The following is a 57671-nucleotide window of genomic DNA, read 5'->3' as shown; positions in this document are numbered from 1 at the left end:
CCAGCACCGGCAATATCCCGATCGACGATAAAACCGATACCCCTGTGGCTAGCGGCGAGGATGTCGTGTGGTTGGCGCAAAGTGCCGACGAAGGTGAACACAAGTTTTATCGTATTCGTGCGGGCGCCGACCTGACCGTGGTGGAAGTCTCGTTGGAGAATGTCACCGGCAATACGGAAATTTGCGTTATCCCGGTGGTCGAGGGTGAAATTCATATACCTTATTTCGGCTATGGGGAAGGCGGTTACAGCAGCAGATCCTGTGGTTCTGATTTGGTGAACCTTACTGCACCCAGTGACGACTACATTATTGCTGTTCGCTCCACCGATGCTTCAGCGGTTTCTTATGATCTGGTAGCGGCTGGTCGCGAGGAAGTTCTGGTCGAATTCAATGGCGGCAGTGCCGAGACCCTGGAGCAAGCACCAGGTACTTGGCAGCACCACCGCATCGAAGTGCCGGCCGGTGCCCTGGGTTGGGATCTGCGCTTGAGTAACGTTGAAGCGGAATCGCCCCCGAAACTGGTGGTAAGGCGTGACCTGTTGCCGGAAAACCATGGTTCCTCCAGTAACATGAGCCGCCTGGGATACTGGACTTCAGGCAACCAGTGGGCCGCGCCTGTCTCCGACTGGACGGGAATGCCCTACGAGGATGATTACTCTAGTGCTGCACCCAGGATGACCATGGGCATGGGCTCTCCCCTGGAGCCCGGTATTTACTACGTCAGTATCTATAACAATTCCACCACCACTAACACCAGCTATACCCTGGAAAGTCGCGGCATTGGTATCGGCAACGACACCGCGGGTAACCCCTGGTCTATGCAGGTGCAGGATCTGGACTACGACGGCACCGCTAGCGGCACTGCGCTGGCGCCGCGGGACCTGGCGTTCTATCGGGTGCAGGTGCCTCCTTCACAAATTGGCTGGTCACTGAATCTGAAACCCACCACGGGTCACGACGCCAGACTTTCCGTTAGATTGGGTGCTTTGGGTAATACCGGCGGTACTACCTCGAACTCCACAGATTGGTACACCAACGGGCCCAATATGGGTGGGCGAATCTGGGACACTCCCGGACAAGAATTCTCTTATAAGCATCATGAAAGCTATGAGTCGGACGACGACTATCTGTTTATCCAGGCGGGCACTTATTACGTCACAGTGATAAGCCAGGGACAAAACCCGGTAACAGGAAGCAAAATCGGTGTTGGTGCGATTGATTACCAGCTCACCAGCGGACCGGTGATGATTAATGATCAGTCGGGTACTCCGATCACCGCCGAAACACAAGTGAGCTGGGATGGCGAAACCCTGGCGCAGGGCGAGCACAAGCTGTACAAATTCTCCGTTGCGGAAGGGTTGGACAGTCTGGAACTTTCTCTGGAAAACACCGTAGGTGTTCCGAGAATGTGCGTGATACGGGCAGAAAATGGCATGTTACGCCTGCCCGCAGAGGCGTCTGGCAACAGCGTGTATAAGGTTGAGGGTGGATATTACCCCGAAAGCGGGAATCACTGCGGTAGTGGCGTGGTTACCATGCTGCAGCCTGCAGCGGGTGAATACGTTGTACAGGTCGCCGACGGTTACGATCCGGATGAACTGGATATGACCTACGATCTGGTTGCGAAGCCGCTGGCACATACACCGCTTGCCTTTGACGGCGGCACCGACAGTGCCGGCCTGATTGATCAGCAGTACGCGATCTATACCGTTGAAGTGCCGGAGTTACACGATGGTGAAGAAGTCACTGCCTGGCAGCTGGATACCCCCATTAGTCACGGTGGCATCAAACTCTGGGCGAGCCAGGATCTGGCGAATTTAAATACCTTTGTCAGCACCAAAACCCAGGCCGTGCTGACGGCTCCCTATCTGACACCGGGCAAGTGGTATGTTCTGGTACAGGGCCAGGGCGCCACCGATTTTTCCATTACCAGTCGCGCGATTCCGGTGCGTCGCACCTGGACGGCGCCCGCGCACGGGGAAGTCTTTGCGCAGGCCGGTTTGGACGCACCCTATATTGGGGACAGCGGTATTGACGATGCGGGCAATCCAATCATCAACCCGGTCTCCAGTGATCAGGGTACGGATCTGGCGGAAGGGAATTTCCATTTCTACCGTATCCACGTACCGGAAAATAATGGCGGGGTGATTCGCACCAAGCTGGAAGCATTAAATGGCGACCCGGATCTGTATATCCGCCGCGATACAGTGCCGACGCTGACACACCGCTACGGCTCGGAAAATCTTTACGATCGCTACGACGTCACTTCAGGCACCCAGTATGGCAACTGGGTATCGATGGCCGCTTACTATCACCGCGATTACCTGCTCAACGGTCTGCCCGCGGGTGACTGGTGGATCGGTGTCTATGGCAAATCTTCCAATGTGCGTTACCGGCTTACGGTTTCTGCCGGTGGCGTTGTCGATGCGGCTGGGGAACTGCAGGACAACGCGAACTATGTGCAGGACCTGCAACTGGATGGTGGCAGTGTTTCCGGGCAGACCCTGGCTGCGGGTGATATGCGCTATTACCGTGTGCAGATGCCGCAGTCGTCCGTCAATGCGGGTGAAGGTATGCCCAGTGAGTGGACGCTGAATCTCAGCGAAGATCTCGGCGATGTCGTGGTGATGCTGCGGGATACGATTCCACCGGGTAACACTCAGTATGCGACCAGCTCGTACTCTCCGAACTACGGCACGCAGTTTTACGATTGGAGTGAGGATCACAACCAGACCACTGCTCTGTACCCGGAAATTGATGAGGCTGGCGCTCACACCTTTAGCGTCCCACCACTGGAGCCCAATAGCACTTACTATATAGGGGTATACGCAAAGTCCGACGCAACGTTCGGAATCAGTTCTGCGGTAAGTAGCGAGACGCTGCATATTGACGGAGTGCTGGAGTTTGCCAGCAGCGGTATCGATATTTCCCTGCCTGCGGGTGAGGAGCGTTTGTACCGGATTGATGTTCCCGAAAATGCCGGCAGCCTCGCGCTGGCGGGCACCTACGCGTCCACGGTGAAGCTGTACCTGAATCGCGACACGGTGCCGACTGCAGACAGTTATGCCCACTGGTACAGCTACAGCGCTGATCTGGCCTGGGATACCTCTTTCTATGCAGACTCGACGACTACCGCGGATCACTGGATTGCGGGCCACAGCTATTACCTGCGCGTGATCAATACGGATGTAGATGCGCAAACCGTGCAACTGCAATTTACCGGTGAACTGCTCGCAGGCTCGGATCACGATAACGACGGTATCGATGACAGCTGGGAGGTTGAGCACTTCGGAACGATTTCTGTCACCTGGGATATGGATGGCGACGGCCTCAGCAACCAACTGGAATTCGAATACGGCACGGATCCGAATAACCCGGATAGCGATGGCGATGGTCTGGCCGATGGATGGGAAGTGAATCAGGGACTGGACCCGATGGCTGCGAACACCGAGGGTGACCTCGATGAGGACGGCCTCTCGGATCTGGATGAATTTGCCCTCGGCACCGATCCACAAAACAGTGATAGCGACGCAGATGGTTTGAGCGATGGTGAAGAGGTTTATACCCATCAAACCAACCCGCGCAGTGAAGACACCGATGCGGACATGATGGATGACGCCTGGGAAGTGGCCCACGGCTTCGATCCGCTCAACAGCGACGACGCCTACGAGGATGCGGACGCGGATGGCTTTGCCAATTACGAGGAATATCGTGCGGCCACCGACCCTGTCGACAGCGGCTCTGTCGTTGCCGCCGGTAGCGTGCTGTGGAGCGCCAACCTGGGTCTGCCTCTCTACGGCCTGGCGCTCGACAACAGCGGCAACCTGATGACCGGTGACCTTTATCACCTGGATCGTTTCGGCAAACCGTTCTGGTACGACGATGTTCCCGGCATGGTTTACAACTCCGCTACGGTGGACGCGGACGGCAACTACTTTGTCGCCAACGGCGCGCGCATTGCCAAGTACACCGCCAGCGGCGATATCGCCTGGTTGTTTAATACCGAGGGATCGGTGTACCGCACCGGTATTGCCCTGGGCGAAGCTGGCACCCTCTACGTCGCCGACGAGCTGGGCAATTTCTACGCGGTCAATGCCGATGGCAGCGAGAAATGGCGTCTCGTAATCGACCGTCCTGAATTGCTGGCCCCGTCGATTGCGCTGGACGGCACTCTCTACATTGCCACCCAGGTAGGCGATGGCAGCAACTACAACCTGGTCTCTATTACCGATAACGGCAGCTACGGTTCCGTGAACTGGAACTTCCCGGCGACCGGATCTTTCTCTGCTGTAGCCATCGCCCAGGACGGCACCGTCTACGTGGCGTCTGACGATCAGCACTTGTATGCACTGAATCCCGATGGCACTCAGAAATGGGCGCAGGATCTGGGTTATCGCATTGACGCGTCGCCGGTGATTGGTCGCGGCGGTGCGGTGTATATCGGTGCCGCCAGCAGCAACCGCTTTATGGCGTTCAATCCGGATGGTTCCGTCAAGTGGGAGTACGTCAGCAACAGCAGTCGAGGCTGGCACACGGCGGTGGCGGGCAACCGCGGGCAGGTATTTATAGCGAATACGTCCGGTGAGGTGATCGCGCTGGACGATACCAGTGGCGTTGCCGAGTGGATGGTCAATGTCGGTGGTGTTACCGAAGCGCCGCTGCTTGATGCCTACGGGCGTCTGTATGTGGTTCAAAGCCGTCTGCTGAGTGCCATTCAGACCAGCGCAACGGGCCTAGATTACTCGGACTGGCCGGCAGAATACTTCGACAGCCAGAACACGGCACGAAGCACTTTGCTCGACCAGGATGGCGACGGCCTCGCGGATCGCTGGGAGCTGGAGCAGGGCCTCGACCCCGCCGATGCGACCGATGCCGAAATCGATGCCGACGGTGATGGCCTGACCGCCGCGCAGGAGTTTGCCCAGCGCACCAGCGATCTCAGCGTCGACAGCGACGGTGACGGCGTCAACGACGACCTGGATCCGTTCCCCTCCAACGGCAATGAGTCGGTGGATACCGATGGCGACCTGATCGGCAACAATGCGGATGAGGACGACGATGGCGATGGCGTTGGCGATAACAGCGACGTATTCCCGCTGGATCCGACGGAAACCGCCGATAGCGACGGCGACGGCGTTGGTGATAACGGCGATGCGTTTCCTCAGGATTCCACGGAAACCGTAGATAGCGACGACGACGGCGTTGGTGATAACAGCGACGTGTTCCCGCAGGATCCGACGGAATCCATAGATAGCGATGGTGACGGCATTGGCGATAACAGCGACCCGCTGCCGAACGGAGACGACGCCGATAGCGATAGTGACGGTATGCCGGATGGTTACGAGCACGAGCATGGGCTGGATATCAATGATTCCAGCGATGCCGATGCCGACCTGGATGGCGACGGCCGCACAAACCTCGAGGAGTACACCGGAGGCTTTGATATCGCGGTGGACGATGTTGACCCGGAACTGACTATACCGGCGGATATCGTGGTGGCCTCTACTGGTCCTGAAACCCCGGTGGATCTCGGCGTTGCTACAGCGACCGATATCCTGGATGGCAATCTGGTGCCGACCGCGGATAACACCGGTCCGTTTGTCCCCGGTCAGCACGAGGTGACCTGGACGGTGGCGGATGCCGCCGGCAACACCGCGTCCGGCACGCAGCTGGTCGATGTGATCCCGCTGGCCAGTATCGCCGTGGCGCAAACGGTGCAGGAAGGGCAGGCCGGATCCATCGAAGTCAGCCTGAACGGTAGCCCGGTCAGCTATCCGGTTACGGTTTCCTATACCGTAAGCGGCTCTGCAGGTATGTATGAGGACCACGACCTGACTGACGGCAGTGTGGTGATCGAATCCGGTCTGACCGCAAGTATCGACTTTGCCACCCTGCCGGATGAGGTATTCGAAGGCAGCGAAACCCTGGTGGTGACACTGACAGGTGCGGTGAATGCCGTTGTCGGCGCAAGTGCCCAGCACGTTGTCAGCATCACCGAAGAAAATGTGGCGCCCACTGTGGCGATTGCACTTTCCCAGGATACCTTGCCGGTGGCGGTTGCCTATGCGGATGCAGGCGAGGTGACTCTCACGGCTTCCGTGGAAGACGTGAATCCCGATGATACGCACCTGTTCCAGTGGAATATCGTGGATACCCAGCTGGTACCGACTAACGCTACCGATGAGCAGGTATTGCGTTTTGATCCCGCCGGTCTGTCCGGCAGTGTTGAAGTGGGCGTTACCGTTACCGACAGCGCGGGTGCAACCAGCTCGGCACAGGTACTGATTCGTATCGACAGCAGCCTACCGGTATTGCTCGCTGAGACCGACAGCGATGGCGATGGGGTGAGTGATCTGGACGAAGGTGTTGCCGACTCGGACGGCGACCGGATTCCCGATTACCTGGATCCACAGGATACCGACAATATGTTGCCGGCCAGTGATGTGGATAACTATCTGCAGAGTGCGGCAGGCAGCAAGCTGGTGCTCGGCGATGCCACTTACACCTCTGGCAACAGTGTCAGTGCCATGAGTGTGGAAGAGATGGAAGCGTATTTTGATGCGTCGCTCGTCCACGCTGCGGGATATCTGCTGCTGAACGGTATCTTCGACTTCGAGGTGCGCGGTATTGGTGTGGGTGAATCGACGCAAGTGGTACTGCCGCTGACCTCCGCCATTCTCCCGACCGCACGCTACGTCAAGTACCAGCCGAATGTTGGCTGGGTGGACTTTGTCGAAGATGGAGCCAATGCCGTGGCGACCGCACCGGGTATGCAGGGTGTGTGTCCGGCACCGGGGGATGGCAGCTATCAGGCTGGTTTGAATGAGGGGGACTTCTGTGTGCAGCTCACCATCCAGGATGGCGGCCCCAACGATGCCGACGGTGTGGCCAATGGTGTTGTGGTGGATCCGAGCGCGGTAGCCACCATGGAGTTGCCGGCGCCGGTGGTCACGGCAAGCAACAATACTCTGGAAAAAACCGCGTTCCAGAGCGGTGACGGTGAGCAAACCGTGCTGGATTTTGCATTGCAAAGTGACTCAACGGATGCCGAACTGGTCGCGTTCACGTTTGATGCCGCGGGTGACGTCGACGACGCACAACAAGTTGGCGAGGTGAAGCTTTACCTGGATGCGAACACCAACGGTGTGGCCGAAGCTTCCGAGCTGATTGGTACTGGCAACTTTGCGGAGGACGATGGGGAACTGACGATCACCCTGGACGCACCGTATCAGCTGCCTGTGGGAGAAAGCCGATTCCTGGTTACCTATCAGCTATAAATTATTAAAGGTCATAGCAATGAAAAGTATTACCGCGATAAAAAGTATCCTGCTTGCTATCACTCTGGCTGCCCTCACCGCATGCGGTGGGGGAGGCGGCGGTGGCGGTGACGGTGGCAGCTCGTCCGGTGGCAGTTCGTCCAGTAGCAGTTCATCCAGTAGCAGCAGTTCCAGTAGCTCGTCCAGTAGTAGCTCTTCCGGAAGCAGTTCATCCAGTGGCAGTGGTAGCAGCAGCTCCAGCAGCTCGTCCAGCAGTTCTTCCGGTAGCGGGAGCTCCTCCAGTGGCAGCAGCTCTTCCTCTGGAGGCCCACTGGCTTTCAGTGTGCGCTTGTCCAGCGCAAATGTGGTGCGGGTCAGTAATGACGAGGCGGTAGATGTCGACACTTCCGCGGTAGAAAGCGGGGAATTGCAGCTGGAACCTTGAGGGTTTTGCCTGCGATTTCCTTTTATCGCTACTCCCGCTTACCGTTCCTCAGTTACCGCTTCTTTTCAGTTACCGCTTCTCTATAGGTTGTGTTGCGTATAGAGAAGCGGGACCTTCACACTTCACTTTCGTGTTTCAGCTGCACCTGCCAGTCCCCTTCCATATCCACACTGACCAGCACCTGTATTGGACGGCAGCACACGGCGCAATCCTCAAAATAGTGCTGGCTGCCGGCGGAGGTGTCGATGAGCAGCAGAATGGTTTCCCCGCAGTAGGGGCAGCGATCACTGAATTCCTCGATTTTGTCCATAGCGTTGTTCCGTCTATTCAGGTTGAACCTATGTTTGCGACCGCCACTGGAAGTCGTGGGGCAGTCATGGGACTGCCGTGGGGGCGCGGGCACAGGGCGGTTATGCTGCAATCTTAGAAGCTATCGGCGGTAACGGCAGGGGGCGAAAAGGCGCGTGTACCGGGATAAATGGCTTTTTTTTGCGTTCTTGTAAAAATGACAGCGCTATCAGTGCGTTATCGATAGTGTGCGGTAATTCATTTACAAAATGGATTGATATACTCGCGGCCTGACCAGTTTGTCTGCAGTCTTCGCCTGCGAGCCATAACCGTCACGGCAATCGGGTTTAGTGTTAGCCGCCCTTGGGGCTTATAATCCGCGCCCGCTTTCCCGGGGCCTGCGCCCGGGTTAGTTAGTATTCAGCAACCAGCAAAAGAGGATTGGCTATGGCGGTTAAATTGATGAAGGACCAGGATCTGGCGGGCAAACGCGTTCTGATCCGCGAAGACCTGAATGTGCCGGTGAAAGACGGAGCTGTCACTTCCGACGCCCGTATTCGCGCGGCGCTTCCCACCATCCAGGCTGCCGTCGATGCCGGGGCCAAAGTCCTGCTGATGTCCCACCTGGGCCGCCCCACCGAGGGTGAGTACGCTGAAGAATTTTCCCTGGCGCCGGTCACCGCCCACCTGGGCAAACTGCTGGGCAAAGAGGTGCCGCTGATCAAAGACTGGCAGGGCGGTGTGGATCTTGCAGATGGTGAAGTGGCGCTGCTGGAAAACGTGCGCTTCAACAAGGGCGAGAAGAAAGACGACGAGGCTCTGGCCAGGCAGTACGCGGCGCTGTGCGACATCTTCGTGATGGATGCCTTCGGCACCGCCCACCGCGCCCAGGCCTCCACCCATGGTGTGGCCAAGTTTGCCGCCGTCGCCTGTGCCGGCCCGCTGCTGGCCGCGGAACTGGATGCGTTGGAACAGGCCCTCGCCAATCCGGCGCGCCCGATGGTGGCGATTGTTGGCGGCTCCAAGGTTTCCACCAAACTTACAGTGCTGGAGAGCCTGTCCGACAAGGTGGACCAGCTGATCGTCGGTGGCGGCATTGCCAATACCTTCCTCGCCGCCAGCGGCAAGCCGGTGGGCAAGTCCCTGTGTGAACACGACCTGGTCGACACCGCCAAGGCCCTGATGCAGAAGTGCGATATCCCGCTGCCCAGCGATGTAGTGACCGGCAAGGAATTCAGCGAAACCGCCGCAGCAGAAACCAAGTCGGCGGACGCGGTGAGCGAAGACGACATGATTTTCGATATCGGCCCGGATTCCTCTGCGGTGCTGGCGGATATTCTCAAGGACGCCAAGACCATCATCTGGAATGGCCCGGTGGGCGTGTTTGAATTCGACCAGTTTGGCGGTGGTACCGAGCGCCTGTCTAAGGCCATTGCCAACAGCGACGCCTTCTCCATTGCTGGCGGCGGTGACACCCTGGCAGCGGTCGACAAATACGGTATTGCCGAGCAGGTTTCCTATATTTCCACTGGGGGTGGTGCTTTCCTCGAATACGTGGAAGGCAAGGTGCTGCCGGCAGTGGCCATGCTGGAAACCCGCGCGGCGGAATAGACGCGAACAGATAGAGTTTTGCAGTACCCGGGGCGCGCAAGCGTCCCGCTTGAGATGTACGAAGTACCTGTTGTCAGCAGTAGCGATCAATAAAAAGAGATGCGACCGACATGCAATGTCAGGAATCGCACATAAGTTGTACCCAATACCAGACAAATTTCGACGAGAAAGGGTTTATTCATGGCTTTAATCAGCTTGCGTCAAATGTTGGACCACGCTGCCGAGTTCGGCTACGGCATTCCTGCGTTCAACGTCAACAACCTGGAGCAAATGCGCGCGATCATGGAGGCGGCCGACCAGACCGACTCTCCGGTGATCGTGCAGGCTTCCGCCGGCGCGCGTAAATACGCCGGTGCTCCCTTCCTGCGCCACCTGATCCTGGCGGCGGTGGAAGAGTTTCCGCATATCCCGGTAGTAATGCACCAGGACCACGGCACCAGCCCGGCAGTGTGTCAGCGTTCCATCCAGCTGGGCTTCAGCTCGGTAATGATGGACGGCTCGCTGATGGACGACGGCAAGACTCCGGCCTCCTACGAGTACAACGTGGACGTGACCAGACGTGCGGTGGAAATGGCCCACGCTTGTGGCGTGTCCGTGGAAGGTGAACTGGGTTGCCTGGGTTCCCTGGAAACCGGCATGGCCGGTGAGGAAGATGGTGTAGGCGCGGAAGGCGTACTGTCCCACGACCAGCTGCTGACCGACCCGGAAGAAGCGGCGGATTTCGTCAAGAAAACCCAGGTAGATGCACTCGCGATCGCCTGTGGCACCAGCCACGGTGCCTACAAGTTTACCCGTCCGCCCACGGGTGACATTCTCGCGATCGACCGTATCAAGGAAATCCACGCGCGTATCCCGGATACCCACCTGGTAATGCACGGATCTTCCTCTGTACCCCAGGAGTGGCTGAAGGTCATCAATGAGTTTGGTGGTGAGATTCCAGAAACCTACGGTGTTCCGGTTGAGCAGATCTGCGAAGGCATCAAGTACGGCGTGCGCAAGGTGAACATCGACACCGACCTGCGCCTGGCCTCCACCGGTGCGGTGCGTCGCTTCCTGGCCGAAAACCCGTCTGAGTTCGACCCGCGCAAATTCCTCAAGGTGACCACCACCGCGATGAAGGAAATCTGTGTGGCCCGCTACGAGGCCTTCGGCGCTGCCGGCCAGGGCAGCAAGATCAAGCCCATCAGCCTGGAGAGCATGTTCCTGCGCTACGAAAAAGGCGAACTGGTACCGAAGATCAATTGATTGTTACGGTAATTGTTGCGGTAATTTGAAAAAGGCGAACCTCTGGTTCGCCTTTTTTGTATCCACCGGGGCGGGAAAAAATACAGTACCATTGAGTCATGGATCTGCTGAAAGACTTCAACGCCGTCGACCCCAGTCCGGTGATCCGTCGCCCGGATTACTCCGCGCTGCGCAAGCAGCTGCCGGCACTGGATTTCGCCTGCGATCAGCCCCTTCCCGAGTCGGTGATCGCCTACCGCAATTTCTATCGCCTGAATTTTGCCGAGGCTGTGGGTACCGGTATCGGTACCTTCAGGGCGGCGGGATTCGAACTGGTGGCCCAGTACTGGCTGCGGGAAAATCCGAAGGGTACCCTGGTGATCTGCCACGGCTATTTCGACCACACCGGCATTTACGGTGCAGCCGTACGCTATGGGCTCGAGCGCGGATACAATGTGGTGATTTTCGATTTCCCCGGGCACGGCCTTTCCAGCGGTGAGCCAGTGGCAATTGATACTTTCCTGCAGTATCGGGAAACCCTGGAAGCGCTGTTGCGCAAGGCGCGCGGGAAAATGCCGGAGCCCTGGCACGGTATGGGGCAGAGCACCGGCGGTGCAGCCCTGCTGAGCTACCTGCAGTTCAGCGATTGGCAGCCTTTTGACAAGGTGATGCTGCTCGCGCCGCTGGTACGCCCGGCGCGCTGGCATCTGCGCAAGTGGATGTTTTACCTGGGGCGCTACCTGATGCCCCACCCCAACCGCGGTTTCAACATTAATACCCACGATGCCGAGTTCGCCCGTCGCCAGGCCCTGCGCGATCCGCTGCAATCACCGGTGATGTCCATTCGCTGGCTCGCGGCCATGGTGGACTGGCTCAAGGTTTTTCCGAAAACCGCGCGCAACCGGAAAAAAATTCTGGTGGTGCAGGGTACCGATGATGGCACCGTGGACTGGCGTTACAACATGCGTGTTATCCGCGACCGCTTCCCCAACAGCAAGCGCGTGATAGTGCGGGGCGCGCGCCACCAGATGATCAACGAGACCCAACCCTACCGGCAGCAGATTATTGCTGCACTGGATAACTGGCTCGCCCAGTAACGGTTTTCCCTTTTTGCCGGTTGCCAGAGGCTATTTCCAGTGCCTGTTTCTAGAGTGCCGCCTCGCGCAACTGCCGGCGCTTGCGCCGCTGCACCAGCGCGTCTGTGGAATACAGCAGCAGTGCAAACCAGACGATGGCAAAGGTGATGAGTTTGCTCTCCCCCAGTGGCTCGCCATAGTAGAAGGTGGCCAGCAACAGCATCAGCGTCGGGCCGAGATATTGCAGGAAGCCCACGGTGGAAAGGTTCAGTCGGCGCGCGGCGATAGTGAACAGCAGTAGCGGTGTCAGGGTAATGGGTCCGGCCAGCAGCAACAGGCCGTTCAGTTCCCAGCTGTTATGGAGCAGGTTACTGCTGGGGCTGTCGCTCCACAGCAGAAAGCCGATGGCCAGTGGCAGCATATACAGAGTTTCCACCGCGAGGCCGGTGAGACTGTCCACCGGTGCGCGTTTGCGCACCAGGCCGTAAAAACCGAAGCTGAACGCCAGGTACAGGGCCACCAGTGGCACCCGCCCGAATTGCCAGAGTTCATGGCCAATCCCCGCCGCCGCCAGCGCCACCGCCAGCCATTGCAGCGGGCGTAATTTCTCTCCCAGAAACACTACGCCCAGCAGTACGCTGATCAGTGGGTTGATGTAATAGCCGAGGCTGGCATCGAGTATGTGCTGATTGGTGATGGCCCAGATAAATACCAGCCAGTTGCTGCCGATCAGCAAGGTAGACAGCAGCAGCGTGGCCATTTTTTTGCCGGAACCGAGGGTGTTGCGAAATTCCACCAGTTTGCCCAGGGCAGCCAGCATCAGGATCGCGAGCAGGAAAGACCAGATACTGCGGTGACTCAGGATCTCCGGTGCGGAAATGCCGTCCAGCAGATTGAAATACAGCGGCGCCAGTCCCCAGATAAGGAAGGCACCAATACCCGCCAGCAGACCTGCGGCAGGGGATTCGGAATTGCGGTTTTGCACGAGGAAGCAGCCTTGGACACACCGGGGAATTACGGGTGCGCCTTTGGTTAGGAAAGACGGAGAAAAAGAAACCCGGACCGCGCAGAGAGTGCGCCTGGTCCGGGTTCCGGGAAGTTTAACAGACCGGTATAGGGTCTGTCAGAAGTGATCTGAAAAGTGGCTCGGGCTGAAAATCAGAACAGCACACGGCAGCGCAGGGTGCCGGGGATGTTCTTCAGTTTTTCCAGTGCCAGGTCCGAGTATTCCGCATCCACGTCAATCACTACATAGCCCACGGTCTCGTTGGTCTGCAGGTACTGGGCGGAAATGTTGATACCGTTTTCGGAGAACACCTGGTTAATCGCACCGAGTACGCCGGGCACATTCTTATGGATGTGCAGCAGGCGGTGGGCACCGGCGTGGCCTGGCAGCGCCACTTCCGGGATATTCACCGAGCTGGTGGTGGTGCCGTTGTCGGAGTAGAGCGCCAGCTTGTCCGACACTTCCACACCGATATTTTCCTGGGCTTCGACGGTAGAGCCGCCCACGTGGGGGGTGAGCAGGGCGTTGTCGAGCCCGCGCAGGGGCGACAGGAATTCGTCGTCGTTGCCGCGGGGCTCCACCGGGAATACGTCGATGGCGGTGCCCGCCAGGTGGCCACTCTTGAGCGCTTCTGCGAGCGGCTCGATTTCCACTACGGTACCGCGGGAAGCGTTGATCAGGATCGCGCCCTTCTTCATTTTCGCGATCTGATCGGCGCCGATCATCCACTTGGTGGAGGCCAGTTCCGGCACGTGCAGGGAGATCACGTCAGATTGCGCCAGCAGTTCATCCAGGCTATGTATCTGGGACGCGTTACCCAGGGGCAGCTTGGTGACCACGTCAAAGAAGACCACGCGCATGCCGATACCTTCTGCCAGTACCGAGGTCTGGGAACCGATGGCACCGTAGCCGATGATGCCGAGGGTCTTGCCGCGGGCTTCATAGGAACCCACGGCGGATTTCTGCCAGCCACCGCGGTGGCAGACCATATTTTTCTCGGGAATACCGCGCAGCAGCATGATGGCTTCGGCGATCACCAGCTCGGCTACGCTGCGGGTGTTGGAGTAGGGCGCATTGAACACTGCAATCCCCAGCTCGGTGGCCGCTTCCAGATCTACCTGATTGGTGCCGATGCAGAAACAGCCCGCGGCGATCAGCTTGGGGGCGTTTTCCAGAACCTTGCGGGTCAGTTGGGTGCGCGAGCGAATCCCGATAAAGTGGGCGTCGGCTATCTTCTCGATCAGCTGGTCTTCGGGCAGAGCGGTTTTGATGTACTCGACATTGGTGTAACCGCGGGAAGACAGCAGATCCACGGCGGACTGGTGAACACCTTCCAGCAGCAGAATACGGATTTTGTCTTTCTGAAGAGAAGTCTGTGGAGCCATAACGGGTCTCTTGGCCGTGCGCGATAATGCAATCATCGCAGCTGATTAGCTAAAAAGGGCGAAATGTCAGTTGGGCCCGCCGGGGACCCGGCGAGGGCGGCATCATAACACAAGGGCTTTATAAAGCTTTATACGCAATGTCTATCCTAGGTATCCAATCTGGTTATGTATAAGCATCAATACACCTGCAACTCCCCTGTGAACCTGCCCCTGGGCAAGATTGTGTGCGTGGGGCGCAACTACGCCGAGCACGCGGCGGAACTCAATAACCCGGTACCGGACGAGCCGCTACTGTTTATCAAGCCGGCTACCTCGGCGGTGCCCATGGCCGAGCCTGTCCACCTGCCGCGGGGGCGCGGCAGCTGCCATTTCGAGGGGGAGCTGGCGCTGTTGATCGGCCGTCCACTGAGCGGTGCCAATCCAGCGGAGGTGCCCGCTGCCATTGCCGGGTTGGGACTGGCGCTGGATCTGACCCTGCGCGACCTGCAATCGAACCTGAAAAAACAGGGGCAGCCGTGGGAAAAAGCCAAGGGCTTCGACGGCGCCTGCCCGCTGTCGCCGTTTGTGAAGCTGGACTGGCTGCCGGACTGGGACAACCTGAGCTACACCCTGTGGCTGAATGATGCGATCCGCCAGCGGGGAAAATCCAACCATATGCTGACACCGATCCTGGATCTGGTGGCCTATATCAGTGAGTATTTCACCTTGCTTCCGGGAGATGTGGTGCTGACCGGCACACCTGCGGGGGTAGGGGAATTGCGACCGGGCGACCAGCTGGCGATGGCGCTGGAGGAAGATTGGTTGCGCTGCGAAACCCGTATCGAGTGAGGAATGGGGGCTGGATGGGACTGGATAGAGGCTGGGGGGAATCCCCCAGCCCGGATCAAGGAGGGTGAACTTTTTTACTGGCGGCGGAAGCTCGCGATCTGAAATCGACGCGCGAACCCGAGTTGTTGGTACAACCCTTCCCCCATCTGCGAAGCCTGCAGGGTTACATAATGCGCGCCGGCTATTTGGCACTGTTCTAACAGCGATTGCATCAGCGCGCGGGCGATGCCGCGACCGCGGAAATCCGGCGGTACGCCAACCTGGTGAATGCCCACGATCTCACCGGCTTGAAACAGCAGCGCGGTGCCCGCCACAAACGATTTGGCCAGCCGTTACACACATAAAATTCGGGATATTCTGCCAGCGGCTCTGCGCCCATGGCGCGCCACAGCGAAGTCAGGTTGTGGATATTGCGCTGATCCAGTTCCTCACTGCTGAGTGAGGGGATGGCGCCCTGAGTCAAAATATTCAGCATGTGCTAGTCCCAGTTAATCAAGATGATTCCCGCCACCAGTGCGAGAACGCCCAGTCCGCGGGATTGGGTGATCGCGCGGGCGGGGAGGTCGAACCAGCCGAAATGACTGCAGAGCATGGCCACCAGAATTTGCCCGGTGAGGGCAAACGACATCATCTGCCCGACGCCCATTCGCGGGATCAGAAAGTAGAACATCCCCACACCGAACGCACTGAGGAATCCGCCGAACCACAGGTGAATGGGGACACCCTGAAACGCGGCCAGTGACAGCCCCTGCCGCGAGGTGGCAAATGTCGCAGCCAGTGCCACCAGGCCGCTGATGGCGAAGACGATGGCGGTGGCGAGCCATCCCATGTCACACCACCTGTAAAAAATCGCGTACAGGAATACGCACTTTGGGGAGACCGGCCTGGTCGTCTTCCGGGTGGCGGTAGCCCAGCGCACAAAGCGCGGTTGCGGTAAGTCCCCGTTCTGTTAATCCCAGCACCCGATCGAAACCCTCAGCTGCAAACCCGGTCATCGGGCAACTGTCAATTTGCAGGACGGCGGCGGCGGTGAGCGTGGTGCCCAGTGCAAGGAACACCTGTTCCCGGGCCCAGATGTGGCGCTCGTACGGTGTCATTTTCGCCAATACCGACTTCATATGCTTGGCGATACCCATCTGTGCTTTCAGTGAGAGATCACACGCTTCAGTGCGCTGGGAAATATAGCGATTGACCGTAGTTTCATCGCTGTTGGTTTCCGCAGCGAACACCAGCAGGTGTGAGCAATCCAATACTTTGTATTGCCCCATCGCGTGGGGCAGTAATTGTTCGCGCACTTTTCGCGAGTCGACCTGAATAATCCGGAATGGCTGTAAGCCGTAGGATGAGGCGCTCAAACGTGTGGCTTCAATCAGCTTCTCAACCACCTGCGATGGCAGTTGCTGTTCAGTAAACCGGCGTACCGCATAACGCCACTGTAGCGCGGATAAAAGTTGCATTGTTTTTCCCTGCACTTGCTCTGGAGGTGAGCCAACTCCCACTGAGTAAAGGCTCTTTGGAATGGCGGAGAGTTTAGGGTTCCCACAGGGCCAAAGCATTTACATAGGTTGATGTATCAGTGCTTCTTTCTTATCCGGCTGAGCTGTGTGGGCGTGATCCCCAGATGAGAGGCGATATGGTATTGCGGCAGGCGGGCTGCCAGCTTGGGGAAATCTCGTAAAAATTGCTGATAGCGGGCGCCGGCGTCTTCCTGCACCAGTGCCACTTCGCGGGCGTCTTTGTTTAGCCGCCAGTGTTTTTCGAGCTACTGGATGTGATACCGCTTGAGGTCGTCAAACGTATTGAGTAGTTGACGGTACCCCTGATGATCAATTTCGATGATGATGGAATCTTCCAGTGCGTCGATCGTGAACCTCGATGGCTCGCCCTTGAGTAGCGCGGCCATGGCGCCGGGAAAGCGGCCTTCGGGGAAAAAATTTTTGTTGTACTCATTGCCTCTTTCGTCCATCACGTAGATCCGGAACAGTCCGCGATAGACATAGGAAAATGTCGTTGGCACTTCGCCCGCGGAATACAGCGGAACACCTTTTTCGATCTCGCGGCAGCGGCAAATACTGCGGAAGGCTTCCCAGGTACAGTTGCTCAATGGGTAATAGGAATTCAGTGTTTTGCGCAGTGACGCAAAGGCGGTATTTATCAGCTGGGGTGGCAAACCGGGCATACGGAGTTTTTCAGCTTGTGCGGACAAGGGGGGCAATCAGAAGAATGAAAAAATCGGGAATGGGTAGCGAGGCTATAACGAAAGGAATCCAGGGAAGCTCGGTCTCAGTGCAGTAACACTGAGACCGGTCTCCGAATTCGACACACCGATGGGCCAAGCGGTGCGCTGCGTTTTCTCCAGAATAATATGAATTACCGGTTAAATCCGATAGCTCACCGAGGTCATTGCCTTGGACACCAGGGTCATCAGCCCTTTCACCGGCCCGGGGAAACGCGCTCCGCCGGCATCCAGTGCTGCGTGCTGGTGTTTGGCTTCGTCGACCAGCATCTGCTCCACCACCGCGCGGCTTTTTTCATCCTGAGCGGGCAGTTTCTGCAAATGGCTCTGCAGATGTTTGCACACCTGTTCCTCGGTGGCGGCAACAAAGCCGAGGCTGACTTTGTCACTGATCTTGCCGGCGGCAGCGCCGATACCGAAGGAGAGGCCATACCACAGGGGGTTGAGCAGGCTGGGGCGGCTGTCCAGTTCCTGCAGGCGCTGTTCGCACCAGGCCAGGTGGTCGATCTCTTCGTCCGCGGCGTGCTCCATCTCTGCACGTACCTGGGGCAATTTCGCGGTCAGCGCCTGCCCCTGGTACAGCGCCTGGGCGCACACTTCGCCGCTGTGATTTACCCGCATCAGGCCGGCGGCGTGCCGGCGCTCGCTGTCGGACAGCTCCGCGGCGTCCACCGCTTTCGCAGGGGAGGGGCGCTCGTGGCAGGGCGAGCCGGGGCTCAGGGTGCGCAGGGCGCGATCCGCCTGCAATAGCAGGCGGTCGAGTCCGGTGAGTTGGCGTTGGCTGCTCATCTGGGAATTCCTCAAAAGCCGACTATTTGAAGGTAATCAGGCCTCAGCGGACTGCTCCCGCTCTACCGCTCGGTAGCCGATGTCCTTGCGGTGGAAAGTACCTTCCCAGTAGATCTTGCTGGCGCATTCATAGGCATTCTGCTGGGCTTCGGCCACGGTGTCACCGAGCGCGGTGGCGCAGAGCACGCGGCCGCCGCTGGTCACAACGCGCTCGCCATCCAGGGCGGTGCCGGCATGGAAGATTTTCGCGTTTTCACTATCCGCCTTGTCGAGGCCGGAGATGGCGTCGCCCTTGCGGTAGCTGCCGGGGTAACCGTGGGCGGCCAGAACTACGCCCAGTGCCGGGCGGGAGTCCCATTCCGCGGTCACCTGGTCCAGGCGCTTCTCGACCGCGGCCATGCACAGTTCCACCAGATCGGATTTGAGGCGCATCATGATCGGCTGGGTTTCCGGGTCACCGAAGCGGCAGTTGTACTCGATGACCTTGGGCGCACCCTCTTCGTTGATCATGAGGCCGGCATACAGGAATCCGGTGTAGGGCATGCCCTCGGAGGCCAAGCCTTGGACGGTGGGCTCGATGACTTCCTTCATGGCGCGCTCGTACACATCCGGGGTGACTACCGGTGCCGGGGAGTAGGCGCCCATGCCGCCGGTGTTGGGGCCGGTGTCGCCGTCGCCAACGCGTTTGTGGTCCTGGCTGGTGGCCATCGGCAGGATGTGTTCGCCGTCCACCATGACGATGAAGCTGGCTTCCTCGCCGGTCAGGAACTCTTCGATGACCACACGGCAGCCGGCGTCGCCGAAGGCGTTGCCGCTGAGCATGTCGCGCACGGCGAGTTCAGCCTGCTCTACGGTTTCGGCGACGATGACGCCTTTACCAGCGGCGAGGCCGTCGGCCTTGACCACGATCGGGGCGCCCTGGGCGCGGATGTATTCGATCGCCGGTTCGATTTCCGTGAAGTTCTGGTAGGCGGCGGTGGGGATGGCGTGGCGCTCGAGGAATTCTTTGGTGAAGGCTTTGGAGCCTTCGAGCTGGGCGGCGGCTTTTTCCGGGCCGAAGATGTTGTGGCCGCGGGCGTTGAAGAAGTCGACGATGCCGTCCACCAGCGGGGCTTCGGGGCCGACAATGGTGAGGGTGATGTCTTTTTCTTCGACCAGGTCGGACAGCGCGGAGAAGTTGTCGGTGCCGATGTTGACGTTCTGGAGTTTGGGTTCGCGGGCGGTGCCGGCGTTGCCCGGTGCGACGAAGACGGTGTCTACGGCGGGGTTTTGTGCGACCTTCCAGGCCAGTGCGTGTTCGCGGCCACCAGAGCCGATTACCAGGATATTCATTCTTGAGTTTCCCCGTGCCTGTTATTTAGGTGGGCTAGTTTAGCATTCTTAATCTGTCGGGCAGGTGACGGAGTGATGGCAGGGTGTTGCTTTGCCAGCTCCGTGGCGGGCCAGGTACCGGAACCCATTCGCGAGACACGCCGTCAACCCATCCCTGGGGGCTTGTCGAAAAGGTCCCTCTTTTCGACAGTCTCGCGAATGGGTTCCGGTACCAGACCCTTCGCATCCGGGCTTAGTCGTGCCCGGAAAGCTTCGCAAAAGATCAGTGACGGAAGTGACGCATACCGGTAAACACCATCGCCATACCGTGCTCGTCGGCCGCGGCGATGACTTCGTCGTCGCGCATGGAGCCACCGGGCTGGATGACGGCGCTGATGCCCACTTTGGCGGCGTTGTCGATGCCGTCGCGGAAGGGGAAGAAGGCGTCAGAGGCCATGACCGCGCCTTTCACTTCGAGGCCTGCGTGTTCGGCCTTGATGGCGGCGATGCGCGCGGAGTTGACGCGGCTCATCTGGCCGGCGCCAACACCGATGGTGCGACCGTCTTTGGCGTAGATGATGGCGTTGGATTTAACCATCTTGGCAACTTTCCAGGCGAACAGCAGTTCGTCCAGTTGCTCGTCGGACGGCTGTACCTTGGTGACCACTTTCAGGTCTTCCTTGGCAACCATGCCGTTGTCTTTTTCCTGGATCAGCAGGCCGCCGGTTACGCGCTTGTAGTCAAATGCGGCAGGGCGTTCGCTGCCCCATTCGCCGCACTCCAGCAGGCGCACGTTCTGCTTGGCGGAAACCGCTTTCGCTGCACCTTCGGAAACCTTGGGTGCGATGATCACTTCGGAGAACTGCTTGTCGACGATCAGCTGGGCGGTTTCGGCATCCAGCTCGCGGTTGAAGGCGATGATGCCGCCGAACGCGGATTCCGGGTCGGTGGCGAAGGCCAGTTCGTAGGCGGTCTTGATGTCCGCGGCTACGGCTACACCACAGGGGTTGGCGTGTTTGACGATGACGCAGGCGGGCTCGTCAAACAGTTTTACGGTTTCCAGGGCGGCGTCGGTGTCGGCGACGTTGTTGAAGGAGAGTTCCTTGCCCTGCAGCTGGGTGGCGGTGGACACGGAGGCTTCCTCGGCGTCGGCTTCCACGTAAAAGGCTGCTTTCTGGTGCGGGTTCTCGCCGTAGCGCATGTCCTGGGCTTTTTCGAACTGTACGTTAAAGGTGTTGGGGAATTCGCGAGCAACGTTTTCGGTGTTACGGGCGCCGAAGTGGTTGGCGATCATGCCGTCGTACTGGGCGGTGTGCTCGAAGGCCTGCACCATCAGGTCGTAGCGGGTTGCGTAGCCCAGCTGACCGTCGTTGGCTTTCATTTCTTCAATCACGGTGTCGTAGCTGTGGGCGTTGACCACGATGGCGACGTCTTTGTGGTTCTTGGCGGCGGAGCGGACCATCGTGGGGCCGCCGATGTCGATGTTCTCAATCGCAGTGGGCAGGTCGCAGTTGGGGTCGGCGACGGTGGCCTTGAAGGGGTAGAGGTTGACCACGACCATGTCGATCGGCTTGATGCCGTGTTCATCCATCACCGCATCGTCTTGGCCGCGGCGGCCGAGGATACCGCCGTGCACTTTCGGGTGCAGGGTTTTGACGCGACCGTCCATCATTTCCGGGAAGCCGGTGTAATCGGAAACTTCCACGACCGGGATACCGGCTTCGCCCAGCTGGCGGTAGGTGCCGCCGGTGGAGAGGATCTCCACGCCCTGGGCGGCGAGTTCGCGGGCAAATTCTACAATGCCGGTTTTATCGGAAACGCTGATCAGCGCGCGGCGAATGGCCACCTTGTCAGTCATATCGCATCGTCCATCTGAAGTGAAAAAATAAGCAAGAGCGGCACACGGATGTGCCGCCGCGGCCTAAGGCCGGCGCGAGCCCGCGAAGCCCAAGAAGATTCACACATCTGCGCTGGGTTTCGCGGGCGAAGATGAAATGAATCAGGGATGATTCATTTCATCGTAAGTAGAAAGTAGCGAGGGGGGATGGGCTGTGCCCATCCCCCCTCGTCGAATTTTTACCGCCCTGACGTCACTGTCTGAGGCGGTGGGCCGCCTTACAGCAGACCGTAGCGCTTGAGCTTCTTGCGCAGGGTACCCCGGTTGAGGCCCAGCAGCTGTGCGGCGCGGGTCTGGTTGTGGCGGGTGTGTTTCATCACCACTTCCAGCATCGGCGCCTCGATCTCGGACAGCACCATGTCGTACACGTCGGTCACCATCTGACCGTCGAGGTGACGGAAATAGTTTTCCATCGCCTGTTCAACCGCATCGCGTAATGCCTGCGGTTGTTGTAGTTGAGTCTGGCCCCCGGTGGATACCGCATCGCCGGTATCCGGAATCAGTGCTTCGTTATTCATGCCGCTTTTGCCCCTCTAGTTATTCGGCGTTCAAACCACTCACGAACGCTGGCATGTTGTGCTTCTGCGCAATCCAGTCGGTTGAAGGTCTTGCGAAAGTCCTCGCCATCGGCGAGTGTTTTCACGTACCAACCCACATGTTTACGGGCGATACGTACCCCCATAACCCCACCGTAGAAACGGTGTAATTCACTCAGGTGAGTGATCAAAATATCCCTGATTTCTTCCAGTGAGGGCTCCGGTAGCCGCTCCCCCGTTGCGAGGTAGTGGGCGATCTCCCGGAAAATCCATGGACGTCCCTGAGCCGCACGGCCAATCATGACCGCCGAGGCGCCGGTGTAGTCCAACACCATGCGGGCCTTTTCAGCGCCGGTAATGTCGCCGTTGGCAAAGACAGGAATCTTTACCGCAGACACAATCTCGGCAATGGTATCGAATTCGGCCTGACCATGGTAGCCACAGGCGCGGGTGCGTCCGTGAACTGCCAGGGCTGAGATGCCGAGATCCTCGGCCAGTTTGGCCACCGTCACGCCGTTGCGGGAATCCGGACACCAGCCAGTGCGAATTTTCAGCGTCACTGGTACTGAGACGGATTGCACCACCGCTTCGAGGATGTCGGCGACCAGTTTTTCGTCCCGCAGCAGGGCGGAGCCCGCTGCTTTTTTGCACACCTTTTTCGCCGGACAGCCCATGTTGATATCAATGATCTGGGCGCCGCGGCGGACATTTTCCCGCGCGGCTTCCGCCATCATCCCCGGGTCGCCACCGGCGATCTGTACGGAAATGGGGCCGGCTTCACCACTGTGATTCAGGCGCATCTTTGATTTGCGACTGTCCCACAGGCTGGTATCCGAGGTGACCATTTCTGACACCACCAGACCCGCACCGAGATCCCGGCACAGTTGGCGGAAAGGGCGGTCGGTCACCCCGGCCATGGGGGCCAGAATAACGGGCGCACCAATCGCGTAGGGGCCAATGGCAAAGTTGCTGGGTACTGCCGTGGGCAACGGTGCCTCCCGCGGGGATTGGTATTGGGTTCGGTGTCAAAAGAGCGGCTTATGATAGCGGCTGCCTGCCCCGTGGAAAAGCGAAAAAGCGCGCAAATTGTTCGATGGCTGGCCGTTTAGGGTGAAGATTGTGCAACAAATTGTAGCAATTGGCGCCAGGCTCTCGGGAAAGCTCTTATTGCTGTGCGATACGCAGTTCGTAATTCACCGCCTCGGCGCCCGGGTCCACGATATCGAGGGCTATATGCACGGGGCTGCCGGTGGGCATCAGTTTGCGTCCCGCGAGCTCGCCCTTGAGGTAGTCCCCGGGGGTAAAGCGGCGACTGGCGACCGGCGCATTTTTCAGGTCGGTAAAACGCAGCTGTAGCGCCGGGAAGGGCTGATCGAATGGAGCCCGGTTCAGGAGTATGGCCTCGACCGCCAGCGCCCCGGGGGTCTGTGGATGGCTGCGCACGACCAGGTTTGAAGTGTAAATGGCTCCAATGTCCACCTGGGCGGGTAAGGTGCAGCCGGCGATGGGGCAAATCCGGGCATAGATATCGCGCCACGGGTCGCGCTTGCTGAGGGAGTCGAAGCGGAAATAGGCCGTTTGCGCGGCCAATCCCAGCATGAGCACCACGACCCCGAGAGTCCACAGCCAGCCGGAAATCCGGTTGTGGGTTTTTGGCTGCCAGCTGACCTCCAGTGGTGCCGGGCCAATGGCTGATATCAGTTGATCCCGGGGTAGCAGGGGGGCAGCGTCCCGCTGGCTGGCGTCGATATGGTCGTCTGCCAGGTCCGGGGGAGTGTAGTTGCGGGTATTTTCGAATCCGCTGTCTGCGGCGAAAGAGGGGCCATCGTGCTCAACGAGGTCTTCATCCTGTTTCAGTACGGCGTCGAGGCCGTCGTCGAGGTCATCATCGGCGAACAGGTCTTCCTCTGGTCGGGGGCGTACGCGGTCTCGATCTATGCCACTGGATTCTTCGCGGGCGATTTCTTCGGCCCAGGGGGAGTCGCTGGCGGCCTCGATATCGTCCTTGAGGTTCAGTGGCTCCTCGTCGCTACTGCTATCGATTTCCTGCCACTGATGTTCTCCAAAGGCATCGTCAATCAGCGGGTTTTGCCGGGGTTCGCGAGTTTCTGCCGGTTTTTCCGCGGCCTTTTCCTTTCTGGCCCGGGGCAGCTCATCCGCTTCGTCGCTGAGGTCGTCACCGTCCAGTTCTATGTCGTCGTGGATGAGGAAATCGTCGTCTTCGAGTAGCTCGTCGATGGCCTTCTTGCTGGCCGGCTGTGGGTCATCCTCGTTGAACACGATATTTTCATCGGCGCGGAATACCTGCAGGCAGGATCCACAGCGCACGGCGCCTCGGGCGGCGCGCAATTGCTGTTCGCTGACGTGGAATGAAGTGCTGCAGTGGGGACAGCGAGTGACCAGTTGCGTCATGGAATTCGACAATTATTGCTTTGGCGGGAAAGTTTATCAGCCCTGTGGCCCCGCGCGTAGTGCCGAGGCCACAGGGTTGGCGCTTAGCGGCAGCGGGTGCCGCTCACACGCACCCATCCATCCTTCTCGCCGTCCGGGTCAAAGTCGACCCACTGGCTGTAAGCCGCTTTCACCTTCTCTGCCTGACTCGAAAGTATGCCGGACAGACAGATGCGCCCCCCGATGCGGGTTCGCTCCATCAGTTGCGGGGCCAGCTCCACCAGTGGGCCGGCGAGGATGTTGGCAAGCATGACGTCGGCGCTGGCTTCGCTGGCGGGCGGGGTTTTTTCTGGCAGGTAAACCGGGAATCTGTCTGGATCTATACCGTTGCGCTGGGCATTGTCACGGCTGGCGATCAGCGCCTGGGGGTCGATATCGGTACCCAGAGCACTTTGGGCGCCGAGCAGCAGTGCGGCGATACCGAGAATACCGGAGCCGCAGCCGTAGTCGATAGCAGCTTTGCCGGTTACCGGCTCACTGGCGAGCCACTGCAGGCACAGGAAGGTGGTGGGATGGGTGCCGGTGCCGAAGGCGAGGCCGGGGTCAAGCAGCAGGTTGACCGCCTGGGGCTCCGGTGGCTCGCACCAGCTGGGGCAGATCCAGAGATTGTCTGCGCACTGGATGGGCTTGTAGTGGCTCATCCACTCCCGCTCCCAGTCCTTGTCTTCGAGTTGCTCCCAGCGGGCATTGGGCAGCAGCTCACATAGATAGGAGGCGGCCTTGGCTTCGGTGACGCTGGTATCGATTTCGGCGTCGAACAGGCCGGTCACCAGGGTTTCGTCCCACAGGGGTGTTTCACCGAGGCCCGGTTCGAGAATGGGTTGGTCGGCATTGTCCTGCAGGGTGACGGAGACGGCGCCGGCGAACAGCAGGGCGTTTTCGATTTTTTCTGCCTGTTCGCGGTTGGTGTTTATGCGTAGTTGGAGCCAGGGCATGTAGTTTGGTCCGGGTATTGGTGGTCTTTGGGGGTACCTGGGAAGTTCGTGGCGGTTGCGATGCCGAAGACCTTGCGAGACACGAGCTAGGCGCTCCCCCTTAACCCATCCATGGGGGCTCTGCATCGCCATCCCTGGCAGTGAAGGTCTCGCCAGGTCTTACCGGTACCGCAGCCTTCATCTGAAAGGTCGATGCACTCTAGTAGTGAAGGTAGCTAACAGAGTAAGAAAGGCGGGGGAGAAGGCAAAGTGCCGGGCATTCGTTTTTGAAAGCGTCGCAAACAGGGATGTTTGCGACGCAGCGTACAGGGATGTATTCACAGCGGTTTCAAAAACGAATGCCTGGTGCTTTGCCGCCACAAAACCTGCTTAGTCGGTTCTGTGGCTGGGCTGGCACGAGGGTTACTCCAGCCCCAGTTTCTTCTCGAGGTAGTGGATATTCACCCCACCTTTGGCAAAGGCCTCGTCCCGCACCAGCTGCTCCTGCAGCGGGATATTGGTCTTGATCCCGGTGATGATCATCTCGCTCAGGGCAACGCGCATGCGCGCAAGCGCGGTTTCACGGTCTTCGGCGTGGGTGATGATCTTGGCAATCATGGAATCGTAGTTGGCCGGTACCGTGTAGCCAGAGTAGAGGTGGGAGTCCACCCGCACACCGAGACCACCGGGAGCATGGAAGGATTCCACTTTGCCAGGGCTGGGGAAGAAAGTCTTCGGGTCTTCCGCGTTGATCCGGCACTCGAAGGAGTGGCCGGTGATTTTGATGTCTTCCTGTTTGAACGACAGCTTCTCGCCCGCGCAGACGCGAATCTGCTCCTTGATCAGGTCCACACCCGTCACCATTTCGGAGACCGGATGTTCCACCTGGATACGGGTGTTCATCTCAATAAAGTAGAAGCGTTCATCTTCATACAGGAACTCGAAGGTCCCGGCACCGCGATAGCCGATGTCGATACAGGCCTGCACACAGGAGTCCTGTACTTCCTTGCGCACCTTGTCCGGAATGCCCGGGGCCGGAGCTTCTTCGAGTACTTTCTGGTGGCGGCGCTGGAGGGAGCAGTCGCGATCGCCGAAGTGCACCGCATTGCCCTGGCCGTCGGACATCACCTGGATTTCCACGTGACGCGGATTCTGCAGGAACTTTTCCATGTACACGGTGCTGTCGCCGAAGGCTGCACCGGCCTCGGACTTGGTCACAGAAATGGAGTTGAGCAGCGCGCCTTCACTGTGAACCACGCGCATACCGCGTCCACCGCCGCCAGCAGCTGCCTTGATGATTACCGGGAAACCGATCTTGCGCGCGATTTCCAGGCATTTGTCGCCGTCAGCGGGCAGTGGACCGTCGGAGCCGGGTACCGTGGGTACCCCAGCCTTCTTCATTGCGGCAATGGCAGACACCTTGTCTCCCATCAAGCGGATCACATCGGCATCCGGGCCGATAAAGGTAAAGCCGCTCTTCTGTACCTGTTCGGCAAAATCGGCGTTCTCCGCCAGAAAGCCGTAACCCGGGTGCACTGCGACCGAATCGGTGATTTCCATCGCGGCGATAATCGCCGGGATATTGAGGTAGCTCTTTGGTGATGGATTGGGGCCGATGCATACGGCCTCGTCCGCCAGGCGTACGTGTTTCAAGTCGCGGTCAATCTGGGAGTGCACCGCAACGGTGGAGATACCCATCTCTTTACATGCGCGCAGTACACGCAGGGCAATTTCGCCGCGATTGGCGATCAGTATTTTTTCAAACATGCGCAAGCACCCCCGCTCAGGAAATGGTGACGAGCGGCTGGTCGTACTCTACCGGTTGACCGTCTTCCACCAGGATGGAGGCGATGGTGCCGGATTTGTCGGCCTCGATCTGGTTCATCATCTTCATCGCTTCAACGATGCAAATAACGTCGCCTGCCTTCACCTGCTGGCCGACTTTCACAAACGGCTCAGCATCGGGGCTCGGGGCCGCGTAGAAAGTACCTACCATCGGGGATTTTACCGGGTGGCCGGTGAGCGCTGGTACGGATTCCCCCTGGGGCTCCGCCGGTGCGGCCGCAGGCGCCGGAGCCGGTGCAGCTACCGGGGCCATCGGTGCCGCCATTGGGAACATCTGTGGCATCTGGATGGACGCGCCACCCACGCCACGGCTGATGCGCACGGACTCTTCCCCTTCTTTGATTTCCAGCTCGCCGATATCGGACTCTTCGAGCAGCTCAATCAGTTTTTTAATTTTGCGGATATCCATAACAGTGTCACTCTCGATCGCGTGTATACAGGGTCGCCGGTACGCAACCGGCAATTGAAAATTTGATTCAAAGTTGTTTCAGCGCCGCCGCCACCGCCAGTTCGTAGCTGTGCGCTCCAAGTCCGCAGATAACCCCTTTGGCCAAATCCGACAGATAGGAGTGGTGGCGAAAGGTTTCGCGGGCGTGGGGATTGGAGAGGTGGACCTCGATAAACGGTATCGCAACCCCTGCCAGGGCATCGCGCAGGGCAACACTGGTGTGAGTAAAGGCAGCGGGGTTGATAACGATGAAGTCCACTTTGTCGGCGAAGGCCCGGTGGATGCGTTCTACCAGTTCCGCCTCGCTGTTGCTCTGAAAACAGTCGAAACCACAGTCGGCGGCCGCGCACTGGGTGCGTGCGGCATCGTTGATCTGGGCGAGGGTGGTGGAGCCGTAGATGTGCGGCTCGCGAATGCCCAGCAGGTTCAGATTGGGGCCGTGAAGCAGGAGCAGTTCAGCCATTCTGTGCCTCAGAAAAAACGCGCGAAACTGTGACTAAAATCGGTAAAAAGTCATGCATCTTGCTGGCAAACAGCGTCAACCAGCGGAAATGCTGAAATTGGTCGCGAGTTTGCCGCAAAAGTGACCCCTTGTCCATGCCTCAAAGTTGTAAATAGAGAAGTTGTGCGCAGTTCGCCGAAATTCCCGACCAGTTTAGCGCAAAGTTTCGTTGCTGTTGGCGGGTTCGCCCGTTGGAATGGCCACAAAGGCCATTCGCCGGAGTGGTTACAGGCAGTTGTTGAGTGGGGTGAGCGCGGCGGCGGTCAGGACTCTTCTCCGGCCAGGGCCTCGCGGCCTGCAGCGCCGTGCATTGCCGCGAGCAGGCCGTCACGGGTGAGGATCTGCGGAAGAATCTGCGGCTCGCCACCGCCTGCCGGGTACAACAGGTACAGCGGGACACTGGAGCGGCCGTAGCGGGACAGCAATTCGGTTATTTGCGGATCCTGGTTGGTCCAGTCGCCTTTCAGTGCGGTGATTCCCAGATCGCTGACCGCGGTGCTGACCGCATCGCTGGAAAGCACAATTTTTTCATTGGCGAGGCAAGTGATACACCAGGCCGCTGTCATGTTAATCAGTACCGGTCGCCCCTCGCTGCGCGCGGTTTGCAGTGCTTCCGGCGAGTAGGTTTGCCAGTAACCACTATTGAGGGACTGTGTCAGCTGACGGTCGCTGCTCAGATTCGGAAGTACCAGCGCGGCAGCGGCGATTGCGGTTATGGCAATTGCGCCCCGTGCCCGGCGGCCGGAGACGGGCGTCGCGTGCGGACGCGGCCAGATCCAGAGGGCGAACGCGATCGCCACGGCGCCGGCAACCACCAGCGCGACACTGTCGCTGCCAGCCTGCCGCCCCAGAACCCACAGCAGCCACACCGCGGTGAGGTACATGGGGAAAGCCAGCAGTTGTTTAAGGGTTTCCATCCAGGGGCCCGGGCGCGGCAGGCGCCGGGCAAGTGCAGGAATATGAGTAAGCAGCAGGAAGGGCGCGGCCATGCCGGCACCCAGTGCGGCAAATACCGCCAGTGCTACCGGAGCCGATTGGGTGACCGCAAAGCCGAGGGCGGATCCCATCATGGGGGCGGTGCAGGGGCTGGCAACTACAGTGGCGAGCGCGCCGGTGCTGAAGGAGCCGCCGAGTCCTTTTTGCTGACTGCCGGCACCGAGTCCCATCAGGCGACCGCCGAGCTCGGTCAGCCCGGAGAGACTGAGGCCCATGGCGAAAAACAGGTAGATCAGCAAGGTGACGACCACCGGTGATTGCAGCTGGAAGCCCCAGCCCACCGACTCGCCGGCGCCGCGCAGGGCCAGCATGACGGCAGCGATCAGAACGAATGTAGCAACCACGCCGGCGGTGTAAGCCCAGCCGTGGAGTGCAGGGCGGTCGCCGCCCTGGGTAATGGCCAGGGCTTTGATCGACAGGACCGGAAACACGCACGGCATCAGATTGAGTATCAGGCCGCCGCCAAAGGCCAGGGCAATGGCCAGCAGCAGGCCGCCAATACCGGCGCTGCCGGTGGGGCGGAACATGCTTTTGGAGGCGCCGTCGGCAGGTGAGGCGAATGTGCCGGGTGCGCGGGGGCTGGGTTCAGTGGGCTCGGCGCTGCGCTGCGCCAGGTTGAGGTTGAAATGGCGGGTCTGGGGTGGATAGCAGAGGCCGGCGTCGGCGCAACCCTGGTAGTGAATCTGGATCTGGGCGTTACCACTGGTGGGCAGCGCCAGTGGCATCTCCAGTTGCCAGCGGTAGACCTCGGTTTCTTTTTCGAAATAGTCATCCCAGATTACCTCGCCCTGCTCCAGTGTCAGCGGCAGTGATTTTTTGCTATCGCCATCCACCAGGTACAGGGCGAGCTTGTCACGGTACAGGTAGTATTCAGGTGCGATCTGGAATAATGCACTGGCGCCGTCATCCGTAAACAGGAAGTCCAGCCGGTACGCCTGATCCACCGGCAGGAAGTCCTGCTGGTTGCCCGCGAGACCGGCAAGGCCGCCACCGGAGTTGGCGTCCAGGCCTGGGATCTGTGCCCGGCTCTGGCTCGGCGCAAGGGTGAGGGCTGCGAGCAGGGTGATGCACAGCATGGCCAGTACGCTGGGCAAGGTGGCGCTATTTTTTGCACACAGGCCGGATTTCTTCACAGTCATTGGCAATAAAGTTCTTTATAGTCAGGCAGGATTGGACTGAAATTACAGCTCGCCGTTCCGCGAGTCATTGCGGTCAACGCTTGTGGCTCGAGGCTGACGCCTGCGTTGGCGAAGGCGCAGTATAGCGGCGGCCAAGGATCAAAAAAACAACAGTCAGGCGTAACAGTGACCTGCGTCTGAAACAGCATGAACAGATAAATGGGGATGTGGATGGCCCGCAACAGACTGGCCCTGATGATTTTGGCTGCGGCAGCGTTGGCCGGTTGCGGCTCAACACCGCCGGAGCCCCCACCTCAGCCTGCGCCTGTAGCGGTTGCGCCGCCTGGGCCTACTAAGGAAGAAATCCGTCAGCGGGCGGTGCAGCACTTTCTGCAGCGTGCGGAAGATGCCCAGCGCGAGGGCTTCCTGACCATGCCCGCTGGCGCCAGTGCCTATGATTTTTACCTCCAGGTGCGCCAGCTGGATCCCGGCAATACCCGGGCCCAGGCTGGGATTCAGACGGTGGTTATGCAGCTGGTGGCGCAGGCGCGGGACGCGCTGCGCCAGCGGTCGTTCGGACGGGTCAACAGTCTGTTGAATACGGCGGAAGAGATTGCCCCAGGCAACCCTCTCGCGCAGGAGGTGCGCACGCAGTTGCAGAAGGAGCAGCGCCGGGCGCAACAGGACGTGACTCTGGAGGGCGCCGCCGCACAGGCGGTGTTATTACCGCCGGCAGAGCTTTCTGCCCAGTCGGATTCCATGGTTGTGATGCTGGCGGCGGTTGCCGAGCGCATCCGCGAGCATGAGCTGCGAGTGGTGATTGTCGCCCGTACTGATACCGAGGGTCGTTGGGTATACAGTCAGCTGCGTCAGGCCGTTCCCGGCTATCGGGTGCGGGGAGATATAAAACTGGGTAGCCCGCCGCGCCTGTTGTTGCAAAAAACACAATAAACCTGCCGATGACCGGAGTGAATAATGAAAATCAATCTGGTAGCGATACAGCGCTGTCTGCTGGGGCTCGCTCTGCTGGCCTTGCCGGTAGCGGCGGTAACCACAGATAAAGCCTATTCGAGCGCGCTCGCGCAGCAACTTGAAGTCACTGGCTACGCCCGTGAAATGCCACCGGGCGCCGTGATGGGCGCGGCCTATGTCTCTCTGCGGGACTTGTCCGGCAGCGCGAGGGTGTTGGCGCAGGTGGAGTTGCCAGCGCATCCCCAGGCCAGTGTTGCCATGCACACCACCGCAGAGGTGGAAGGCGTGAGCCGCATGCGACCGCTCGAGAATATTACCCTGCCCGGCAACGGCACGGTTGAAATGCGCCCCGGAGCGACCCATCTGATGGTTCGCGGTGTGGCGCTGAAGGCGGGGGAGTCCTTGCCGTTGCGGCTGGTGTTCGCGGACGGCTCCATGCATGAGCTGGTTTTGCCGATTCGCGGTATGCAGGAGAGAGCTGACACTCGTAAACCGGCTGCGGAGCACAGTGACCACCAGCACCACTCACACCATCATGGCGAGTGATATGACAGGTGACGGAGTGAACGAATCGCCGTCTGTGTGTTCTCTGATTTTGCCCCTGCGGGCACCGAATTGATTGCAAAGATAATTGGAGGGGGATCATGAAAAAACTGAAGGTATTTTTGTTGGCGGGCTGTGCTGCTCTGTTGGCTGCCTGTGCCCATAGTCCTGTACAGGTGGTGGTCCAGCCGCAGGTACAGGTGGCGCCGGACAATATTGGCGCTGGTTATACCGTGACAACCCGCGGGGTCAATCAACTGGCCGGTGGTGGTCTGGGTTCGCTTGGAGGAATTTATGCGGATTCATCCAATGTCACCCTGGCAAACAATATCGAAGATTCCATGGCGCAGGCTCTGAGTCAGGGGTTTGAGTCCTGGTCTTTCCGCAGTGTGGGCGGACCCGCGGACGTACAGGTGGTGGCCAATCTCACCGCCCTCAGTTACGACAGTCCCAACACGCTGTATACCACTAAAGTTGACTCTGGTGCCTCGATCCAGCTGCAGGTGAGTGTGAAAGGTGCTGTTTTTTACGGCAACTACAGTACAAGCGGTAAGGATCGCAACCTGATCAAACCCAGTCGGGAAGAAGTGGAGGCGACCGTGAACCGGTTGCTGAGTGCCACTCTGCAGCGGGCATTTGAAGATGAAAAACTGAAGTCTTTTCTGCGCCAGCATCTGTAACTTCGCGTCAGTATTTGTAATTCTGCGTGAGCCTTTGTCATAGTGGCCGGGTAATACCGGGCGGCGAGCCCCTGCCGGCCTACCTGAACGCGATTTGCGCGCCTGTGAATCACTTCACAAATACCGGCCGGGGTTAGCGGAAGGTTTTGGCGCCGGCAGATATGCCGGTATGATTTTCGCCCGGCATTCAGCTGGCTTACGGATTCATAACACGACGGGATGCCATTGACCGAGTTTACGCCCAAACAAGTCGCCTATTATGGCCAGCTCCAAGACGCTGCCCCGGATGTATTATCCGACGGGCGCCTGAGTCTGGCTGCCGCGGAGCTGGCTCTGGGCGAGGTGGCGGACGGTGTCGTGGTGACGGACTGTAGTGGTCGTATTTGTTACAGCAATCCGCTGATGAGCGAGTTGTGCGGCAACGTTGTCGGGCTGTTGCCGGGACAGATGTTGCGGGAGAGTCTGCCACTCTATGACGATGCCGGCGCGCCGCTGGAACTGGATTTGTCTGTGTCAGCATCCGCCAATCAGGAAATTCCCGAGCGGCGTGAAATGCGCGCGAACATCCGTCGCGAAGACGGCGTGTTACTGGAAGTGAGTGTCCAGATCAACTGTTTGCGGGACGGGATCAATCTGGATGGGTTTGTCCTGATACTGCGCCACACCTCGGAGGCGCGCAGAATTTCCTCACGCCTTAGCTGGCAAAGCAGCCACGACGTGCTGACCCGTCTCCCCAATCGCCAGACCTTCGAGCTGGCGCTGCAGCAGCTGCTCAACAGTGAGGCTGATCCTCTTCAGCACCATATATTGCTGTACCTCGATGTTTATCAGTTCAAAATCGTTAACGATACTCTGGGTTACAGTGCCGGTGATGCGTTACTGGTTGCGCTGGCAAAAATCCTGAGCTGCTGCCTGGGTCAGGGGGACCTGCTGGGGCGTGTCGGCAGTGATGAGTTTGCGTTGCTGTTGAAAGACTGCACGCTGGAGGAGGCGAAGCGGATAGTCACCCGGCTGCGGGAAGCGGTGAACGGGTTTGTGTTTCGCTGGGAAGACAGTGAAACACGGCCGGCGCTGTCCATCGGTGCGGTGAGTGTCGACCGCCGCGCACCACCGGCGAGCCAGTTGCTGGCTTCAGCCAACGATGCCTGCGGCGCGGCGAGGGACCAGGGGCGCAACCGGGTGAAGTTTTTCGGGGATTCCCGCAAGGCGCTGGAAAAACGCCGTGAGAGTACCTGGCTGACGGAAATTCATGCGGCTATTCGCGAAGACCGTCTGCTGTTATACCGCCAGCCGGTGGTGGCGTTGCGGGACAAAAACCGGGTGCACCATTACGAGGTGCTGGTGAGGATGCTGGGCCGCGATGGCGATGTGATTTCCCCGGGCCTGTTTCTGCCGGCCGCGGAGCGTTACGGCATGATCGATGAGGTGGATCGCTGGGTGATCCACAATATCTTCCGCTACATGGCGCTGGAACAGAGCAGTGGTTCCGGCGGCTTTCACTACGCGATCAATATTTCCGGTATCAGTCTCGGCGATGAACAGTTTGCGGATTTTGTGTTGCGTGAATTGACCGAGGCGGGTGTAGCGCCCTCGCGGGTACAGTTTGAAATCACCGAGACCAGTGCGATCAATAATCTGGATCGGGCACTGGTTTTTATCCACAAGCTGCGCGCAGCCGGTTGCAGCTTCGCACTGGATGATTTTGGTCGCGGGGCCTCTTCGCTGGCTTACCTGCGTCAGTTGCCGGTGGATTATTTGAAAATCGACGGTTCCTTTGTGCGCAATATGCTCGATGATGAAATCGACAGTGCCATGGTCAGTACCATCGATCACCTGGCCAAGCGCATGGGTATCTGTACGATCGCGGAATTTGCCGAGACGCCGGAGCTGTTGGAAAAGTTGCGGATTATGGGGGTGGATTTCGCCCAGGGGTTTGGTATCGCGGCGGCGTCCTGTCTGCCGGAGATCAGCGGGCCCAGACCCTCGCCATCATCGGTGAACTAATAGCTTGGCCGACAGCTCGGGGTACTTGGTGGATCTTAAGCTGGACGGTCGGCGACAGATCACTGGGTATCGCTTTTCGAAACCGCTGTGAATACATCCCTGTTGCCGACGCTTTCGAAAAGAGATACCCAGTGCTCTGCCTTCGCATCAGAGTCTTCGGCTCCGTAAGCTTGCTGGTTTTTAATCTATATTTTCCTTAATTACGCATTCGCCGTCTGCGCCAGCAGTTCCTTGTGCTGCTCCGGGCGCAACCTGGGTCCATACTGGCTCACTACCTGAGCTGCGGCGCGGCAGGCCAGTTCGCCAGCTTCCGCGAAACTCATCCCCCGATTGATGCCATAGAGGAAAGCGCCCGCGAACATGTCGCCGGCGCCGTTGGTGTCGATGGCCTTTACTTTGGGAGTGGCGACCCGGTATTCATTGTCGCCGTCCCACAGCAGCGCACCGTCGGCACCGAGGGTGATGGCGAAGGCGCGGCAGTGGTTGCGCAGGTCTTTGGCGGCCTGTTGCAGGGAATCGGTGCCGCAGAATTTCAAGGCCTCGTCGCGGTTGCAGAACAGCAGGTCGACGCTGTTGCCGATCATTTCTTTCAGGCCGTCGTGGAACAGTTGCACCATCATGGGGTCGGAGAGGCTCAGGGCGGTTTTTACGCCGTTGATCTCTGCCTGTTCGCGCAGGGCGATGGCGGCAGCTCGACCGGTGGGGGAGGAAACCAGATAGCCTTCGATATAGGTCCAGCGAGACTGGTTCAGTGCCTGATGGTCCAGTTCTGTGGTGGATAGTTCGGCGCTGATGCCGAGATAGGTATTCATGCTGCGCTCGGCATCCGGGGTAATCAGTACCAGGCATTTGCCGGTGGTGCCAGGGTCGGCGCTGTGCAGTACTTGTGGATAATCCACACCGGCGGCCGCGAGGTTGTTGCGGTAGAAGTCGCCGTTGTCATCTGCGGCGACCTTGCAGGAGTAGAAGCTGTTCAGGCCAAAATAGCTGGCAGCGATAATGGTGTTGGCACCGGATCCGCCGCAGGCGTGGCTGGCCGTGACCAGGTGGTCTTTAAGGTCTCCCACCAACTGCTGCTGGCGTTCATCATCCACAAGGGTCATGACCCCTTTGTCGACGCCCAGGGACTGCAGGTCGCTGTCGGTCACTTCAATTTCCGTATCGAGCAGGGCGGCGCCGATGCCGTAGAGGTCGTAATGGTGCATAAGTATTCCGTCGCAGTTGAGATTGCCGTTAGCGCAGGTCCCGCACTGCGGGCGCTGAACGCATTATGGCGGCGGTCGGGCTGAGTGCAAGTATTGGGCACTGGTCGGAAGATCACTCGCCGGATTTGACTTGTGCCGCACCGACTTTATAAATGCCGGCTATAACAGCTCTAGCTGTGACCGCTGGCCCTTATACAACGCGAAGAGTTTATCTGTATTCCTATGGCATCAAACAAGCGCCGTACCAAAGCGAAACCCCAAAAACACAGCGCCGGGCGGCTGCGCCGCTGGATCAAACGCCTGTGCCTGCTGGCGCTGGTGGGGATTCTGGCGCTCGCGGGATATATGGTTTGGCTGGATGTACAGCTGCGAGAGCGGCTCGACAGTCGTCAGTACCAGTTGCCTGCGCGGGTTTTCGCGCGTCCGCTGATTCTGAAAGAAGGCATGGTGATGCGGCCGGACGAGCTGGAGGCGGAGTTCTCCGCGCTCAATTACAAAGAGGTGAAAGAGATCGACGAACCGGGCCAGTGGCAGCGGGAAGGCATGGAATACCTGGTGTGGCGGCGGGCCTTTGTACACCCGGACAAGCGTGAAGAAGCCGCCAAGGTGCGTTTTCGCCTGCGCAACGACGAACTGACCAGCCTGCGCAGCGAAACCGGCGAAGGGTTGAAAGAATTTCGTCTTGACGCCGCGCCCATCGGCACCCTGCTGGGTGGTGGTGACGACCGCACCCCGGTGCGGGTCGAGGAAATTCCTCCGCTGCTCGGTGCTACGCTGATCGCGGTGGAGGATCAGGATTTTGTGCATCACTTCGGGGTGTCGCCCCGTGGCATCGCGCGCGCCATGGTGGCTAACTTCAGAGCGCGCGGCGTGGTGCAGGGGGGGTCTACCATTACCCAGCAGTTGGTGAAGAATATCTTCTTCGACCACAAGCCCAGCCTGTGGCGCAAATTCAACGAAGCGCTGATGGCCATCCTGATGGAGGTCCACTACGACAAGGCCTATATCCTGCAGGAATATATCAACGAGGTGTGGCTGGGGCAGCAGGGCAGTCGCGCCATTTACGGCTTCGGGCTGGCATCGGAATTCTATTTCCAGAAACCATTGAGCCAATTGGAACCGCACCAGATCGCACTGCTGGTGGGTCTCGCCAAGGGCGCTTCCTTCTACAATCCATGGCGCAATCCGGAGCGGGCCCTCGAGCGTCGCAACACTGTGCTGGATGTGATGCTCGAACAGGGTTTGATCACCAGTGAGCAGCACCAGCGCCTGCGCAAAAAGCCCCTTGAAGTGGCCTCTGCTGGCGGCGCGGCGCAGAATCCCTACCCGGCATTTACCGAGCGCCTGCTGGCGGAATTGCGCCCCTATTATTCCGTGGAGGAACTGCGTACCGCGGGCCTGCGGGTGTACACCACCCTGTCGCCTTCAGTGCAGCAGCTGGCGGAGGACGCCGTGAGCGATGGCGCCGCCAAGCTGGAAAAAGACCGTGGAATTCAGGCGGACTCCCTGCAGGGGGCGACGGTGATTCTGGAAAACCACAGTGGCAATGTACTGGCCATGGTGGGAGATCGCCGCCCCCATTACCCGGGTTTCAACCGTGCATTGGAAGCCCGCCGTCAAATAGGTTCGCTGATCAAACCGGCGGTGTACCTGACCGCGCTGGAGCGGGCCCACGAATACAATCTCGCCACGCTCATCGATGACGCGCCTCTGCGGGAAGTAACCGAGGACGGCCAGGTGTGGATGCCGTCCAATTTCGGCAACCGCAGTCACGGCCTGGTGCCGCTTTACGTGGCGCTTTCCCAGTCATACAACCAGGCTACTGCGCGCCTGGGACTGGAGCTGGGTATTGAAAGTGTGCGGCAGACCATTCGCAGACTTGGGGTTCAGTCCAGCCTGCCACGGGTGCCATCGTTGTTCCTGGGTACCGCGGAGATGACGCCTTTTGAGGTGGCCGGCATGTATCAGACGATGGCGAACGGCGGTGAGCATGTGGAACCGCGCACCCTGCTGGCGGTGTCCGACGCCGACGGCAAACAGGTGCAGCGCTTCCGCCCCAAATCCAACCGCGGGGTGGATGAGGTGCCGGCGTACCTGTTGCGCTACGGCCTTGAACAGGTGATGCGCGAGGGTACCGGTAAGAGTGCCTACCGGCGTCTGCCCAACAGTGTGCCCTTCGCCGGCAAGACTGGCACCACCAACGACTATCGCGACAGCTGGTTTGCCGGCTTCAGCCCGGGAGTGACAGCGGTGGTATGGCTGGGGCGTGACGACAACGAGCGCACCAGTCTTACCGGTGCCACCGGTGCCCTCAGTGTGTGGACTGAAATCATGCGCAAATTGCCCCATCGCCACGGGCGCATCCGTGCTCCTCGTGGGGTGGAGTGGAAACCGGTCAACGAAAAGGGCCAGTTTATGGATCCGCGCAATTGTCAGGGCGGGCGCGAGATCCCATTTTCGGTAGAAAGCCATCTGGAAACGGATCCGCGCTGCGAGAGTCGAGGCTGGTTCCGCAAGTGGTTTGATGGCGATAAAAAGGACGTAGCGCCGCGGGAGGATATGACCCCGGGTTGGGGTATTGATCCAGAGCAGCAGCGCAAGGAAGAGGAGCAGCGCCTGCAGCGTCGCCGTGAGCAGGAGCTGCGCGAGCAGTTGCAGTGGGAGCAGCAACAGCCAGTACCCGAGCAGCCGCAAGAGAATCGCAACCTGCAGCCGGTACCGCAAACGGAAGAGGAGCGTCTGCGGAGATTGCGGGAGGCGGGCGATGAGCAGGAGCAGCGCTACCTTGAGGAAGAGCGCCGCGCCCGCGAGGAGCAGCGGATTCTCGAACAGCGCCTGCGGCGGGAAGAAGAATTACGGCAAGAAGAAATGCGTCAGAATCAGCGCCGCCGCGGTGCTCCGGTGGAGGAGGCCGAGCCCTGGCCCCCGGAAGAGCCGGAACAAGAAGACCAGTGGCCGTAAGTGGATTGGTCTGGCAATCTTGGCGCCTGTTCGGTCATAATGTCCTGACGAAAAGTATTCTCATTTAGCAGTTCAGCACGATGCAGTACCGCTTTGATAAATTCGTTCTGGATACCGCACAGCTGCGCCTCACCGCCGACGGCAATGGCATTGAGGTCGACGCCCGGCAACTGCAGTTGCTGGCGCTCTTGATTGGCAACTATCCCGAGTACCTGGAACGGCAGCAGTTGCTGGAGCAGTTGTGGCCCAACACGGTGGTATCGCAATGGTCCCTGGGGCGCCTGGTATCGGATACCCGCAAACTGTTTCGCGAGCAGGGTTATGCCGGTGCGCTGATCCAGACCTTGCACGGACGCGGTTATCGGCTGTCTCCCGAGTTGGCGGAACAGCTGCGGTCGCTGCCACCCGCCGATTTGCCCGAGTCAGGGCGGGGCGAAGTGGAGCCAGGCGCTGCGTATAATTCGTCGGAAAGCCGCTCCAGCACTCCTGTCATTCCCGCTACCACTCCTGTTGCGACTCAACAGGCCTCGTCCACGACTGCCGGTATTTCATCCCCGGCAGCGGATACGCCTGCGCGAGCCCACTGGCCACTGCTGGCGGGTATGGGGCTTATGGTGTTGCTTACGGCCTTGAGCGTGTACCTGATTACTGCGCGGCAAATTCCCGATGCCGGGGAGCCGCTGGTGATTGGGGAGGCGTCGGATGTTGTCGGGCGCGTGTTATGGGTAGATGACCACCCCGACAACAACCTCGACGAGCGCCGTTTTTTTGAGACTCAGCGCGTCGCCGTCTATCTGGTAACCAGCACCGAAGATGCACTGACCCTGCTATCCATGTACCGCTACGACGCGGTGATTTCGGATATGGGGCGTGGCAGGGAACCGCTGGCAGGCTTCAAGCTGATGGAGCGGATGCGCAGCAAGGGAGACCAGACCCCGTTTTTTCTTTACACCATCATGCCCTCGGCGTCCCAGCGGGCACTGGTCCAACAGCGTGGTGGTGACGGAGTGGCCGTCACTCCAGAGGAGTTGTACGCCTTGGTGTTGCCATTATTTGAGTTGACGTCGCCTCCCAGGCCAGACCTGCAGGCCCCGTAAACTCTCGCTGTGCGCGCGCCTTTCAAAAAGATTCACAAGCTTTCAAAGACAGCAATGACCCTTTCTCGCTAATTTTTGCGCCAGTCAATGGCCCTCGGCTCTTCTGTCGGCGGCCAACAGGGGATGCAACGAAAAAGCGAAAAAAGGGGGAAGTATGCTGGGGGCTGGATTGGGGGCTTTGTTTGCGGAATCTGCGCCGGAGCAGGGGCAGGAAGGATCATCTGCGGACATACTACGTGAAGCGGGGAGCGCTGGGCAAATAGTCCTGGCGGTGTCCTCGGCGAGCACACGCAAGGCTGAGACTGATCTGTTCAGTCGCCGGGAGCGTCAAATCGTCGCACAGATTGCCATTGGTGCAACCAGCGCAGAAATCGCTACGCGGCTCAGTATTTCCATTCACACGGTAAAAAATCACCGTAAAAATATTCTGCGTAAGATTGGCTGCAGCAATTCCGGGCAAATGATCGCGAAATGTGTTGGCCTGGGCATTATTTGAACGGCGTGTTCATCCTGCGTAATGTGCCCTGACAAAACTCCGCGGCAAGTACGGTGGCAATACCGGTGCAGTACAGACGGTGTGTGTGGTACTGGTGGTGCGGTATTGGTGGTGCGGTATTGGTGTAGTATCGAAATCGGTTTGCCAATTCATTTGCCTGTGGGGCGTCGCCGTTGACTGGTTCCAGTGCAACTTCCTTTTTCTCGTTCTTCACGCCGACCGGCATTCTGCTGGTGGTGACGACTCTGGTGAGTCTGATTGCCCTGTACTTTTCGCCACGCCTGCTGGAAGAGTGCGCCTTCCGACCCTATCGGGTATGGAGAGGACAGAATCGCGATTCGATCTATCTGTCCGGGTTTGTACATGCCAATCTGCTGCATCTGGCAGTAAACATGTGGTGCCTGTGGCTGTTTGGGCGCGAGCTGGCGCATCGCATCGGCAGCACGCTGTTCATTTTGCTCTACGCGGTGGCGCTGGTAGCGAGCCATATCCCTACGCTGTTCAAACAACGCGACAACCCAAACTACGCCAGCGTCGGCGCATCCGGTGCTATTTCCGCGGTGGTTTTCGCCTATATTGTTTACTACCCACAGTCTGAGCTCTACCTGCTTTTCCTGCCGATTCCTGTACCGGCCTGGCTGTTTGGCGTGCTTTACCTTGCATACAGTGTTTACGCCAGTCGCAATAAAAACAGCCGGATCAATCACGATGCGCATTTCTGGGGTGCAGTCACCGGACTGGTGTTTGTACTGTTTACCGATCCGGCCGCGTGGGCGCGCTTATTGTGAAGTTCTGTCGCATAACCGAACCAAATCCCTAAGCAAACAATAAGAACCATTCGAGGGAACTTATGACTTTTTCACGCGTGATCGGCATCGCCGGTCTTTCGCGATAACTGCTATTGAAAATAATTATCAATTATATTCATTTTTGCTAAATCCTGACCTATACTCCGCGCCGAAGATTCGGTCACTTAGGGAGATAGAGATAATGTCAGGATCACGTATCAAGTCCTTGCCCCTGTCCATGGGCGCTCAGACTATTGCCGCCGCACTTGCCTTTGGCACCCACACTTCCATCGCACTGGGACAGGAGTCCACTTGTGAAGACAAGGGCGACAAGTCCTGTGTCACCAAGGAAGCAAAACCCGCCATTGAGCACATCGAGATCCACGGCGTGCGCAATTCTGTGTATCGTTTCGACCGCTCCGGCGATCCGCGCCGGGTGGCGGATCTGGTGGATACCCCGCAGACCATCAGCGTATTGACCCTGGACCAGATTCAGGAGTCCGGCAAAACCGACCTGGAAGATATTCTCGCCGCACAGTCCGGGGTCACCCTCGGCACCGGTGAAAACGGCAACGCGTTTGGCGATCGCTATATCATCCGCGGCCACGAAGCCCGCAGTGACGTGTTTGTCGATGGTCTGCGTGACCCGGGTATGACCACCCGCGAAAGCTTTGCCACCGAGCGCGTGGAAATCACCAAGGGCCCGAGTTCCACCTTTGCCGGCCGCGGCTCTTCCGGTGGCGCGGTCAACAGCATCACCAAGAAGGCCTCTACCGAATACAACTTTGGTCGAGTGGACCTTGCCGGTGGCACCGACGATCACAACCGCTTCACCGTTGACTACAACCTGTCCCTGAGCGAAGTGCTGGCTCTGCGTATCAATGGCCTGTCTTCGGCGCAGGACAAGCCCGGCCGCGACGGTATTGAACAGGAGCGTGACGGCGTGCAGCTGTCCGGCCTGTATCAGGCATCCGAAGACCTCTCGGTTATCGCCGACGTTTATTATCTCGACGCCCACGACAAGCCGGACCTGGGCAGTTACTTTGATCGCGACGCGCGCAAGCCGGTAAACGATATTCTGGTGTATGCCCAGGACAATGATTTCCTGGATTCCGAGGTGACCACTTTCACTCTGCGCACCGAGTACCGCTTGTCCGATAGCGTGCGCCTGTACAACGCCACCCGCGCGGGCCAGACCGAAAACGGCTATATCACCACTGGCCTGCGCGGCACCAACCGTGCGGACGAAGATCCGGAAGCGCCGGGCGCCGCCACCATGACCCTGAGTACGCATCAGGGCTGGCAGGAAGTGGATTACACCACCACCCAGTTCAACCTGTTCTGGGATACCGAACTGCTGGGCCGCGCGCATAAACTGGTGTTTGGCCTCGAATACACCGACGAATCTGTGGACAACGGCGTTTACGACATCGACTACGGCAACGAAGGCAACTGCCTCACCAATGGGCGCGGCGGGGTTTCCGCGGCCTACTGCGTGGTGGATGCCAGCGGTAATCTGGTGAGCAATGTAGGCGGTTTGATGAACCGCAGCTTTACCCGCGGTAATGCGGATGCGCTGTACAGCATCGAAACCGTCTCCGTCTATGTGATGGATACCCTCGCTCTGACCGACGATTTGGATGTGTTCTTCGGCTTGCGTCAGGACAGTTTCGACTACCGCAACGCTACCACCGGCCGCGACGGCGAACAGCTGTATGCCTATTCCGATTCTATGTACAACGGTCACCTGGGCCTGGTGTATGACGTGGCGGAACACGGTAATGTCTACGCTACCTATAGCACTGCCACCAATATCAACGGCGGCGAGTCCGACCTTGGTGCCAACTGCGGTTACGGCGGTATCTGTGGCACCCCGGACCAGGCGGTACAGGCAGACCCCGAGCTGGTGGAAAACTTCGAGCTGGGCACCAAATGGGAATTGTTCGACGAGAAGCTGATGGCCACCGCGGCGCTGTTCCGTATGGCCAAAAGTGACGTGATGGAAAGTGTCGGCGACAGCTACTCCACCCTGGGGACCCTGAACACCGGCAGAAATCGTGTGAAGGGTATCGAGTTTGGTCTCTCCGGCAATATCACCGACAAGTTGAGCGTGCAGGCGTCCGCATCGCTGATGGATTCCAAGGTGCTGGACTCTTTCAACCAGGACAATATTGGCCTGGCGCTGTCCAACTTTGCTGACGAAAGCTACTACCTGCAGCTGCGTTATCAGCCCAGTGAGCGCTTTGCCTTCGGCGGTGACTACAGCTACCAGAGCCAGATGTACGGCGGCCAGCCGGATACCGCGGCGGGGTACAGTCAGGAAACCGGGCAGTACAGCATCGTGGTACCGAGCTATCAGGTGGTCGGTCTGTTTGCGAACTACAACGCCACGGAAAAGCTGACACTGCGCGCCAATATTGGCAACCTGTTTGATGAAGAGTACTGGACTGCCGCGTACCGTTCCGGTTCCTTTATGTACCTGGGCGACGGCCGCAGCTTCCGCGCTACCGTCACTTACGAGTTCTGATCCGCGCCGGAAGGTTTAACAAAGGTGGGCCGATGGTTGTTATAGAAAATATGCTCGCGCCACAGGAAGTGGCACATTTCCGTGAGGTGTTACTGTCGCTGCCGTGGGCGGACGGAAAAGACACCGCCATGGGGATGGCGGCAGCGGTCAAAAACAACCATCAGGCCGACCCCGCCAACCCTGCGGTGCAGCGTCTGGCCAACCAGTTGCTGGGGCGCATGGGCGAGGCGCCCAAGCTGATTTCCCGTGTGTTGCCGCACCGGATTTTTCCGCCGGTGTTCAACCGCTACGGTGAAACCGAGGAATACGGGTGGCACGTGGATGGGGCCATCATGCGTATCCCCGGCTCCAGCGACGTGTTGCGCAGCGACATGTCCATGACGCTGTTTCTCAGTGAGCCGCAGGAATATGCGGGTGGGGAACTGGTGGTCGCCACGGAGTTCGGCGAGCAGCGGGTAAAACTGCCGGCCGGTTCCGCGGTGCTCTATCCATCCAGCAGTTTGCACAAGGTCACCGCGGTGACTGCAGGCCAGCGTATCGCGGCGATTACCTGGATGCAGAGCATGGTTGCCGATGACGGCATGCGCCAGACCCTGTTTGAACTGGACCAGAGTATCCAGGCCCTGCTTGGACAGGGGCAGGTGGACCGAGCCGAACTGGATCGACTCCACCACATCTATCACAACCTGATTCGCCAGTGCGCGATGATCTGATCTGATCGGATTGCCCTGATCGGGGTTGGCCTGATCCGATTGGCGGTCTGCGCTTATTGGCGTTGCAGTAAGCGTGCGGCCTCTTCGGCGAAATAGGTCAGCACGCCGTCCGCGCCCGCGCGCTTGAACGCCAGCAAGGATTCCAGAATCACCGCTTCCCGGTTGAGCCAGCCGTTGTCGAATGCCGCACAGTGCATGGCGTACTCACCGCTCACCTGATAGGCAAAGGTGGGCACCTTCAACTCCTCCTTCACTCGCCGCACCACATCCAGATAGGGCATGCCCGGCTTCACCATGATCATGTCTGCACCTTCCGCCAGATCCAGCGCGCACTCGTGCAGCGCCTCGTCGGAATTGGCCGGGTCCATCTGGTAACTGAATTTATTCGCACCTTTCAGGTTGCCGGCGGACCCCACCGCGTCGCGAAACGGGCCGTAGTAACTGGACGCATACTTGGCAGCGTAAGACATGATCTGGGTGTTCACATGACCCTCGCGCTCCAGTGCCGTGCGGATTGCACCGATTCGTCCGTCCATCATGTCTGAAGGAGCCACCACATCCGCGCCCGCCTGGGCGTGGGACAGCGCCTGCTGTACCAGTACTTCCACGGTGTCGTCATTGACGATGTAACCCTGATCGTTCATCAGTCCGTCCTGGCCGTGGCTGGTAAACGGATCCAGAGCCACGTCGGTAATCACACCGAGTTCCGGTGCGGCGTCTTTCAACGCGCGCACCGCGCGCTGGGCGAGGCCGTCTACCGCGAAGGCAGCGCGGGCGTCGTCAGACTTGTGTGCGGCATCCACGACCGGAAACAGAGCGACCGCAGGGATGCCGAGCTTGACCAGCTCCTTTGCCTTGGCGGTGAGCAGATCTACGGTCAATCTCTCCACACCGGGCATGGATACGACCTGCTGGGTCTCACCGCGGCCTTCAATCACGAACAGCGGCAGGATCAGGTCGTCGGTGGTCAGGTGGTTTTCCCGCACCAGGCGGCGGGAGAACTCGCTGGCGCGCAGGCGGCGCGGGCGGGAGTGGGGGTAGGGGCCGCGATTGGGGCTGAAACTCATACTGTGGGCACTCCGGAGAATGGATGGACGCGACCGGGTGTTCATCGGTCGCGGCTTGGCAGGCCGCCATGATACCAAACACCGCGCCCCGGAGTTTCAGATACGCAGAGTCAGTCTTGCGGCTTCCGGAAATGCGCCACCAGCATACGTCCGGCGGCGGCGATGTGCTGTTCCAGCAAGCTACAGGCCTTCGCGGTTTCTCCACGCTGTAACAGTTCCAATAGCTGGTAGTGCTCGCGTTGACTGGTCTCCAGATAGTCGAGACTACGGGACTGGAATCCGATATGTCGCTGGCACTGGCGGTGCAGCTGTTCAACCGTGTTAAACAGCGCTGGACGCTCCGCCGCGCGGTACAGGCAGGTGTGGAATTGCCAGTTGTTGCTGCCGATGGTCGCGGCATCGGGCAGGGGTTTACCTTCCGTGCGCTCCAGAGTGTCGAGGATATCCCGCGCGCGCCCGAGTATTTCGCCGTTCAGCTTTGGCGCGGCGAGTTCCAGTAGCAGTGGTTCGAGGCGCATGCGCATCAGGTAATGGTCTTCGGCCTCCTGCGGGTCGAACAGCGGTACTGCCACGCCGCGTTTGCCGTGGTCGGTAAGCCAGCCCTCCGTCTTCAATCGCGCCAGTGCGTCCCGCACCGGAATGCGGCTGACGCCGTAGCGCTCTGCCAGTTCGCTCTGCGTCAGTGGCGTGCCTGGGGCAAAACGACCGTATTGCAGGTCGGCTTTCAGCTGCTGGTATAGATCCATTCAGCGCCTCCTTACCAGCAGCCAGTGGCACACGAGCCCGCCGAGGAGCCCCCAGAAGGCCGCTCCGATGCCGAAGAAACTGACCCCGGATGCGGTGATGAGAAACGCGATCAGTGCGGCATCGCGACTTTCCGGGTCGGCGGTCGCGCCCGCCAGACTCGAGCTTACAACCCCGAGCAGTGCGAGTCCCGCGACCCCCGCGATCATCTCTTGAGGGAGCGCCGCAAACAGCGCGACCACACTGGCGCCAAACAAGCCGGTAAGCAGGTAGAAAAAACCCGCGGCGATCCCCGCGGTGTAGCGCCGCTGAGGATCCGGGTGTGCTTCGGGGCCGGTGCAGACGGCGGCGGAAATGGCCGCGAGATTAAGCGCAAAACCGCCAAAAGGTGCCAGCAGCAAAGACGCCAGACCGGTACCGCCAATCAGCGGCGAGGCCGGAACCTTTTGGTAGCCGCTGGCGCGCAGGGTGGCAACGCCGGGAATGTTCTGCGAGGTCATGGTGACGATAAACAGTGGCAGGCCTACGCCCAGAAGCACAGAGAAATCGAATGCCGGTGTGACCCACTGGGGTTTGCCCAGCGCCCAGCTGAGTTTTTCCAGATGAATCTCACCCAGCAGCCAGCTGACAACAAATCCAGCCGACAGCACCAGGATGATGCCGTAGCGAGGCAGCCAGCGCCGCCCCGCGAGATAGGCCGCCAGCATGGAACCCAGCAGCAGCGGGTTTGCCTCCAGCGAAGTGAATATCGACAGCCCGAACTGCACCAGAATGCCCGCCAGCATGGCACTGGCAATGGGCAGGGGCACCCGCGACATGATGCGCTCAAAGGCGCCGGAAATGCCCAGAATCAATGTCAGCAGTGCGCTGAATAGAAAAGCGCCCACGGCCTCTGGCAGGGAGACGCCACTGAGACTGGTGGCCAGCAGCGCCGCTCCCGGTGTGGACCAGGCAGTGAGCACCGGCGCGCGGTAATACCAGGAAAAGCCGATACAGGTGAGCCCCATGCCGAGACCGAGGGCGCCGATCCACGAAACCATCTGCGCCTCGTTGGCCCCTGCCGCTGCCGCAGCCTGCAACACGATGGCAACCGAGCTGGCAAAACCCACCATGACCGCGACAAAGCCGGCGCTGACGGTGGACAAGGTGGAATCGGCAATGAGGGAGCGCTGTGTAACCTGCTCCATGAAAATGTATACCTTTAAAAAAATGTATACATTTTATAGCGGGAGAGATTGTTCAAAGCAACAAGGGCTTTGGAAACTTTCAGGTTGGGGTGGCAGAAAATGACGGCACCGGCACTGAAGTCAATCAGTGCACGGTGCCCGATCCAAGACTAAGCGAGCTTTGCAAACACCCGACGGGCCGCTTCAATTGTGGCGTCGATGTCTTCGTCGCTGTGGGCGGCGGACATAAATCCGGCTTCGTAGGAGGCCGGTGCCAGGTAGATGCCCTCATCCAGCATGCCGTGGAAGAAGCGGTTGAAACGCTCGGTGTTGCAGGCCATCACCTGCTGGTAGTTGGTCACCTGCTCTTCTTCGGTGAAGAAGAAGCCGAACATACTACCCACCTTGTTGGCAGTGAGGGGGATACCGGCTTCTTTGGCCGCCGCGAGTACACCTTCTACCAGGCGATCGGTCTTGGCGGTGAGCTCATCGTAGAGGCCTGGCTGCTGGATCAGCTGCAGAGTTTCCAGGCCCGCGACCATCGCCATCGGGTTACCGGATAACGTACCCGCCTGGTACACCGGCCCCAGCGGGGCGATTTTTTCCATAATCTCGCGCTTGCCACCGAAGGCGCCCACCGGCATGCCGCCGCCGATCACCTTGCCGAGGGTGGTGATGTCCGCCTCGATGCCGTAGTAACCCTGGGCACCGGTAAGGCTGACGCGGAAACCGGTCATCACCTCGTCCAGGATCAGCACCGCGCCCGACTGGTCGCAGACTTCACGCAAGGTTTCCAGGAACCCCGGCACCGGCGGGATGCAGTTCATGTTGCCCGCCACCGGCTCGACGATGATGCAGGCGATCTGGTCGCCGATCTCGGCGAAGCACTGCTTCACGCCTTCGATATCGTTGTAGGTCAGGGTGATGGTGTGATCGGCCAGGGACGCCGGCACACCGGGGGATGAGGGCACGCCCATGGTCAGGGCGCCGGAGCCGGCTTTCACCAACAGGGAGTCGGAGTGGCCGTGGTAGCAGCCTTCGAATTTGACGATCTTGTCGCGGCCGGTGTGACCGCGAGCGAGGCGGATGGCGCTCATGGTGGCTTCGGTACCAGAGTTGACGAAGCGCACCAGGTCCATGTTCGGCCAAACCCGGCAGAGTTCTTCCGCCAGTTCGGTTTCCAGCTCGGTGGGCGCGCCGAAACTCAGGCCGGACTGGGCCTGTTCGATCACTGCTTCGATCACGTCCGGGTGGGCGTGGCCCAGCACCATGGGGCCCCAGGACTGGACATAGTCGATGTAGCGTTTCTCGTCCGCGTCATACAGGTAGGCGCCCTCGGCGCGCTCGATAAATACCGGGGTGCCGCCCACCGCGCGGAAGGCGCGCACCGGCGAGTTGACGCCGCCGGGGATGACTTTCTGGGCTTCGGCAAAAAGGGATTCGGACTTGCTCATAAGAATTCGGAAACCGATTGGGAATTGGGTTGGGTGAAGGGAATTCCGGAATGGAAAGTGCGCGTATTATCCGCGTCACCGCCGACTGCCGCAAACCGCTCGATCAGACGTACGAAAACTGCGGACTGGTTGCTCCCGTCAGTCTTTGCAGGTCCAGAACAGACGGTTGGGAACCGGTCGGCCCATCCCCAGGCGGCGGCTGCCGGCGATAGCGCTCCAGGTGAATTGCTGGCTGCGGTTTACCGCTTCCAGGATGGTGAGGCCGTGGGCGATATGGCAGGCAATAGCGGTGGTCAGGGTGCCGCAGATACCGTAAGCCGCCGGCGGCAGTCGCTGCCAGCGGAATTCCCGCACCAGTCCGCGCACATCGTAAAGGCGGTTTTCCAATTGCTGCTCGCTGGCGGGGACGCCGGTCAACAGTAGGTAGCGGCAACCGCTTTCCAGCAACTCCTGGGCCTGGGCGTCAAACACGTCCGCTTCGCCGGCCATGGCGCGGGCCTCCCGTCGGTTGGGGGCAACCAGTGTTGCCAGGGGCAGCAGCAGATCGCTCATGGCGCGCCACAGGGGTGGTGCCAGCAAGCTCTCCTTATCCGCGAGGGTGGCGTCCGGGTCTATCACCAGGGGGATGTCCGGGTAGTCCCGCAACACTGCGTGCAGGGCGTGCACATTTTCCAACGAACCCAGGTAGCCAATCTTGATCGCCGCTACCGGCATGTCTTCGAGTACCGCCCGCGCCTGCTCCACCAGCAGGCTGTCGTCGACCGGTGCCACCCCAACCAGCTCGCGGGTGTCGCCCACGGTGATCGCCGACACCACCGAGGCGCAGTGGCATCCCAGGCTGACCGCCGTTTCTGTGTCGGCGCCGATGCCCGCACTGCCGCTGGGGTCGTGGTGAGTAACCGTAAGAATGACGGGTTGGCGTGTATCCATGATGTTGTCGGGCACTTCCCTTGCGGCCGGTGAATTAAGTCTAGCGCTGATCCTGCGGCAGGCGCTGCCAGCGCGTAGTCTGCCGCGCCCCGCCAGATCTTAGAACGGTCTAACCACTGCGAGTATGATAATTGCGATCAGTGCGAGAACCGGCAATTCATTGAAGATACGGAAGTAGCGCCCGCTCTTGTGAATGGTGCCCGCAGCGAATTTTTTCACATAGCTGCCGCAGATGTGGTGGTAACCGATCAGCAGAACCACGATGGTCAGTTTGGCATGCAGCCAGCCTGCAGATTTGTAGTATTCCGGATTGAAGGTGATCAGCCAGATGCCGAACACAATGGTGGCGATCATTGACGGTATCGCGATGCCGCGGTACAGGCGCCGCTCCATGATTTTAAAGCGGTCTTTACTAAGGGCGTCGGTGGCGTCTACGTGGTAGACAAAGAGGCGCGGCAGGTAAAACAGTGCCGCGAACCAGCAGACCATGGAAATAATATGAAAAGCCTTTACCCAAAGCATTGGAGCTCCTTGTCCGGAGAGGTATCCGGGTTGCGCGTTTATTGTCGGTAACCGTTATTGTCGATAATAGTGTTCAATATGTTGCGGCAGGATAATACCCGCCACATCGCTGTCCAGTACACCCGGGCTGTCCAGGTGGTGATCGCGGCCAATAAACAGGGCGTCGGCGCCGCGTATTTCCAGCTGCTGCTGTGCTTCCAGCAGCGTCGAACGCCAGCTGAGCGGCGCCAGTTGCAAGCGCTCTCCAGGCAGGCGCAGCAGATCAATTTTTTCTTCCCGGTTTTCATTCGGCAATTCCGGTTCGGCTTCACTTTTTGGGCGCAGCAGAAAATTGGCGAGGTCGGCGGTGCGCAATGCCATTGGCGTGTTTTCGCTGCCAACGAGTAACCATGCGGGCTGCTGGTCGATCAATCGCTCTGCCTGCGACCTATCCAGCAATTGCGGGGTTACCGCAATGGCGCGCTCCATCACACTGGTTACGCCAACCCTGCTCAGCATCTGTGCGCGCCAGCTGGGGGTGCCTTTTTTACCCAGGGCGCGCAGGGACTCCTGGTACGTGCCCTCGGTGGAGAAAAGTTTGCGGCTGACCAGGCAGGCCACCACGATGGTCATCATGCCGGGAAACAGCACGTTGGGGTTGTAGGTAAGCTCGAGGATGGCCAATAGCGCCGCCAGGGGCGCATTCAGCAGTGCCGCCATCATCGCCGCCATGCCGATCATGGCGTAGAGCCCGGGACTGGTGGTGGCGGCGCCAAGCCACAGATTGGCCAGGTGACCGGCGGCTCCGCCGATACAGGCACCGAGGATAAGGCTCGGGCCTATGACGCCGCCGGGAATGCCGAGCCCGGTTGCCAGGGCGGTGGCCACAAGCTTGGCCAGGATAATGGTTGTTACCGTGGCAATGCCAAGCTGGCCGAGCATGGCCAGCTGCAGGGTGTCGTAACCGGTGCCGAGAATTTCCGGCACCCACAGGGCGAGTAAACCGGTGGCCGCACCGACCAGGGTGAAGCGCAGCAGTGGGTGCTTTTGCTGCAGAGGCACCAGCCTGCGCTGGCTGACAATAAAAATGGACGCCAGCGCGCCGACCACCAAGGCACAGATAAAGAGAATCGGCAGCTCCGCCAGGGAGTGCAGCTGCAGCGCTGGCACACTGAACGCCGCCTGGTGCCCGAACGCCAGCCGGGTGGCGGCACTGCCGCTGACCGCGGCGATGATCACCGGCAGAAAACCGGCGACTGTGTACTCCATCATCACCACTTCCATGGCGAAGATCACCCCTGCGAGCGGCGTATTAAAAGATGCGGAAATGGCGGCGGCGACGCCACAGCCGAGTAGTGTGCGCATGGAGTTGTGGGGCAGGCGGAGCTTGTGTGCCAGCCAGCTGCCGCTGGCGGCCCCGAGGTGCACCGCGGGGCCCTCGCGACCGATCGACTGACCACTGAGCAGGGCCAGGGAACCGGCAAAAAATTGCAGAGCAGCATTTTTCATCGGCATGCGCCCCTGGTGATTGTGTAGCCGGTCCAGTACATGCACGACGCCGGTCGGTCTGCCGGAGGGGGCAATCCAGGTGAAAATCAGTCCGAGCAACACCGCGCCACCAAAGGGTAAAAGAAAGCGCCACAAAAGCGGCAGTGACTCGAAATCTTCCCGTTGTGGCAAGTAGAGAATTTCCGGGGCTTCACTGAGCTGGCGGAAGGCGATGATCACTAGCCCGGCAACGGTACCGATAAGCAGCGCCAGCAGTACCAGTAATGGCAATGCCTGTTGTGCCGCCAGCTGTACCTGTACCCGGTCCAGCAACCGGGCTTTGCGCAGGTGTGGCGGAATGGCGGGAGATGAAGGTGACTGCTTGCGGCGCCGCACAGTGAGTCCTTTATTTTCGGATGCTTATGGTAGAGTGCACGGCTCAGTATACAGAGGTGAACGCCCGCCAACAGGCGGCGCCAGTGTACGACCAGGGATAGTGACCAATCTGATCAGCGAGGAGTAAACATAGTGAGTGTCATCAAGGCGGCAATTGTAGGTGGAACGGGATATACCGGTGTGGAGTTGCTGCGCCTTTTGTCCGGTCATCCCCAGGTCGAGGTGACAGCCATTACTTCCCGCGCCGAAGCGGGTACACCCGTGGCGGAACTCTTCCCCAGCCTGCGCGGTCACTACGATCTGAAATTCACGGCGCCGGACGTACAGCAACTGGCGCAGTGCGATGTGGTGTTCTTTGCCACTCCCCACGGCGTCGCCCAGGCCCAGGTGCCAGAGCTGGTGGCCCGGGGGGTGCGGGTCATTGACCTGTCGGCAGATTTCCGCCTGCAGGATATCCCAGCGTGGGAGCAGTGGTACGGCCAGCAGCACGCCTGCCCGGAATTGGCGGCAGAGGCGGTTTACGGCCTTCCGGAAGTGAACCGGGCGCAGATTGCCGGGGCGCAATTGATTGCCTGCCCGGGCTGTTATCCCACCGCGATCCAGCTGGGTTTCATCCCTCTGCTGGAGGCCGGGTTGATTGAACCCTCGGGACTGATCGCCAACGCCGCCAGTGGCGCCAGTGGCGCTGGTCGCCAGGGCAAGACAGATCTTTTGTTTGCAGAGAACAACGATAGTTTTCGCGCCTATGCCGCTTCCGGTCACCGGCACCTGCCGGAAATTGAGCAGGGACTGGCACGGGCTTTTGGCAGTGAGGTCGAGCTGACCTTTGTGCCGCACCTGCTGCCGATGGTGCGGGGTATCCACGCCACACTGTATGCCACTCTCAAGACAACTGCGGATGCGGCCGGCAGTCAGGAGGCTCTGCAGCAATTGTTTGAACAGCGCTATGCGGCGGAGCCGTTTGTGGATGTGATGCCGGCGGGTTCGCACCCGCAGACCCGCAGTGTGCGCGGCACCAATATGTGCCGGATTGCGGTGCTGCGGCCCCAGGGGCGGGACAAGGTGGTGGTCCTTTCCGTGATCGACAATCTGGCCAAAGGCGCGTCTGCCCAGGCGGTGCAGAACATGAACATCATGTTTGGTTTAAATGAGAACCAGGGGCTAGAGAGCCCGGCACTGCTGCCTTAGAATCGGTGGTAGTGACAAAACAGCAATTTATACGACACTTATAACCAATAGCAGCACGATCGGGTTCCATGGCGCACAAGGTAAAAGGCAGTAAACAGTACCGCATGAAAGTGGTGGCCCACAGGCCGATCCATGGCATTTTCTCTGTGCTGGGGGTGACCTTGCTGGTGCTGTCCACCAGTGCCGGTGCCTTTTTCGCCGGTCAGTACCAGCTGAGCAAGAGCCTGGACGAAAAGAGCCGCGCCCATGCCAAGTCGCTGAGTGAGGTGGTGCGGTTGAACGCGGAGATCGAGTCCCTGCGGGTGCGTACCGCCACCGCCGAGCAGTCCGTGGCTATTGGTGAGCAGGCCAGTGAGTCGGTACGCGCGGAGCTGGTGGCGAAAGATGACCTGATTGCCGAGCTGCGCCAGGAAATTTCCTTTTACCGCGGCATCATGGCGCCCGATGAGGGCAGTGACGGTGTATCCATCGGGCGTTTCAGTATTTCCGAAGCCGGTGAGCGCCGCTATCAGTACAAACTACTGGTGCAGCAGTCCGCCGCGCGCCACCAGGTGGTGACCGGGGCGGTAAATTTCACCATTGTCGGTCAGGTTGACGGCGAGTCGCGACGCTACGCGCTGTCAGATCTGTCACAGCAGGTGGAGAGCGAATCCATCCCCCTGCGTTTCAAGTATTTCCAGAATATCGAGGGAGAGTTGCAGTTACCGGAGGGCTTCGTACCCGAGGGTGTGGAACTGACGCTCAAATCCAGCAAGCGCAACGGCTTCAGTATCGAGCAGCGCTATGGCTGGCTGGTGCAGCAGACCTGAGGGTTACCGGGTCAATTCAGGGGCTGGCTCGCGGCCTTGCTGGAGTTACCAGGCTCCGCTCAATTCAAGAGGTATTGGTTAACTATGTTGAAAAAGAAAGAGAAAACTATGGCTAGCACTGGTGGCAATAACACTACTTTGATCGCCCGTCACACCGAAGTTACCGGTGATCTGCATTTTCGTGGCAACCTGGTGGTCGAAGGACGGGTGAACGGCAATGTCTGCGCTCACAGTGACAGCGAAGCGCGTCTGCAGGTCGTTGATGGCGGGATCATCGAAGGTGAAATCCGTGTGCCCAATGTGGTGGTAAACGGCAATGTGAAAGGCGATGTTCACGCCAGTGGTCATCTGGAGCTGGCCTCCAAGGCGATCGTTGAAGGCAATGTGCACTACAAGCTGATTGAAATGGTCAAGGGTGCCCAGGTTAACGGTTCCCTGGTGTCCAATGTGGAAGTGGATAGCGCCAGCGAGCCGCGTATGCTGGGTTATTCGGAAGAGCCGCTGGAAGGCGCTCAGTAACGTCTCTCGTTTAGCCTCCCCTGAATGGTTTTTGGTGGTAAAACCCGGTTGTAGCGGCAATACTTGACCTGTTTGCTGGGTTTTACCCATAATGCGCCGGCACACCGCCAGCCTGGCGGTGGCTGCAAACTGATCTCGAGAGTCATCTATGTCTGAAGCTGTTTCCTTTTCTCCCGAACCGATTCAGGTGACCGAAAAAGCCGTCGCCAAGGTCAAGGGGTTGCTGGAAGAGGAAGGCAATCCGGATCTGAAGTTGCGGGTCTTTGTGACCGGTGGCGGCTGTTCTGGCTTCCAGTACGGCTTTACCTTTGACGAGCTGGTAGCGGAAGACGACGCTATCGTCGAAAAAGAGGGGATTCAGGTACTGGTAGATGCCATGAGCTACCCCTACCTGGTCGGCGCCAGTGTGGATTATGAGGAGGGGCTTTCTGGCTCCCGCTTTGTGGTCCAGAACCCCAATGCTTCATCCACCTGTGGCTGCGGTTCGTCCTTTTCTATCTGAATTCGTTGAACTCTACGGACGTCAGTCCGTCGCTGGCGGGTTATCTGCCCGCCGGCAAGTTTCTTTCTCAGCCTCAAGTTTCCCCGCTGGGCGCTGTTCAGGCGGGAAAAATCCCCCCCAGAACGCTTTCCCGTTGCGCACCAGTGACCGCAGGGCAATTGCCACTTAAGCCCAGCATGGTCTGTCGCGCCAGCCAGGCAAAGCCCGCGCCCTCAACCCAGTCTGCGTCGATACCGTACTGATCGGTAGGGGCGACTGCCCATGTGGGCAGCCTGCGTCCAAGGCGCTCCAGCAGATCGCGATTGCGCGCACCGCCGCCACAGACCAGCAGCTCGCCGCCGCGGGCAAACTCCTGCACGCCATCGGCAATCGTGGCTGCGGTCACCTCTGCCAGTGTTGCCTGCACATCAACCGGTGCCAGTTCCAGGCCGGCACAGGCCCGTTCCAGCCAGCTCGGGTTGAACGCCTCACGGCCGGTACTTTTGGGCGCGGGGGCAGCAAAGAAGGGGTCGGCCATCAGACGGTGCAACAGTTCCGGGTGCGGTGTGCCGCTTGCTGCCCAATCACCGTTGGCGTCGTAGGCGGTACCCTTGTGCAGTTTTACCCAGTAGTCCAGCAGTGCATTACCGGGCCCGGTGTCATAGCCCCGTACCGCTCCGCTGGCAGAGAGCTCGGTAATATTTGCCATGCCGCCGATATTCACCACAGCTCTGTCGCGGTCGGTTCGGAAAACGGCATTGTGGAAAGCAGGCATCAACGGTGCCCCCTGCCCGCCAAGGGCCATATCCCGGCGGCGGAAGTCAGCGACGGTGGTGATCCCGGTCATGGCGGCGATGGTGTTGGGGTCGCCCAGCTGCAATGAGAAGGGCGTGGAAACGGAGCCCGGCGGGCGGTGGCGGACGGTCTGACCGTGACTGCCGATGGCAGTGATGGCAGAGGGTTTGACGCCCGCTTCGTGCAATACCGCGAGGGTTGCCGCTGCGAACTCTTGTCCCAGTTGCCGGTCAAGCTGACCGGCGCGATCGAGTTCTGAAGGGCCGGGGGCGCAAAGCGCAAGAATGGCCTCGCGCATCTCAGAGGATATCGGGTGGCCGACGGCCGCCCTGGTCAAGCAGTGCAGGGAACCTTCGGTTTCAGAAAACTCCACCAGCACGGCGTCGATACAGTCGACGCTGGTGCCGGACATCAGGCCAATGTAGAGGTCCGTCATTCAGTTTACGGAGTCCTTCTTGTCATCGGTCTGCTTGTTGTTCTGTGCCAGTGCCGGCTGCTCGAAGCGCTCCAGCTGCGCCATCAGCGGTTGCGTCTGGGCCAGAAAACGGTCCATTTCCGAACTGGCGACGGCTTTTGCCTTCGGTAACTGGCGCACGATGGTGGCCGGGTTACGGTGGTGGCCATCTACCAGGAATTCGTAGTGCAGGTGTGGGCCGGTGGCATATCCGGTAGAGCCCACTGTGCCGATGACCTGGCGCTGCTTGACGCGCTGCCCCTGCTTTACGCTGCGCTTGTTCAGGTGCAGGTAGCGGGTGATATAGCGCTCGCCGTGCTGGACGAACACATAGTTGCCATTGGCTTTGGAGTAGCCCGCCTTGATGACACGACCATCGCCGGCAGAGTATACCGGGGTGCCCCGGGGGGCGGCGTAATCTGTGCCGTTATGGGGCTTGCGGGTCTTGAAGATAGGGTGCAGGCGGCGGGGATTGAAATGGGAGCTGATGCGGCCGATATCCACGGGGGTGCGGATAAACGCCTTACGCATGCTCTTGCCGTCAGGGGTGTAATAGTTGGTGTCGCCGTTGCTGTCGATATAGCGTACCGCACTGAAGGTTTTGCCCTGGTTGGTAAAGGTTACGGCCTTGATGGCGCCGTTGCCGATCTTTTCTCCGTCCAGAAACTCTTCGTCAAAGATCACGCTGAACTTGTCGCCTTTGCGAATATCCAGGGCGAAGTCGATATCAGAGCCGAAGATATCCGCCATTTCCATGATCAGGTTGTTGCTGAGGCCGGCTTTGCTGCCGTCCACGAACAGCGAGCTTTCAATCTCTGCCTGACGGAAGGCGGTGTAGCGCTCGGCTTCGCGCTGGTGTAAGGCATATTTGTATTCGTCAGAGCTGTCGCGGCTGAATTCCACCTTGCTCAGACGATCCCGGTGCAGCTCCAGGGTCTTGAGGCTGCCCTCGCCATCGACCTGAAAGGTCAGCTCTTCTCCGGGGACGAGTTTTGCCAGCTGTTTCGCTTCTTTGCCACTCGCGAGTAGCTCATACATCTCTGAACTGCTGATTCCTGCCCGTTGGAACAGATCGGACAGGGTGTCACCATTGCGCACGGTTTCCTGCACGATTCGCAGGTCTTCCATAACGCCTTGCATGACGTCTTCGGAGGCACCGGTGACACCCTGCGATGTGTCGGGGGAGGCGTCCGTGGCGGAGGATACTGGATCTGCCGCGACCTCCTGCGGCTGGGCCTCGGGGGCACTGAGGGTGACCGCCAGTGCCGTGCGTTTGGCTTCGACCTCCGGCGGCGAGATAAACAGTGTCAGAGCCAGTGCGAAGCTTGCGGCACCGGCCACCAGGGCATGGGTTCGCGGAAAATGCTTGCCCATGGCGCCAAGCAGGCGTGGGTTCTTGCTTTGATCTTGCATGATTCTATACAGGGGTAGCGCTGACAGTGGTTGTTATCGGGGTTCGGCCGCGAAGCTTTAACAAGCCGCTGTGCCTAAAAAACGAACACCCGGATGACTTTATAACAAAATTCCCGCC

General features: G+C 59.5%; 50 protein-coding genes (1 of these 50 running past the window's edge). 19 read left to right on the top strand and 31 right to left on the bottom strand.

The window, feature by feature from the left end; translation table 11 throughout:
• A protein-coding gene (locus PVT68_RS09580) for a PQQ-binding-like beta-propeller repeat protein (protein ID WP_280317506.1) crosses the window boundary here: on the top strand, positions 1-7277 show its 3' portion. The gene continues 3553 nt to the left of window position 1, outside the view; the window shows 7277 of its 10830 coding nt (coding positions 3554-10830); its start codon lies beyond the left edge, outside the window; the stop codon is at positions 7275-7277.
• On the opposite strand, the gene PVT68_RS09575 is transcribed toward PVT68_RS09580, so the two are convergent.
• Both PVT68_RS09575 and PVT68_RS09570 read right to left on the bottom strand, forming a co-directional pair.
• The gene (locus tag PVT68_RS09575) at positions 7272-7661 is read right to left on the bottom strand and encodes a hypothetical protein (protein WP_280317505.1); all 390 of its coding nucleotides are present in this window, start codon (positions 7659-7661) and stop codon (positions 7272-7274) included. The two genes, PVT68_RS09580 and PVT68_RS09575, sit on opposite strands and share 6 nt — an antisense overlap.
• A gap of 155 nt (positions 7662-7816) precedes the next feature.
• Positions 7817-8011: a CPXCG motif-containing cysteine-rich protein gene (locus PVT68_RS09570; protein ID WP_280317504.1), complete on the bottom strand. Its 195-nt coding sequence runs from the start codon at positions 8009-8011 to the stop codon at positions 7817-7819.
• Positions 8012-8436: 425 nt separating this feature from the next.
• On the opposite strand from PVT68_RS09570, the gene PVT68_RS09565 reads away from it, so the two are divergent.
• The 3 genes from PVT68_RS09565 to PVT68_RS09555 all read left to right on the top strand — a co-directional run bounded on the left by PVT68_RS09565 (position 8437) and on the right by PVT68_RS09555 (position 11921).
• Positions 8437-9600 (top strand): phosphoglycerate kinase, encoded by a 1164-nt coding sequence (locus PVT68_RS09565; protein WP_280317503.1) that lies wholly within the window; start codon positions 8437-8439, stop codon positions 9598-9600.
• A 180-nt stretch (positions 9601-9780) separates the two neighbouring features.
• Positions 9781-10845 carry a class II fructose-bisphosphate aldolase gene (fba, locus tag PVT68_RS09560; RefSeq protein ID WP_280317502.1) on the top strand — a complete coding sequence of 355 codons (1065 nt, stop codon included), beginning with the start codon at positions 9781-9783 and terminating at the stop codon, positions 10843-10845.
• A 98-nt stretch (positions 10846-10943) separates the two neighbouring features.
• Positions 10944-11921, top strand: a complete 978-nt coding sequence (locus PVT68_RS09555) for an alpha/beta hydrolase (RefSeq protein ID WP_280317501.1) — start codon at positions 10944-10946, stop codon at positions 11919-11921.
• Positions 11922-11970: 49 nt separating this feature from the next.
• Here PVT68_RS09555 and rarD read toward each other — a convergent pair whose 3' ends face one another.
• Positions 11971-12885, bottom strand: coding sequence for an EamA family transporter RarD (gene rarD / locus PVT68_RS09550; protein WP_280317500.1), 915 nt, complete (start codon positions 12883-12885; stop codon positions 11971-11973).
• 173 nt (positions 12886-13058) lie between these two features.
• On the bottom strand, positions 13059-14291 hold the full coding sequence (gene serA, locus PVT68_RS09545; RefSeq protein WP_280317499.1) for a phosphoglycerate dehydrogenase: 1233 nt from the start codon (positions 14289-14291) through the stop codon (positions 13059-13061).
• Positions 14292-14456: 165 nt separating this feature from the next.
• On the opposite strand from serA, the gene PVT68_RS09540 reads away from it, so the two are divergent.
• Entirely contained in the window at positions 14457-15119 is a 663-nt protein-coding gene (locus tag PVT68_RS09540) for a fumarylacetoacetate hydrolase family protein (RefSeq protein ID WP_280317498.1), read from the top strand.
• Between the two features lie 74 nt (positions 15120-15193).
• On the opposite strand, the gene PVT68_RS18410 is transcribed toward PVT68_RS09540, so the two are convergent.
• From PVT68_RS18410 to PVT68_RS09460, 17 genes are all read right to left on the bottom strand, one after another.
• Complete coding sequence (locus PVT68_RS18410; protein WP_407666147.1) at positions 15194-15394, bottom strand: GNAT family N-acetyltransferase; 201 nt, start codon at positions 15392-15394, stop codon at positions 15194-15196.
• A complete protein-coding gene (locus tag PVT68_RS09535) occupies positions 15331-15594 on the bottom strand; it encodes a hypothetical protein (protein ID WP_280317496.1) in 264 nt (87 codons plus the stop codon). The genes PVT68_RS18410 and PVT68_RS09535 overlap by 64 nt, the downstream gene beginning before the upstream one ends.
• A 3-nt stretch (positions 15595-15597) precedes the next feature.
• A complete protein-coding gene (locus PVT68_RS09530; protein ID WP_280317494.1) occupies positions 15598-15948 on the bottom strand; it encodes a DMT family transporter in 351 nt (116 codons plus the stop codon).
• 1 nt (position 15949) lies between these two features.
• On the bottom strand, positions 15950-16576 hold the full coding sequence (locus PVT68_RS09525; RefSeq protein ID WP_280317493.1) for an NAD(P)H-dependent oxidoreductase: 627 nt from the start codon (positions 16574-16576) through the stop codon (positions 15950-15952).
• Positions 16577-16692: 116 nt separating this feature from the next.
• Positions 16693-16833, bottom strand: a complete 141-nt coding sequence (locus PVT68_RS09520) for a cyclic nucleotide-binding domain-containing protein (RefSeq protein WP_280317492.1) — start codon at positions 16831-16833, stop codon at positions 16693-16695.
• 48 nt (positions 16834-16881) lie between these two features.
• Positions 16882-17298, bottom strand: coding sequence for a Crp/Fnr family transcriptional regulator (locus PVT68_RS09515; RefSeq protein ID WP_280317491.1), 417 nt, complete (start codon positions 17296-17298; stop codon positions 16882-16884).
• Positions 17299-17496: 198 nt separating this feature from the next.
• Complete coding sequence (gene coq7 / locus PVT68_RS09510) at positions 17497-18144, bottom strand: 2-polyprenyl-3-methyl-6-methoxy-1,4-benzoquinone monooxygenase (RefSeq protein ID WP_280317490.1); 648 nt, start codon at positions 18142-18144, stop codon at positions 17497-17499.
• Positions 18145-18180: 36 nt separating this feature from the next.
• Positions 18181-19476: a phosphoribosylamine--glycine ligase gene (gene purD, locus PVT68_RS09505; protein ID WP_280317489.1), complete on the bottom strand. Its 1296-nt coding sequence runs from the start codon at positions 19474-19476 to the stop codon at positions 18181-18183.
• Positions 19477-19738: 262 nt separating this feature from the next.
• Complete coding sequence (purH, locus tag PVT68_RS09500; RefSeq protein WP_280317488.1) at positions 19739-21313, bottom strand: bifunctional phosphoribosylaminoimidazolecarboxamide formyltransferase/IMP cyclohydrolase; 1575 nt, start codon at positions 21311-21313, stop codon at positions 19739-19741.
• A 257-nt stretch (positions 21314-21570) separates the two neighbouring features.
• The gene (gene fis / locus PVT68_RS09495; RefSeq protein ID WP_280317487.1) at positions 21571-21870 is read right to left on the bottom strand and encodes a DNA-binding transcriptional regulator Fis; all 300 of its coding nucleotides are present in this window, start codon (positions 21868-21870) and stop codon (positions 21571-21573) included.
• Positions 21867-22877: a tRNA dihydrouridine synthase DusB gene (gene dusB / locus PVT68_RS09490; protein ID WP_407666087.1), complete on the bottom strand. Its 1011-nt coding sequence runs from the start codon at positions 22875-22877 to the stop codon at positions 21867-21869. Before dusB ends, fis begins: the two co-directional genes overlap by 4 nt.
• 175 nt (positions 22878-23052) lie before the next feature.
• On the bottom strand, positions 23053-24300 hold the full coding sequence (locus tag PVT68_RS09485; RefSeq protein WP_280317485.1) for a DUF3426 domain-containing protein: 1248 nt from the start codon (positions 24298-24300) through the stop codon (positions 23053-23055).
• An 83-nt stretch (positions 24301-24383) separates the two neighbouring features.
• Complete coding sequence (gene prmA / locus PVT68_RS09480) at positions 24384-25274, bottom strand: 50S ribosomal protein L11 methyltransferase (RefSeq protein WP_280317483.1); 891 nt, start codon at positions 25272-25274, stop codon at positions 24384-24386.
• A 402-nt stretch (positions 25275-25676) separates the two neighbouring features.
• Complete coding sequence (gene accC / locus PVT68_RS09475; RefSeq protein WP_280317481.1) at positions 25677-27020, bottom strand: acetyl-CoA carboxylase biotin carboxylase subunit; 1344 nt, start codon at positions 27018-27020, stop codon at positions 25677-25679.
• A gap of 16 nt (positions 27021-27036) precedes the next feature.
• Positions 27037-27507, bottom strand: a complete 471-nt coding sequence (gene accB, locus PVT68_RS09470; protein WP_280317479.1) for an acetyl-CoA carboxylase biotin carboxyl carrier protein — start codon at positions 27505-27507, stop codon at positions 27037-27039.
• A gap of 67 nt (positions 27508-27574) precedes the next feature.
• A complete protein-coding gene (aroQ, locus tag PVT68_RS09465; protein ID WP_280317477.1) occupies positions 27575-28009 on the bottom strand; it encodes a type II 3-dehydroquinate dehydratase in 435 nt (144 codons plus the stop codon).
• A 302-nt stretch (positions 28010-28311) separates the two neighbouring features.
• On the bottom strand, positions 28312-30183 hold the full coding sequence (locus tag PVT68_RS09460; RefSeq protein ID WP_280317475.1) for a protein-disulfide reductase DsbD family protein: 1872 nt from the start codon (positions 30181-30183) through the stop codon (positions 28312-28314).
• Positions 30184-30393: 210 nt separating this feature from the next.
• Between PVT68_RS09460 and PVT68_RS09455 the strand changes: the two genes are divergently transcribed.
• The 4 genes from PVT68_RS09455 to PVT68_RS09440 all read left to right on the top strand — a co-directional run bounded on the left by PVT68_RS09455 (position 30394) and on the right by PVT68_RS09440 (position 34361).
• Positions 30394-31113 carry an N-acetylglucosaminyltransferase gene (locus tag PVT68_RS09455; RefSeq protein ID WP_280317473.1) on the top strand — a complete coding sequence of 240 codons (720 nt, stop codon included), beginning with the start codon at positions 30394-30396 and terminating at the stop codon, positions 31111-31113.
• Positions 31114-31137: 24 nt separating this feature from the next.
• A complete protein-coding gene (locus PVT68_RS09450; protein WP_280317471.1) occupies positions 31138-31680 on the top strand; it encodes a copper chaperone PCu(A)C in 543 nt (180 codons plus the stop codon).
• A gap of 98 nt (positions 31681-31778) precedes the next feature.
• On the top strand, positions 31779-32357 hold the full coding sequence (locus PVT68_RS09445) for a YajG family lipoprotein (RefSeq protein ID WP_280317469.1): 579 nt from the start codon (positions 31779-31781) through the stop codon (positions 32355-32357).
• A 219-nt stretch (positions 32358-32576) separates the two neighbouring features.
• Positions 32577-34361, top strand: a complete 1785-nt coding sequence (locus tag PVT68_RS09440; RefSeq protein WP_407666086.1) for an EAL domain-containing protein — start codon at positions 32577-32579, stop codon at positions 34359-34361.
• 200 nt (positions 34362-34561) lie between these two features.
• Here the strand turns inward: PVT68_RS09440 and PVT68_RS09435 are convergent, their stop codons facing one another.
• Positions 34562-35566, bottom strand: a complete 1005-nt coding sequence (locus PVT68_RS09435; RefSeq protein WP_280317465.1) for an adenosine kinase — start codon at positions 35564-35566, stop codon at positions 34562-34564.
• Positions 35567-35788: 222 nt separating this feature from the next.
• Between PVT68_RS09435 and mrcB the strand changes: the two genes are divergently transcribed.
• The 6 genes from mrcB (at position 35789) to PVT68_RS09405 (ending at position 44148) form a co-directional block, all read left to right on the top strand.
• Positions 35789-38527: a penicillin-binding protein 1B gene (gene mrcB / locus PVT68_RS09430; RefSeq protein WP_280317463.1), complete on the top strand. Its 2739-nt coding sequence runs from the start codon at positions 35789-35791 to the stop codon at positions 38525-38527.
• 80 nt (positions 38528-38607) lie between these two features.
• A complete protein-coding gene (locus tag PVT68_RS09425; protein ID WP_280317461.1) occupies positions 38608-39624 on the top strand; it encodes a winged helix-turn-helix domain-containing protein in 1017 nt (338 codons plus the stop codon).
• A 154-nt stretch (positions 39625-39778) separates the two neighbouring features.
• Positions 39779-40120 carry a helix-turn-helix domain-containing protein gene (locus PVT68_RS09420; protein WP_280317459.1) on the top strand — a complete coding sequence of 114 codons (342 nt, stop codon included), beginning with the start codon at positions 39779-39781 and terminating at the stop codon, positions 40118-40120.
• Positions 40121-40293: 173 nt separating this feature from the next.
• Positions 40294-40908 carry a rhomboid family intramembrane serine protease gene (locus PVT68_RS09415; protein ID WP_280317457.1) on the top strand — a complete coding sequence of 205 codons (615 nt, stop codon included), beginning with the start codon at positions 40294-40296 and terminating at the stop codon, positions 40906-40908.
• A gap of 202 nt (positions 40909-41110) precedes the next feature.
• Positions 41111-43435, top strand: a complete 2325-nt coding sequence (locus tag PVT68_RS09410; RefSeq protein WP_280317456.1) for a TonB-dependent receptor — start codon at positions 41111-41113, stop codon at positions 43433-43435.
• Between the two features lie 32 nt (positions 43436-43467).
• Positions 43468-44148: a Fe2+-dependent dioxygenase gene (locus PVT68_RS09405; protein WP_280317454.1), complete on the top strand. Its 681-nt coding sequence runs from the start codon at positions 43468-43470 to the stop codon at positions 44146-44148.
• Between the two features lie 53 nt (positions 44149-44201).
• Here the strand turns inward: PVT68_RS09405 and hemB are convergent, their stop codons facing one another.
• The 7 genes from hemB to PVT68_RS09370 form a co-directional block, all read right to left on the bottom strand.
• Positions 44202-45215 (bottom strand): porphobilinogen synthase, encoded by a 1014-nt coding sequence (hemB, locus tag PVT68_RS09400; RefSeq protein ID WP_280317452.1) that lies wholly within the window; start codon positions 45213-45215, stop codon positions 44202-44204.
• Positions 45216-45325: 110 nt separating this feature from the next.
• On the bottom strand, positions 45326-45961 hold the full coding sequence (locus PVT68_RS09395; RefSeq protein ID WP_280317450.1) for a GntR family transcriptional regulator: 636 nt from the start codon (positions 45959-45961) through the stop codon (positions 45326-45328).
• Positions 45962-47146: a benzoate/H(+) symporter BenE family transporter gene (locus tag PVT68_RS09390; RefSeq protein WP_280317448.1), complete on the bottom strand. Its 1185-nt coding sequence runs from the start codon at positions 47144-47146 to the stop codon at positions 45962-45964.
• Positions 47147-47295: 149 nt separating this feature from the next.
• The gene (hemL, locus tag PVT68_RS09385) at positions 47296-48579 is read right to left on the bottom strand and encodes a glutamate-1-semialdehyde 2,1-aminomutase (protein ID WP_280317446.1); all 1284 of its coding nucleotides are present in this window, start codon (positions 48577-48579) and stop codon (positions 47296-47298) included.
• 138 nt (positions 48580-48717) lie between these two features.
• Positions 48718-49509 (bottom strand): bifunctional hydroxymethylpyrimidine kinase/phosphomethylpyrimidine kinase, encoded by a 792-nt coding sequence (gene thiD / locus PVT68_RS09380; RefSeq protein ID WP_280317445.1) that lies wholly within the window; start codon positions 49507-49509, stop codon positions 48718-48720.
• 99 nt (positions 49510-49608) lie between these two features.
• The gene (gene hemJ / locus PVT68_RS09375) at positions 49609-50031 is read right to left on the bottom strand and encodes a protoporphyrinogen oxidase HemJ (RefSeq protein ID WP_280317443.1); all 423 of its coding nucleotides are present in this window, start codon (positions 50029-50031) and stop codon (positions 49609-49611) included.
• A 54-nt stretch (positions 50032-50085) separates the two neighbouring features.
• Positions 50086-51894, bottom strand: coding sequence for a chloride channel protein (locus tag PVT68_RS09370; RefSeq protein ID WP_280317441.1), 1809 nt, complete (start codon positions 51892-51894; stop codon positions 50086-50088).
• Between the two features lie 132 nt (positions 51895-52026).
• Between PVT68_RS09370 and argC the strand changes: the two genes are divergently transcribed.
• The 4 genes from argC (at position 52027) to erpA (ending at position 54912) form a co-directional block, all read left to right on the top strand.
• Positions 52027-53082 (top strand): N-acetyl-gamma-glutamyl-phosphate reductase, encoded by a 1056-nt coding sequence (gene argC, locus PVT68_RS09365; protein ID WP_280317439.1) that lies wholly within the window; start codon positions 52027-52029, stop codon positions 53080-53082.
• Positions 53083-53150: 68 nt separating this feature from the next.
• Positions 53151-53891, top strand: a complete 741-nt coding sequence (locus tag PVT68_RS09360; RefSeq protein WP_280317437.1) for a DUF6776 family protein — start codon at positions 53151-53153, stop codon at positions 53889-53891.
• A gap of 108 nt (positions 53892-53999) precedes the next feature.
• Positions 54000-54410, top strand: coding sequence for a bactofilin family protein (locus tag PVT68_RS09355; protein WP_280317435.1), 411 nt, complete (start codon positions 54000-54002; stop codon positions 54408-54410).
• Positions 54411-54558: 148 nt separating this feature from the next.
• Entirely contained in the window at positions 54559-54912 is a 354-nt protein-coding gene (gene erpA / locus PVT68_RS09350) for an iron-sulfur cluster insertion protein ErpA (protein ID WP_280317433.1), read from the top strand.
• Positions 54913-55009: 97 nt separating this feature from the next.
• Here erpA and PVT68_RS09345 read toward each other — a convergent pair whose 3' ends face one another.
• Both PVT68_RS09345 and PVT68_RS09340 read right to left on the bottom strand, forming a co-directional pair.
• Positions 55010-56122, bottom strand: coding sequence for an anhydro-N-acetylmuramic acid kinase (locus tag PVT68_RS09345; protein WP_280317431.1), 1113 nt, complete (start codon positions 56120-56122; stop codon positions 55010-55012).
• Positions 56123-57553, bottom strand: coding sequence for a peptidoglycan DD-metalloendopeptidase family protein (locus PVT68_RS09340; protein ID WP_280317429.1), 1431 nt, complete (start codon positions 57551-57553; stop codon positions 56123-56125). It abuts the gene before it with no gap.
• Positions 57554-57671 lie beyond the last annotated feature (118 nt).

The organism is Microbulbifer bruguierae (genome assembly GCF_029869925.1).
Taxonomy (GTDB): domain Bacteria; phylum Pseudomonadota; class Gammaproteobacteria; order Pseudomonadales; family Cellvibrionaceae; genus Microbulbifer; species Microbulbifer bruguierae.
Note: the sequence above shows the minus strand (reverse complement) of the source record. Positions and strands in the feature narration are given on the sequence as shown.

Excerpts from the sequence above, each read along its gene's own strand:
- PVT68_RS09570 (WP_280317504.1), bottom strand. The coding sequence starts at position 8,011 with ATGGACAAAATCGAGGAATTCAGTGATCGCTGCCCCTACTGCGGGGAA.
- PVT68_RS09565 (WP_280317503.1), top strand. The coding sequence starts at position 8,437 with ATGGCGGTTAAATTGATGAAGGACCAGGATCTGGCGGGCAAACGCGTT.
- fba (WP_280317502.1), top strand. The coding sequence starts at position 9,781 with ATGGCTTTAATCAGCTTGCGTCAAATGTTGGACCACGCTGCCGAGTTC.
- PVT68_RS09555 (WP_280317501.1), top strand. The coding sequence starts at position 10,944 with ATGGATCTGCTGAAAGACTTCAACGCCGTCGACCCCAGTCCGGTGATC.
- serA (WP_280317499.1), bottom strand. The coding sequence starts at position 14,291 with ATGGCTCCACAGACTTCTCTTCAGAAAGACAAAATCCGTATTCTGCTG.
- PVT68_RS09540 (WP_280317498.1), top strand. The coding sequence starts at position 14,457 with ATGTATAAGCATCAATACACCTGCAACTCCCCTGTGAACCTGCCCCTG.
- PVT68_RS09535 (WP_280317496.1), bottom strand. The coding sequence starts at position 15,594 with ATGCTGAATATTTTGACTCAGGGCGCCATCCCCTCACTCAGCAGTGAG.
- PVT68_RS09530 (WP_280317494.1), bottom strand. The coding sequence starts at position 15,948 with ATGGGATGGCTCGCCACCGCCATCGTCTTCGCCATCAGCGGCCTGGTG.
- PVT68_RS09525 (WP_280317493.1), bottom strand. The coding sequence starts at position 16,576 with ATGCAACTTTTATCCGCGCTACAGTGGCGTTATGCGGTACGCCGGTTT.
- PVT68_RS09515 (WP_280317491.1), bottom strand. The coding sequence starts at position 17,298 with ATGCCCGGTTTGCCACCCCAGCTGATAAATACCGCCTTTGCGTCACTG.
- coq7 (WP_280317490.1), bottom strand. The coding sequence starts at position 18,144 with ATGAGCAGCCAACGCCAACTCACCGGACTCGACCGCCTGCTATTGCAG.
- purD (WP_280317489.1), bottom strand. The coding sequence starts at position 19,476 with ATGAATATCCTGGTAATCGGCTCTGGTGGCCGCGAACACGCACTGGCC.
- purH (WP_280317488.1), bottom strand. The coding sequence starts at position 21,313 with ATGACTGACAAGGTGGCCATTCGCCGCGCGCTGATCAGCGTTTCCGAT.
- fis (WP_280317487.1), bottom strand. The coding sequence starts at position 21,870 with ATGAATAACGAAGCACTGATTCCGGATACCGGCGATGCGGTATCCACC.
- PVT68_RS09485 (WP_280317485.1), bottom strand. The coding sequence starts at position 24,300 with ATGACGCAACTGGTCACTCGCTGTCCCCACTGCAGCACTTCATTCCAC.
- prmA (WP_280317483.1), bottom strand. The coding sequence starts at position 25,274 with ATGCCCTGGCTCCAACTACGCATAAACACCAACCGCGAACAGGCAGAA.
- accC (WP_280317481.1), bottom strand. The coding sequence starts at position 27,020 with ATGTTTGAAAAAATACTGATCGCCAATCGCGGCGAAATTGCCCTGCGT.
- accB (WP_280317479.1), bottom strand. The coding sequence starts at position 27,507 with ATGGATATCCGCAAAATTAAAAAACTGATTGAGCTGCTCGAAGAGTCC.
- aroQ (WP_280317477.1), bottom strand. The coding sequence starts at position 28,009 with ATGGCTGAACTGCTCCTGCTTCACGGCCCCAATCTGAACCTGCTGGGC.
- PVT68_RS09460 (WP_280317475.1), bottom strand. The coding sequence starts at position 30,183 with ATGACTGTGAAGAAATCCGGCCTGTGTGCAAAAAATAGCGCCACCTTG.
- PVT68_RS09455 (WP_280317473.1), top strand. The coding sequence starts at position 30,394 with ATGGCCCGCAACAGACTGGCCCTGATGATTTTGGCTGCGGCAGCGTTG.
- PVT68_RS09450 (WP_280317471.1), top strand. The coding sequence starts at position 31,138 with ATGAAAATCAATCTGGTAGCGATACAGCGCTGTCTGCTGGGGCTCGCT.
- PVT68_RS09445 (WP_280317469.1), top strand. The coding sequence starts at position 31,779 with ATGAAAAAACTGAAGGTATTTTTGTTGGCGGGCTGTGCTGCTCTGTTG.
- PVT68_RS09440 (WP_407666086.1), top strand. The coding sequence starts at position 32,577 with ATGCCATTGACCGAGTTTACGCCCAAACAAGTCGCCTATTATGGCCAG.
- PVT68_RS09435 (WP_280317465.1), bottom strand. The coding sequence starts at position 35,566 with ATGCACCATTACGACCTCTACGGCATCGGCGCCGCCCTGCTCGATACG.
- mrcB (WP_280317463.1), top strand. The coding sequence starts at position 35,789 with ATGGCATCAAACAAGCGCCGTACCAAAGCGAAACCCCAAAAACACAGC.
- PVT68_RS09425 (WP_280317461.1), top strand. The coding sequence starts at position 38,608 with ATGCAGTACCGCTTTGATAAATTCGTTCTGGATACCGCACAGCTGCGC.
- PVT68_RS09420 (WP_280317459.1), top strand. The coding sequence starts at position 39,779 with ATGCTGGGGGCTGGATTGGGGGCTTTGTTTGCGGAATCTGCGCCGGAG.
- PVT68_RS09410 (WP_280317456.1), top strand. The coding sequence starts at position 41,111 with ATGTCAGGATCACGTATCAAGTCCTTGCCCCTGTCCATGGGCGCTCAG.
- PVT68_RS09405 (WP_280317454.1), top strand. The coding sequence starts at position 43,468 with ATGGTTGTTATAGAAAATATGCTCGCGCCACAGGAAGTGGCACATTTC.
- hemB (WP_280317452.1), bottom strand. The coding sequence starts at position 45,215 with ATGAGTTTCAGCCCCAATCGCGGCCCCTACCCCCACTCCCGCCCGCGC.
- PVT68_RS09395 (WP_280317450.1), bottom strand. The coding sequence starts at position 45,961 with ATGGATCTATACCAGCAGCTGAAAGCCGACCTGCAATACGGTCGTTTT.
- PVT68_RS09390 (WP_280317448.1), bottom strand. The coding sequence starts at position 47,146 with ATGGAGCAGGTTACACAGCGCTCCCTCATTGCCGATTCCACCTTGTCC.
- hemL (WP_280317446.1), bottom strand. The coding sequence starts at position 48,579 with ATGAGCAAGTCCGAATCCCTTTTTGCCGAAGCCCAGAAAGTCATCCCC.
- thiD (WP_280317445.1), bottom strand. The coding sequence starts at position 49,509 with ATGGATACACGCCAACCCGTCATTCTTACGGTTACTCACCACGACCCC.
- hemJ (WP_280317443.1), bottom strand. The coding sequence starts at position 50,031 with ATGCTTTGGGTAAAGGCTTTTCATATTATTTCCATGGTCTGCTGGTTC.
- PVT68_RS09360 (WP_280317437.1), top strand. The coding sequence starts at position 53,151 with ATGGCGCACAAGGTAAAAGGCAGTAAACAGTACCGCATGAAAGTGGTG.
- PVT68_RS09355 (WP_280317435.1), top strand. The coding sequence starts at position 54,000 with ATGGCTAGCACTGGTGGCAATAACACTACTTTGATCGCCCGTCACACC.
- erpA (WP_280317433.1), top strand. The coding sequence starts at position 54,559 with ATGTCTGAAGCTGTTTCCTTTTCTCCCGAACCGATTCAGGTGACCGAA.
- PVT68_RS09345 (WP_280317431.1), bottom strand. The coding sequence starts at position 56,122 with ATGACGGACCTCTACATTGGCCTGATGTCCGGCACCAGCGTCGACTGT.
- PVT68_RS09340 (WP_280317429.1), bottom strand. The coding sequence starts at position 57,553 with ATGCAAGATCAAAGCAAGAACCCACGCCTGCTTGGCGCCATGGGCAAG.